General features: G+C 65.7%; 45 protein-coding genes, 1 pseudogene and 1 riboswitch (1 of these 47 cut by a window edge). Of the genes and pseudogenes, 17 read left to right on the top strand and 29 right to left on the bottom strand.

The features are described 5' to 3' along the window. From ACVMIH_RS25230 to ACVMIH_RS25220, 3 genes are all read right to left on the bottom strand, one after another. A protein-coding gene (locus tag ACVMIH_RS25230) for an AMP-binding protein (protein ID WP_456854523.1) crosses the window boundary here: on the bottom strand, window positions 1-680 show its 5' portion. The gene continues 871 nt to the left of window position 1, outside the view; only the first 680 of its 1,551 coding nucleotides appear in the window; it begins with the start codon at window positions 678-680; the stop codon falls past the left edge of the window. 87 nt (window positions 681-767) lie between these two features. Beyond that, the gene (locus ACVMIH_RS25225) at window positions 768-1,922 is read right to left on the bottom strand and encodes an iron-containing alcohol dehydrogenase (protein ID WP_076834875.1); all 1,155 of its coding nucleotides are present in this window, start codon (window positions 1,920-1,922) and stop codon (window positions 768-770) included. A gap of 14 nt (window positions 1,923-1,936) precedes the next feature. Next, a complete protein-coding gene (locus ACVMIH_RS25220; protein WP_456863767.1) occupies window positions 1,937-3,001 on the bottom strand; it encodes a DDE-type integrase/transposase/recombinase in 1,065 nt (354 codons plus the stop codon). Window positions 3,002-3,443: 442 nt separating this feature from the next. On the opposite strand from ACVMIH_RS25220, the gene ACVMIH_RS25215 reads away from it, so the two are divergent. Further along, complete coding sequence (locus tag ACVMIH_RS25215) at window positions 3,444-3,749, top strand: DUF6916 family protein (RefSeq protein WP_229190868.1); 306 nt, start codon at window positions 3,444-3,446, stop codon at window positions 3,747-3,749. On the opposite strand, the gene ACVMIH_RS25210 is transcribed toward ACVMIH_RS25215, so the two are convergent. The 5 genes from ACVMIH_RS25210 to ACVMIH_RS25190 all read right to left on the bottom strand — a co-directional run bounded on the left by ACVMIH_RS25210 (window position 3,731) and on the right by ACVMIH_RS25190 (window position 14,191). Then, the gene (locus ACVMIH_RS25210) at window positions 3,731-4,279 is read right to left on the bottom strand and encodes a GNAT family N-acetyltransferase (RefSeq protein WP_244559027.1); all 549 of its coding nucleotides are present in this window, start codon (window positions 4,277-4,279) and stop codon (window positions 3,731-3,733) included. The genes ACVMIH_RS25215 and ACVMIH_RS25210 overlap by 19 nt on opposite strands. A gap of 7 nt (window positions 4,280-4,286) precedes the next feature. Beyond that, complete coding sequence (locus ACVMIH_RS25205) at window positions 4,287-4,820, bottom strand: phage tail protein (RefSeq protein WP_076834877.1); 534 nt, start codon at window positions 4,818-4,820, stop codon at window positions 4,287-4,289. Between the two features lie 12 nt (window positions 4,821-4,832). Then, a complete protein-coding gene (locus tag ACVMIH_RS25200; RefSeq protein ID WP_076834878.1) occupies window positions 4,833-5,357 on the bottom strand; it encodes a phage tail protein in 525 nt (174 codons plus the stop codon). 12 nt (window positions 5,358-5,369) lie between these two features. Then, complete coding sequence (locus ACVMIH_RS25195; protein WP_225162022.1) at window positions 5,370-5,870, bottom strand: phage tail protein; 501 nt, start codon at window positions 5,868-5,870, stop codon at window positions 5,370-5,372. 1,718 nt (window positions 5,871-7,588) lie between these two features. Next, on the bottom strand, window positions 7,589-14,191 hold the full coding sequence (locus ACVMIH_RS25190; protein ID WP_456863764.1) for a cadherin domain-containing protein: 6,603 nt from the start codon (window positions 14,189-14,191) through the stop codon (window positions 7,589-7,591). Window positions 14,192-15,023: 832 nt separating this feature from the next. Between ACVMIH_RS25190 and ACVMIH_RS25185 the strand changes: the two genes are divergently transcribed. The 3 genes from ACVMIH_RS25185 to ACVMIH_RS25175 all read left to right on the top strand — a co-directional run bounded on the left by ACVMIH_RS25185 (window position 15,024) and on the right by ACVMIH_RS25175 (window position 20,869). Beyond that, the gene (locus tag ACVMIH_RS25185; protein ID WP_233475753.1) at window positions 15,024-16,241 is read left to right on the top strand and encodes an efflux RND transporter periplasmic adaptor subunit; all 1,218 of its coding nucleotides are present in this window, start codon (window positions 15,024-15,026) and stop codon (window positions 16,239-16,241) included. After that, window positions 16,238-19,411 carry an efflux RND transporter permease subunit gene (locus ACVMIH_RS25180; RefSeq protein ID WP_456863761.1) on the top strand — a complete coding sequence of 1,058 codons (3,174 nt, stop codon included), beginning with the start codon at window positions 16,238-16,240 and terminating at the stop codon, window positions 19,409-19,411. Before ACVMIH_RS25185 ends, ACVMIH_RS25180 begins: the two co-directional genes overlap by 4 nt. 267 nt (window positions 19,412-19,678) lie before the next feature. Next, a complete protein-coding gene (locus tag ACVMIH_RS25175) occupies window positions 19,679-20,869 on the top strand; it encodes an ABC transporter substrate-binding protein (RefSeq protein ID WP_057021219.1) in 1,191 nt (396 codons plus the stop codon). A 166-nt stretch (window positions 20,870-21,035) separates the two neighbouring features. On the opposite strand, the gene ACVMIH_RS25170 is transcribed toward ACVMIH_RS25175, so the two are convergent. The 5 genes from ACVMIH_RS25170 to ACVMIH_RS25150 form a co-directional block, all read right to left on the bottom strand. Then, complete coding sequence (locus tag ACVMIH_RS25170; RefSeq protein ID WP_057021220.1) at window positions 21,036-21,425, bottom strand: MAPEG family protein; 390 nt, start codon at window positions 21,423-21,425, stop codon at window positions 21,036-21,038. Window positions 21,426-21,692: 267 nt separating this feature from the next. Beyond that, window positions 21,693-22,778, bottom strand: a complete 1,086-nt coding sequence (locus ACVMIH_RS25165; protein ID WP_253625300.1) for a lipocalin-like domain-containing protein — start codon at window positions 22,776-22,778, stop codon at window positions 21,693-21,695. Next, window positions 22,768-25,227, bottom strand: coding sequence for an FtsX-like permease family protein (locus ACVMIH_RS25160; RefSeq protein WP_456854533.1), 2,460 nt, complete (start codon window positions 25,225-25,227; stop codon window positions 22,768-22,770). The genes ACVMIH_RS25165 and ACVMIH_RS25160 overlap by 11 nt, the downstream gene beginning before the upstream one ends. Next, a complete protein-coding gene (locus tag ACVMIH_RS25155; RefSeq protein ID WP_057021223.1) occupies window positions 25,224-25,877 on the bottom strand; it encodes an ABC transporter ATP-binding protein in 654 nt (217 codons plus the stop codon). The genes ACVMIH_RS25160 and ACVMIH_RS25155 overlap by 4 nt, the downstream gene beginning before the upstream one ends. Before the next feature lie 36 nt (window positions 25,878-25,913). Then, window positions 25,914-26,675 carry a class I SAM-dependent methyltransferase gene (locus ACVMIH_RS25150; RefSeq protein WP_057021224.1) on the bottom strand — a complete coding sequence of 254 codons (762 nt, stop codon included), beginning with the start codon at window positions 26,673-26,675 and terminating at the stop codon, window positions 25,914-25,916. A gap of 222 nt (window positions 26,676-26,897) precedes the next feature. Between ACVMIH_RS25150 and ACVMIH_RS25145 the strand changes: the two genes are divergently transcribed. Next, the gene (locus ACVMIH_RS25145) at window positions 26,898-28,226 is read left to right on the top strand and encodes an MFS transporter (protein WP_456863758.1); all 1,329 of its coding nucleotides are present in this window, start codon (window positions 26,898-26,900) and stop codon (window positions 28,224-28,226) included. A 224-nt stretch (window positions 28,227-28,450) separates the two neighbouring features. Here ACVMIH_RS25145 and ACVMIH_RS25140 read toward each other — a convergent pair whose 3' ends face one another. Beyond that, on the bottom strand, window positions 28,451-30,169 hold the full coding sequence (locus ACVMIH_RS25140) for an N-acyl-D-amino-acid deacylase family protein (protein ID WP_456863755.1): 1,719 nt from the start codon (window positions 30,167-30,169) through the stop codon (window positions 28,451-28,453). A gap of 356 nt (window positions 30,170-30,525) precedes the next feature. Next, a pseudogene (locus ACVMIH_RS25135) lies at window positions 30,526-32,348 on the bottom strand (chloride channel protein). A 76-nt stretch (window positions 32,349-32,424) separates the two neighbouring features. Between ACVMIH_RS25135 and ACVMIH_RS25130 the strand changes: the two are divergent. After that, window positions 32,425-32,877, top strand: coding sequence for a MarR family winged helix-turn-helix transcriptional regulator (locus ACVMIH_RS25130; RefSeq protein WP_076834885.1), 453 nt, complete (start codon window positions 32,425-32,427; stop codon window positions 32,875-32,877). Between the two features lie 28 nt (window positions 32,878-32,905). Here the strand turns inward: ACVMIH_RS25130 and ACVMIH_RS25125 are convergent, their stop codons facing one another. Continuing rightward, a complete protein-coding gene (locus ACVMIH_RS25125) occupies window positions 32,906-34,144 on the bottom strand; it encodes an MFS transporter (protein WP_456863752.1) in 1,239 nt (412 codons plus the stop codon). 226 nt (window positions 34,145-34,370) lie between these two features. On the opposite strand from ACVMIH_RS25125, the gene ACVMIH_RS25120 reads away from it, so the two are divergent. Then, window positions 34,371-35,618 (top strand): ATP-grasp domain-containing protein, encoded by a 1,248-nt coding sequence (locus ACVMIH_RS25120; RefSeq protein WP_229192945.1) that lies wholly within the window; start codon window positions 34,371-34,373, stop codon window positions 35,616-35,618. A gap of 18 nt (window positions 35,619-35,636) precedes the next feature. Here the strand turns inward: ACVMIH_RS25120 and ACVMIH_RS25115 are convergent, their stop codons facing one another. The 3 genes from ACVMIH_RS25115 to ACVMIH_RS25105 form a co-directional block, all read right to left on the bottom strand. Beyond that, on the bottom strand, window positions 35,637-36,629 hold the full coding sequence (locus ACVMIH_RS25115) for an ABC transporter substrate-binding protein (protein WP_456863749.1): 993 nt from the start codon (window positions 36,627-36,629) through the stop codon (window positions 35,637-35,639). 206 nt (window positions 36,630-36,835) lie between these two features. Next, window positions 36,836-37,009, bottom strand: a complete 174-nt coding sequence (locus ACVMIH_RS25110; protein WP_456863746.1) for a hypothetical protein — start codon at window positions 37,007-37,009, stop codon at window positions 36,836-36,838. 112 nt (window positions 37,010-37,121) lie between these two features. Further along, window positions 37,122-39,386 carry a TonB-dependent receptor gene (locus ACVMIH_RS25105; protein ID WP_456863743.1) on the bottom strand — a complete coding sequence of 755 codons (2,265 nt, stop codon included), beginning with the start codon at window positions 39,384-39,386 and terminating at the stop codon, window positions 37,122-37,124. Between the two features lie 109 nt (window positions 39,387-39,495). Next, window positions 39,496-39,693: riboswitch (cobalamin riboswitch) on the bottom strand. 112 nt (window positions 39,694-39,805) lie between these two features. Here ACVMIH_RS25105 and ACVMIH_RS25100 point away from each other — a divergent pair. The 3 genes from ACVMIH_RS25100 (at window position 39,806) to ACVMIH_RS25090 (ending at window position 42,635) form a co-directional block, all read left to right on the top strand. Next, entirely contained in the window at window positions 39,806-40,849 is a 1,044-nt protein-coding gene (locus tag ACVMIH_RS25100) for a FecCD family ABC transporter permease (protein ID WP_456863740.1), read from the top strand. Beyond that, the gene (locus ACVMIH_RS25095; RefSeq protein WP_076834890.1) at window positions 40,846-41,619 is read left to right on the top strand and encodes an ABC transporter ATP-binding protein; all 774 of its coding nucleotides are present in this window, start codon (window positions 40,846-40,848) and stop codon (window positions 41,617-41,619) included. The genes ACVMIH_RS25100 and ACVMIH_RS25095 overlap by 4 nt, the downstream gene beginning before the upstream one ends. Window positions 41,620-41,819: 200 nt before the next feature. Continuing rightward, a complete protein-coding gene (locus ACVMIH_RS25090) occupies window positions 41,820-42,635 on the top strand; it encodes an ABC transporter substrate-binding protein (RefSeq protein WP_076834891.1) in 816 nt (271 codons plus the stop codon). Between the two features lie 168 nt (window positions 42,636-42,803). On the opposite strand, the gene ACVMIH_RS25085 is transcribed toward ACVMIH_RS25090, so the two are convergent. From ACVMIH_RS25085 to soxX, 8 genes are all read right to left on the bottom strand, one after another. Next, window positions 42,804-43,844: an MBL fold metallo-hydrolase gene (locus ACVMIH_RS25085; RefSeq protein WP_076834892.1), complete on the bottom strand. Its 1,041-nt coding sequence runs from the start codon at window positions 43,842-43,844 to the stop codon at window positions 42,804-42,806. 338 nt (window positions 43,845-44,182) lie between these two features. Then, window positions 44,183-44,638, bottom strand: a complete 456-nt coding sequence (locus ACVMIH_RS25080; protein WP_076834893.1) for a DsrE family protein — start codon at window positions 44,636-44,638, stop codon at window positions 44,183-44,185. Continuing rightward, window positions 44,635-46,383, bottom strand: a complete 1,749-nt coding sequence (gene soxB / locus ACVMIH_RS25075; protein WP_076834894.1) for a thiosulfohydrolase SoxB — start codon at window positions 46,381-46,383, stop codon at window positions 44,635-44,637. The genes ACVMIH_RS25080 and soxB overlap by 4 nt, the downstream gene beginning before the upstream one ends. A gap of 34 nt (window positions 46,384-46,417) precedes the next feature. Continuing rightward, window positions 46,418-46,732, bottom strand: coding sequence for a hypothetical protein (locus tag ACVMIH_RS25070; protein WP_456863737.1), 315 nt, complete (start codon window positions 46,730-46,732; stop codon window positions 46,418-46,420). Next, window positions 46,729-47,589 carry a sulfur oxidation c-type cytochrome SoxA gene (gene soxA / locus ACVMIH_RS25065; protein WP_316398551.1) on the bottom strand — a complete coding sequence of 287 codons (861 nt, stop codon included), beginning with the start codon at window positions 47,587-47,589 and terminating at the stop codon, window positions 46,729-46,731. The genes ACVMIH_RS25070 and soxA overlap by 4 nt, the downstream gene beginning before the upstream one ends. Beyond that, window positions 47,586-47,897 (bottom strand): thiosulfate oxidation carrier complex protein SoxZ, encoded by a 312-nt coding sequence (gene soxZ / locus ACVMIH_RS25060; RefSeq protein ID WP_057021236.1) that lies wholly within the window; start codon window positions 47,895-47,897, stop codon window positions 47,586-47,588. The genes soxA and soxZ overlap by 4 nt, the downstream gene beginning before the upstream one ends. Window positions 47,898-47,967: 70 nt before the next feature. After that, complete coding sequence (gene soxY / locus ACVMIH_RS25055; RefSeq protein WP_057021237.1) at window positions 47,968-48,462, bottom strand: thiosulfate oxidation carrier protein SoxY; 495 nt, start codon at window positions 48,460-48,462, stop codon at window positions 47,968-47,970. A 33-nt stretch (window positions 48,463-48,495) separates the two neighbouring features. Beyond that, complete coding sequence (gene soxX, locus ACVMIH_RS25050) at window positions 48,496-48,786, bottom strand: sulfur oxidation c-type cytochrome SoxX (protein ID WP_316398565.1); 291 nt, start codon at window positions 48,784-48,786, stop codon at window positions 48,496-48,498. A gap of 265 nt (window positions 48,787-49,051) precedes the next feature. On the opposite strand from soxX, the gene ACVMIH_RS25045 reads away from it, so the two are divergent. Further along, window positions 49,052-49,726 (top strand): DUF938 domain-containing protein, encoded by a 675-nt coding sequence (locus ACVMIH_RS25045; RefSeq protein ID WP_456863734.1) that lies wholly within the window; start codon window positions 49,052-49,054, stop codon window positions 49,724-49,726. A gap of 6 nt (window positions 49,727-49,732) precedes the next feature. Here the strand turns inward: ACVMIH_RS25045 and ACVMIH_RS25040 are convergent, their stop codons facing one another. Then, window positions 49,733-50,605, bottom strand: a complete 873-nt coding sequence (locus tag ACVMIH_RS25040; protein ID WP_057021240.1) for a protein-L-isoaspartate O-methyltransferase family protein — start codon at window positions 50,603-50,605, stop codon at window positions 49,733-49,735. 86 nt (window positions 50,606-50,691) lie between these two features. On the opposite strand from ACVMIH_RS25040, the gene ACVMIH_RS25035 reads away from it, so the two are divergent. The 4 genes from ACVMIH_RS25035 (at window position 50,692) to ACVMIH_RS25020 (ending at window position 55,502) form a co-directional block, all read left to right on the top strand. Then, the gene (locus ACVMIH_RS25035) at window positions 50,692-51,183 is read left to right on the top strand and encodes a type II toxin-antitoxin system HicB family antitoxin (protein ID WP_057021241.1); all 492 of its coding nucleotides are present in this window, start codon (window positions 50,692-50,694) and stop codon (window positions 51,181-51,183) included. A 301-nt stretch (window positions 51,184-51,484) separates the two neighbouring features. Then, window positions 51,485-52,729 carry an MFS transporter gene (locus ACVMIH_RS25030; protein WP_456854549.1) on the top strand — a complete coding sequence of 415 codons (1,245 nt, stop codon included), beginning with the start codon at window positions 51,485-51,487 and terminating at the stop codon, window positions 52,727-52,729. 172 nt (window positions 52,730-52,901) lie between these two features. Then, window positions 52,902-54,116: an MFS transporter gene (locus tag ACVMIH_RS25025; protein WP_057021242.1), complete on the top strand. Its 1,215-nt coding sequence runs from the start codon at window positions 52,902-52,904 to the stop codon at window positions 54,114-54,116. Window positions 54,117-54,338: 222 nt separating this feature from the next. Beyond that, window positions 54,339-55,502 (top strand): IS4 family transposase, encoded by a 1,164-nt coding sequence (locus ACVMIH_RS25020; RefSeq protein ID WP_057015126.1) that lies wholly within the window; start codon window positions 54,339-54,341, stop codon window positions 55,500-55,502. Window positions 55,503-55,586: 84 nt separating this feature from the next. Here ACVMIH_RS25020 and ACVMIH_RS25015 read toward each other — a convergent pair whose 3' ends face one another. Beyond that, on the bottom strand, window positions 55,587-56,021 hold the full coding sequence (locus tag ACVMIH_RS25015; RefSeq protein ID WP_057019001.1) for a helix-turn-helix domain-containing protein: 435 nt from the start codon (window positions 56,019-56,021) through the stop codon (window positions 55,587-55,589). Between the two features lie 82 nt (window positions 56,022-56,103). Here ACVMIH_RS25015 and ACVMIH_RS25010 point away from each other — a divergent pair, with 82 nt between their 5' ends. Both ACVMIH_RS25010 and ACVMIH_RS25005 read left to right on the top strand, forming a co-directional pair. Beyond that, entirely contained in the window at window positions 56,104-56,967 is an 864-nt protein-coding gene (locus tag ACVMIH_RS25010) for a class I SAM-dependent methyltransferase (protein ID WP_456778590.1), read from the top strand. Then, window positions 56,960-57,457, top strand: coding sequence for a DUF2938 domain-containing protein (locus tag ACVMIH_RS25005; RefSeq protein WP_456854553.1), 498 nt, complete (start codon window positions 56,960-56,962; stop codon window positions 57,455-57,457). Before ACVMIH_RS25010 ends, ACVMIH_RS25005 begins: the two co-directional genes overlap by 8 nt. The last annotated feature ends 44 nt before the right edge of the window (window positions 57,458-57,501 follow it).

Below are 57,501 nucleotides of genomic sequence, written 5' to 3'. Positions count from 1 at the left end.
GTGCCGCCCATCCGGATGGTGAGATTGACCGCGGCCTGCGGCGCCGAGTGGTAGAGCGGCGCCGGCGAGAGGTAGACCATGCCCTCGCGGTAGTGCCAGAGCTTGGTCAGGAAATCGAACAGCGGCAGGTTCTGCGATGGCGGCTGCTCCGGCAGCGGCCGCACGATGCCCTTGGGCCGGCCGGTCGTGCCGGAGGAATACAGCATCGCGGTGCCGGCAAATTCGTCCGCGATCGGCGTTGATGGCAGGCCTGCGGTGGTCTCTCGCAGTCCGACAATGCGATCGCTCTCGCTTTCGCCGTCGACCACGATGCAGAGCTCGACCCGCAGGCACTCCTTCAGCGCCTCGCGCGCGATGTCGAGCTTCAGCTTCGAGGTGATCAGGATCCGCGACTGGCTGTTGGTCAGGATGTAGGCGAGTTCGCCCGCGGTGAGGTAGGAGTTGACGCAGGTGAAGTAGAGCCCGGCGCGCTCGCCGGCGCCGCAGGCCTCGAGGTAGCGGTTGTTGTTCTCCATGAAGATCGAATAATGATCGAGCCGACGCAGCCCCTGCTTGCGGAACAGATGCGCGAGCCGGTTGGAGCGCGCCTCGAGCTCACGATAGGTGACGGTCTCGCCGGTCCCGGCCATGATGAAGGCGGGTTGCAGCGGGCGCAGGTAAGCATGCTTGCCGGTATACATCGAACTCCAGATCCCCCTTGATCGTGCTTGTTCTTGTTTGACGCGTTTTCTTCACGCGAACCGGTACCCACTTCGCTCGAAAGCGCTCTATGCAGCCATCTCCAGAATCTCGCGAACCTGGGATGGATCGTCGATCTTGCGCGGATTGCGCGGCACCCAGGGCGTTCGCATCGCTTGCTTTGCGATGCGGTCGAAATGCTCGGGGCCGACGTGGACCTCCTGCAGGCTGCGCGGCATGCCGAGGTCGCGGATGAAGAGGTCGAGCACGTCGCCGGCGTCCGCGCCCGCATGTCCCATTGCGGCCGCGACCAGCGCGTGCCGGTCGGCATTGTCGCGCTTGTTCCAGCGCATCACCGCGGGCAGCATCACGCACGAGGTATAGCCGTGCGGCACGTCGAATTCGGCGCCGAGCACGTAGCCGATGCCGTGGCTCGCGCCCATCGGCACACCCGAGGCGAGCGGGCCGGTGGAGAGCCAGGTGCCGATCTGGCAATCCATTCGCGCCGAAATATCCTTCGGGTCGGCTTTCACCCGCGGCAGGCCGGCTGCCAGCATCTCCAGTCCCTTCAGCGCCTGCGCGTCGCCGTAAGGATGCGCCTCGCGCGAGCAGATGCCCTCGACGCAATGGTCGACGGCGCGGATGCCGGTCGACAGGAACAGCCATTCCGGCGTGTGCACCGACAGTTCCGGATCGAGGATGGTGGCGCGCGGCATCACCAGCGGATGGCGCAGCATCTCCTTCTGCCGCTTGGCCTCGTTGGTGACGCCGGCGATCGACGAGAACTCGCCGCCGGCGATGGTGGTCGGCACGCTGATCTGGCGCACGGTCGGTGGGTTCATCGCGGGCGAGACGCCGCCATGGGTGCGGATCGTCTCGATGCCGTCGGACGTCGTGACGTTGTTGGCGAGGCAAAGCTGCACCGCCTTGGCGCCGTCGGTGATCGAGCCGCCGCCGATCGTGACGATCAAATCCGCTTTCGCGCCGCGCGCCTGCTCCGCCGCCGCGATCACCGCGGCGCGCGGCGTATGCGCCGGCATCTTGTCGAAGGTGCCGACGCAGCGGCGCCCAAGCGCCGCGCGAACCTTCTCGATCTCGTCGGTCTCGCGGTTCAGCGTGCCCGACACCATCAGAAAGGCGCGCTCGGCGCCAATCCGGTCCAGCTGCTCGACGATGGCCTCACGCGCGGGCCGCCCGAACACGACCTCGTCCATGGCACCGAATACGACACGGCCTTGATGCAAGCGCCTGTCCTCCCTCAACACGGTCCGCCTTGCTGGCGGACCTTTGCGGCGAGGTTAGCGGAGGAAATCGGGGCCGTCATCAGGGCTCTGGGCCGGTGGTTTGATACGGTCGCGCCGCCCATTCCGCTGTCGTCCCTGCGAAAGTGTTCGGTCCCGTGTGATTGGCGAGGGCCTGGATTGGCGCCAGGTAGCCGAGGCATTTGAGGCGGGTCCGATTGTAGTCGTGGACGAACTTGGCGATGAAGGTGTCGCGGTCGGCGTGGTTGACAAAGGTACGGCGCGCGCTGCCCCGTTTGTTCGCGGCCAATGGCTTCGGCGATGCGCCGGTTGAAGCGTTCGACGAGGCCGTTGGTCTGCGGATGGTAGGGCTTGGTCAGGCGATGCTGGATGGCGCACTGTCGGCAGAGTTGATCAAAGGGGTGGTCGCCGGAAGGCTTCCCGGGCGGCTTGTTCTTCTTGTCGACGGCGAAGCGGTCGGTGAACTCGGCACCGTTGTCGGTGAGGATAGTGTGAACCTGGTGCGGAAAATCAGCCAGGAAGCGCTTAAGGAAACCGGTCGCGGTCGCTCCGTCCCGCCTGGAATGGACCTCGACAAAGACGTAGCGGGTGGCTCGGTCGATGGCGACAAAGGCATAGCTGGTGCGGCGCTGCAGTGCCGGCAGATACTTCACGTCGATATGGATGAAGCCGATACTGGCATTCTCGAAGACGCCGGCTTTGGGCTTGTCAGGCTTGGCAAGCCGGCTGATGCCATTGCGCTGCAGGCAGCGGTGAATAGCACTACGGGACAGCTTGGCGTTGATGCATCGCCGCATCACCTCAACGATGTCGTCCAGCGGCAATTGGAGCGATGTCCGTAGTTCACAAACGGCCCTTTCTTCAACCGCGGAGAGGCTGGTCGTGAGGTTCTTCGGCCGGTGCGAGCGGTCTTCGACCGTCGTGCGGCTGCGCCAGCGATAAATCGTGGTCTCGCTGACCCCCAGTTCGGCCGCCAACTGAGCGACCGACTTCCGGCTGCGCTGGATGTAGGCACGTGTCTTCGGCGTCGTCGTGGCGTTCGCGTGCAAGCTCAGTTCCATGACACGAGGCGCTCCTAACAAAGGCCACGCCTCGTTCTACACCGATTCCATCCAACCAATCTGCAGGGACCAAACACGAAAGCAGGGACCCATAACCACAGGGTTGCGTTGTTGAAGTGAGCTGTGGCCCGAGCGCTGGCTAAACAATTGGCATCGGTGGTTATGGGTCCCGGGTCGCGCGGAGCCTGTCATCGGGCGGCGCTTCGCGCCGACCCGTTGGCTTGCCCGGGACGACATCGAATATGTGGCACTCGCGTGAGTCATACATCCGCATCCTCGCGGCGCGCTGCATCCGAGTCTTGCGTTTACTTGCCTCCCCGTGGAAGCAGAGGACGCCCCGGAATGACGGTGAAAGCTTCAGGTCGAAATCGGATGACCGGCAGAAATCTTGACGGCAACATCGCGGCGTGTGTTACACCTCGAAAGCAACAGGGACGTGCGCATGACATCCACCGTCGATCTCGCGAAACTGCATATTGAAGACTTCACGCCGCATCAGGATGCGGAGTTCGCGATGCAGGCGGAGAGGGACCGCGTCGTGCCGCTGAAGCTCGCCAAGGTCGAGCCCGCGGGCAACAGCGGCCGGCCGGGTGGCGCATTCTCGCTGCTGTTCACGGCGCCGAAGGGCGCGTGGCTGCCGCAGGCGATCTATCCGGTGCGACATCCGGCATTGGGCGTGATCGAGATGTTCCTGGTGCCGATCGGTCCGGTCGCGGACGGCAATGGTTATCAAGCGATCTTCACCTGACGCTCTGCCGCCCGCCAGCGCATCAGGTCGTAAACGCCCTTGTCTTCCTCGGTGATGAAGCCGAGCCGCCGGTAGAGCCGCATCGCCGGGTTGAGCTTCTCGACGTGGATCGAGACGTCCTTGCCGGCGGCCTTCGCCTCGTCGATCGCGTCGCGCAGCAACGCTTCGCCGTAGCCCCTGCCGCGATGCTCGGGCAGGAAGGCGATGTCGATGATGCGGTGCTGGCTCGGCCAGCGTTCGAGATAGAACCGGCCGACGTCTTCACCCTGGCGCGCGATCACCAGCCAATCGGCGTTCGGATAGTGCTGCTGGTAGTGCGCGTGCTGGGCGCGGAATTGCTGCTCGAGAAAGGCGGCCTTGTCGGCCTCGCTCCACGGCACCGGCGCAAGTTCCTCGGCGCGCGTCGAGGCATAGAGGCGGCCGAGGAACGGCAGGTCCGCCTCCGACAGGCGGCGAAAGCCGCAACCGACTTCGGCCGCGCGCGCCCAGCCGAAGGCGGACGTGATGGTGCCTGGCGCGTCGAGAGCCAAAACGAGCTCAGCCTCGCGCCGGGAAGACGCCCTGCAGTGCGATGCAGAAGTTCAGCGTGAGGTAAGGTTGCATGTTGTTGTGCGGAAGGTTGCCGCCCGTCATGCCGATCATGGTGGCGTTCATCTGCGTCAGTGTTGGCGCCGGGCTCCCGGGCACGTAGGCGAACGCGTTGGCCGATTTGCCGAGGATGCGGGTCGGGCTCGGGACTTGAACGTCGGCCGTGTCCTGCGTACCGACGTTCACAGGGTGGTTGTGCTGCGGTATCTGGTTTTGCAGCAGCGTCACATTGGGGGAGCCGGTGGTCTCGCCGAGGTCATACAGCGACAGCCCCGGGCCCTGTCCGGGCGCCAGCGGCGCGTTGCCCTGCATGTTGGGAAGCGCGAAATTCGAGGTGCCGTTGCCGCCATAGGTGACGCCGAGCAGCGAAAACAGCGCCGTGTTCTGCGAGATCGGCAGGATCTGGCCGCTGCAGAAGGCCCAGCCCTTGGGAGCGAAGTTGAACGGAAAGATGCGGATTTCGGCGACGAAGGGGTCGGCCATGGTGTCGCGCTCCTAGCCCTGGCTCGGGAAAATGCCGGACAGCGAAATGATGAAGGTGACGCAAAGCAGCGGCTGCAAATTGCTGTGCGGCAGGTTTCCGCCGGTATTCGTCAGCATTCCGCCTGCCATGGGCCCGTCGGGCGGCTGGCCGTCGATATACATCGCGATTGTGCCGGTCGTCTGATCGAGAATATTTCCCTGCGGGTTCGACGCGGTGCCGGTCTGCTTCGCGGCGATGAAGGCGTGCGAATGCTGTGGGATCGTCTGCGTCGTGAGTGTTACGTTTTCGACGCCGCCAGTCTGCCCCATGGCATAGGTCGTGCCGCTGCTGGCGGTGCCCGTGTGGATTGGCACACGGCCGCGCAGATCGGGGACCGCGAAGGTGGATTGGCCATCGCCGCCATAGGTGGTGCCGATCAGATTGAACAGCGCGTCGTACTGGGAGATCGCCAACAGGCTGCCGTCACAGAAATTCCATCCGACCGGGGCAAAGCTGCCGCCGAACATACGGATTTCGCCTAAATAGGATTCTGACATCGGCGCTTCTCGTCAATTCTGCGAGGGGAAAATGCCCTGGAGGGCAATGCTGAAATTGATCGTCAGGAACGGTTGCATGTTCTGATGGGCCTGGCTGCCGCCGGCATTGCCCACGGTCAATGGATTGAGCGGGGTGATGTCGGTCGTCGACGTGCTGTAGCCGTTGTTGAAGGCACCGAGATAGGCCCCCGAATCGAGCGGCTGGCTACCGTTGCTGTTGGTGGCGTTGGCCAAATGATTGTGCTGCGCCATCTCGTTGATCGTGAGCGTGTGGCTCTCCTCGCCGCCGCGTTGGCCGAGCGTATAGCCGGGGCCCATACTTATCGGCACCCGGCCTCGAAGGTCGGGCAGGCCAAAAGTGACGCGCCCGTCCCCGCCATAGGTCGTACCTAGCAACGAGAACAGTGCCTGATTCTGAGCGATGGGAAGCAGTTGGCCGTTGCAAAATGCCCAACCCTTGGGCGCAAAGCCGAACGACATCATGCGGACTTCGGAAAGAAACGGATCGGCCATCGGTCCTCCGCGAATACGTCGTACGATTTGTGAAAAATTCGAAGCAATGATGCTGCGTGTGCAACGTCTGCACGATAGCGTGTTTTGCGGCTAGTGCAACCTCAACGATTGTCTGGTTTCCGCGATTTTTTCGATTCCGCGGCCGCGCGAGCCATTCGCAGTTCGCGACGAGACGGTATCGCTGCTGACGGGACCGTTGTCACGAATCGGACATGTCCAAGCGGACATCATGAGGCGATTGAAGTTTGCGACGGAAGCGCGGATCCCATCCATCTGAGGCAAGCCTGCCGGAACGCTTCGGCAGGCGTTGTGTAGTCGATACGGTGCCCGGTCAGACGATCAGGTCATGGTGCAGCTGGGCGTGGTTGTTGTCGGTCGGCGTGCCGCCCATGGCGGCAAACGTCGCCTCATGGCCGACCCACCATGGGGTGCCGGCATTGGCGTGCCCGCTGAACAGATCGGACCAGGTCTGGGTGTTCGCGGCCGGGTCCGCGTGGCTCGTGCTGGCCTGCGACGGCGTCTGGGTGAACGACGAGAAGTCGAAGCCGTCGCGGTTCAGAGTCGAGGATGTGTTGCTCTGCATGGGCATCGCCTTCGCCGATCCCACGTTGGCCTGCGTGACATCCGCGGCGGTTGGGAGCCGCCGCTCGCCGTCGGCGAGACTGATATACATCAGGTCGTTGACATCGGATGACGACGTCAGGTCGGGGAGGCCGAGCACGTGTCCCAACTCATGGACCACGGCGGTCAATAGATCGAAATGACCGGCTGCGGCGGTCGACGAATCGGTCTGCAGATCGGAGCCGGAAGCATTGAGCGCGTGGGGGAACTCAAAATTGTCAAACGGTGTCGAATCGACGAACCAGCCATGGCCGGCGGCATCGGCATCGATCGTAATGTGGCCGGCGCTTTCCAGGCCGACCACCTGGCCGGCGAGATCAGCGACGCTGAAGGTGACGGCATGCAGCGCGGCCAGTTGATCCGCGTCCACGCCAGCCTTTGCCCATTGGGTAATGGCCGCCGAGACGACCGAGTCGAGCTGGCTTTGCGTCAGGTGGGTTTCACCCGGGGTCGCGACGGCGGCCTGCACGCCGCCATCCGCGGCGAGCAGCGGCGACGAGCCGAAGCCGTTGGTGCTGCCCGCCGTGACGCTGATGGTCGGCGCCGTGGTGACCGTATTGTGCGCCAGGACGTAGCTCGAGATTGCGGCGGTATCGGTCGCGCCGCCGCCGTAGGACGTGCCGTCGCCCGCGTGCAGGCCGACGGTGGTGGCAAACCGATCGCGCAGCCGGATGTCGGTGCCGGTCGCGCCCGAACCGAGGAACTGATTTTCCTGGGCGCCGGTGCCGCCCAGCGTCAGCGAGACGCTCTGCGCATCGCCCGCGACCGTGCCGGCATTAAGTTCGAAGCCATGAGCGCCGAACGCACCCGGGTTGGACACCGTGTTGCCCATGACGATCGCGGTCAATAGGGCGTTGCCGCCGTTCGCAGCGTCACCGGTCTGCAGTTCGATTCCGTCGTTGTTGTACTGATACAGATGATTGTTGGTGATCGTGACGCTGGAATTGGCCCCGCCCATCGTGACGAAGCCGATGTCACTGCCCTGGGCGGAGCCGCTGTTGGCGACGCCGGCGACGCCGATCGTGTTGGAATCGATCGTGCCGTTGAACGAGCTTGCGCCTGATCCCGTGCTGATGCCGAGCGCGGTGCCGAGGGCATCACGCATGGTATTGTTGGCGATGTTGAAGGTCAGGTTGGCGTGGTCGCCGGTCCCGCCGGAGCTGATGGTGATGCCGCCGCCGCCCGAGACGATATTCTGGTTGTTGTTCGAGAAACTGTTTCCGTTCAGCACGAGGTCCGAGTTGACGCCGCCGTGCAGATCGAGCTGGAACAGGTCGCCGCGCGCCGACGTGAATGTCGAATTCTGCACGGTCGCGTTGAATGTTCCGTCGGTGGCCTGGAACACCAGGGCATCGCCCGAGCTGTTTCCGGCCGCCGAATTGGTCGCGAAGGTCGAGCCGGTAATGGTGATGCGGTTGAGTGTCTGACCGCTGTTGTTGAAGACGTGGAACGCATCGAGCGCCGCGCCCGTGAAGGTCGAATTCGTTACCGACGCCGTGCCGGACAGGCCGGTGAAGTAGACGTCGCCCTCGCCGATGCCGCCGACGTTGGTGCCGTTGGTGCCGGTCACCGTGGTGTTGCCGAGGGCAAAGCCGGTGACGCTGGTGCCGACGATGCCGTAGTTCTGGAAGTCGTGCATCGCCAGATAGGACAGCTGAACGTCCTTGGTGTTGTTCAGATAGACGCCGCTGCCCTGCGTGGTGCTGCCGTCGGCGCCGGTCTTGTTGGCGATGGTGCCGCCGCTGCCCGCCGTCGAGCCGTCGCCGGTGATGTGCAGGCCGCCGTTGCCGGCGGCGGTGCCGGTATTCGACAGGATGATGCCGTTGTTGGACCCGCCGCTCGAGGTGATGCTCTTGAGGATGAAGTTGGACGAGCCGATCTGGGTGTTCTCGACATCGAGCGCGGTGCCGGTGCCCGACGTGATGGAGTTGTTGGTGCCGGTCAGCGTGATGGTGCCGCCATGGGTGAAGCTCATGCCGGTGCCGCTGGCAGTCTTGACCGTGATGTCGGACATCGTGACGGTGCCGACATTGTTGTTGTCGTCGCTGATGCCCATGCCGGTCGAGGCCGAGGTATCGATGCTGACGCCGCTGATGCTGTGGCCCGAGGTGCCGAGCAGGTCGATGCCGTTGTCGGCGCCGGTCACCTTGATCACCGGATCGGTGCCGGTCGCAGTGTTGGCGGTCACCACGGCGCCGGTCACCGGATTGGTGAACGTCAGGGAGTGACTGCCGCCGACCAGGTTGACGCCATTGGCGAGGTTGATGCCGTTGGGCCTCGGTATAGGTGCCGGACCTCAGCACGACATAGTCGCCAGAGCCGGCCGGATTCGCCGCGTTGTAGGCGGCGATCGAGGTGTATGGATCGGCAGCGGTGCCGAGATTGGCGCTGTTGGCCAGCGCCGTGGGCGAGTTGTCGATGTAGAACACCTGCGGGACGACGCCGACATGAAAGGTCTGGGCGCCCGACGTGAGCGGCCCGCCGGTGCCGGTGTTGCCGTTGTCGTTGATGTTCAGCGTGACGGTGTCCGAGCCGGTGAAGCCGTCGTCGCTGTTGTAGGTCAGCGTCGCGAGCGCGGTGTTGACCTGCGCGACGGTGCCGGTCAGCGTCACCGTGTGACTGCTGTTGTTGGTAAAGCTGGCGAGCCCGGCGGTATTGAAGGTCAGGTTCGCATGGCTTGAGGCAATCGTCGCCGTGACGTTGCCGCTCGCGGCATCGATGTCGGCGACCGAAAGCCCTGAAATCGCGAGGTTGGTGTGCGAGAACGCCGTTCCGATCGAATTGTCCGCCGGCACCGACGCGGTCGGGCCATCGTCCACGGCGGTGACGCTTCCCGTCGTCGATCCTGTGCCGGTGTTGCTGCCGCCATTGGCGGTGCCGCCGTCATCGTGCACGGTCAGGCTGTAGGAACGCGCGGTGGTGTCGGGGTTTTCGCTGGTGTTGTTGAACTGAATCAGGTCCAGCGCCGCATTGTAGTGCGCAAGCGTGTCGGTGCCGGTGAAGCTGATCGTTTCGGTGCCCGCGGTGCTGGTGATCTCGAAGTGGATGCCGCCGATATCGCCGCTGTTGCCGGCGTGGCCTGCGATCGACAGCGCATCCGACGGCTTCAGATTGTTCAGAACGAAGGTCGCATCGGTCAGGTTATTGCCTTCGGCGTCCGTGATCGTCAGGTTCGGCGTGATCGTGACCGGCGTCGAGTTCGCTGCCGGGGTGCCGTTCGGCGGCTCGGAGAAGCCGGTGATGGCCCCGAAGCTCACGACCGGCGCGTCGTTGACCGGCGTGACGTGGATGATCGAGGTCGAAGTGTTGCTATTCGCCGAGCCGTCATTGACGGTGAAGCTGACGGTGCGATCCGCGCCGGACGGATTGTCGCTCGAGTTGAAGTAGGTGATGGAATCGAGCGCGGCCTTGTAGTTGGCGACGCTGGAGGAGCCAAATAGCGTCAGCACGCCGGTCAAGCTGTTGTACGATCCGGAGATGCCGTTTTGGCCGGCGAAGCCCAGCACGTCCTGGCCGGCGGCGAAGCCGCCGGTGATCTGCACCGTCGCGCCGGTCATATTGGCGCTGTCGACATCGGTCACGTTGACCGACGCATCGATCACGGTCGCGGCCTGGTTTTCGGTGTAGTTCAGCGTGCCGCCGGCGGTCGTGACCGGCGGATCGTTGACCGGCGTGACGTTGATGGTGCCGGTGACCGGCGTGGAGGTCGCCGTGCCGTCGTTTGCGATGATCGTGACGGTGCGCGCCAGGCCCGACGGGTTGTCGCTGGTGTTCTGATAGGTCACCGAGGCGACCGCCGCCTGATAATCGGCGACGCTGGCGGTACCTGTCAGCGTCAGCATGCCGGTTCCCGCATTGAACGAGCCGGTGATGCCGTTCTGGGACGTAAAGGCGAGGACGTCCTGACCGTTCGCGTAGTTGCCGGTGATCTGCACCGTCGCGCCGGTCAGCGTAGTGTTGTCGACGTCGGACACGATGATCGCCGGGTCGAACGCGGTCGCGGCCTGGTTCTCGGTGTAATTGAGGGTGTGACCGGCGGTGACGACGGGCGGGTCGTTGACCGGGGTGACGTTGATGGTGTCGGTGACCGGCGAGCTGTCGAGCGTGCCGTCATTGGTCGTGATGGTGACGGTGCGCGCCAGCCCGGACGGATTGTCGCTGCTGTTGATGTAAGTCACCGACGCCAGCGCGGCCTGGTAGTTCGCGACGCTGGAGGAGCCGGTCAGCGTCAGCGTTCCGGTCGCGGCATTGAACGAGCCGGTGATGCCGTTCTGGTTGGTGAAGCCGAGGACATCCTGGCCGCTGGCATAGTTGCCGGTGATCTGCACCGTCGCGGACACCAGATTGGCGTCATCGCCGTCGGTGACGGTGATCGCCGAATCGATCACGGTCGCGGCCTGGTTCTCGGTGTAGTTCAGCGTGTGGCCGGCGGTGACGACCGGCGCCTGGTCGACCACGACGGCGATGGTGAAGGTCTGCTGGCTGTGCAGCGTACCGTCGCTCGCATCGACCGTGACGTCATAGGACGGGTCGGCAATGTTGATCTTGCTGGGATCGGCGACCGTGATCTTGCCGGTGGTCGCATCGATGGTGAAGCCGCCGCCGGAAGTGTCGCCGACCAGCGAATAGGTCACGGCGGGGCCGTTGACGTCCGTCGAGGATGCCGTGACGCTGGTTCCCGCGCCGACCGGTGCGTTGACCGCAACGCGGTTGGCGCCGGCGTCGGCATCGACCGGGGTCGACGGCGCGACGTCGGTGACGGCGATGGTGAAGGTCTGCGAGCTCGTGAGCAAACCGTCGCTGGCCTGCGCGGTGACGGTGTAGGCGTGCCCGGCCGGGCTTTCGTAATCGATCTTGGAGCTGTCCGCGACGGTGATGACGCCCGTCGTCGCGTTGATGGTGAAGCCGCCGCCGGAGGTGTCGCCGATCAGCGACCAGGTCACGGCCGGGCCGTTGACGTCGGTTGCCGCCGCGGTGATGCCGACGGTCGAGCCGTTGGCAGCGCCTTCGGCGATCGTGTTGGTGCCGGCATCGGCATCGACCGGGGTCGACGGTGCGGCGTCGTTGACGGCGATGGTGAAGCTCTGCGAGCTCGCCAGCGTGCCGTCGCTGGCCTGCGCGGTCACCGTATAAGAATGGGTCGGGCCGCTGCCCTCATAATCGATCTTGGTCGGGTCGGCGACGGTGATGACGCCGGTCGTCGGGTCGATGGTGAAGCCGCCGCCGGAGGTGTCGCCGATCAGCGACCAGGTCACGGCCGGGCCGTTGACGTCGGTCGCATGCGCGGTGATGCCGACCGCAGTGCCGGCGGCCGCGCCTTCGACAACGCTGTTGGCGGCGGCGTCGCCGTCGACCGGCGTCGATGGCGCAACATCCGCGATGTTGATGGTGAAGGTCTGCGAGCTCGCCAGCGTGCCGTCGCTGGCTTGCGTGGTGACGGTGTAGCTGCCGCCCGAGCTTTCGAAATCGAGCTTGCTCGAATCGGCGACCGTGACGACGCCGGTTGCGGCATTGATGGTGAAGCCGCCGCCGGAGCTGTCGCCGATCAGCGAATAGGTCACGGCCGGACCGTTGATGTCGGTCGCCGACGCGGTGATACCGACGGTCGAGCCGTTGGCTGCGCCTTCAATGACGGTGTTGGCGCCGGCGTCGGAGTCGACCGGGGTCGACGGCGCGACGTCGGTGACGGCGATCGTAAAGGTTTGCGAGCTCGCCGTCGTGCCGTCGCTGGCCTGCGCGGTGACGGTATAGGAATGGGTCGGACCGCTGCTCTCGTAATCGACCTTGGTGCTATCCGCGACGGTGATGACGCCGGTTGTGGCGTCGATGGTGAAGCCGCCGCCGGAGGTGTCGCCGATCAGCGCATAGGTCACCGGCGGGCCGTTGACGTCGATCGACGACGCCGTGACACCGACGGTCGAGCCGTTGGCGGCGCCTTCGGCGATCGCATTGGCGCTGGCGTCGCTGTCGACTGGGGTCGAGGGCGGGGCTTCGGTGACGGCGATGGTGAAGGTCTGCGAGGTCGCAAGGGTGCCGTCGCTGGCCTGCGCGGTAACGGTATAGGCGTGGCCGGGCGCGCTTTCGTAATCGAGCTTGCTCGGGTCGGCGACGGTGATGACGCCTGTTGTCGCGTTGATGGTGAAGCCGCCGCCGGAGCTGTCGCCGGTCAGCGAATAGGTTACCGCCGGGCCGTTGATGTCGGTCGAGGATGCGGTGACGCCGACCGTGGTGCCGACGGCCGCACCTTCGACGACGGTATTCGCGGCAGCATTGCTGTCGACCGGGGCCGACGGCGCAACGTCGGTGACGTTGACGGTAAAGGTCTGCGTGCTGGTCTGCGTGCCGTCGCTGGCCTGCGCGGTGATCGTGTAGGCGTGGCCGGGCGCGGTTTCGAAATCGACCTTGGTGGGATCGGCGACGGTGACGACGCCGGTCGCGGCGTTGATGGTGAGGCCGTGGGCATCGCCGACCAGCGAATAGGTCACGGTGCCGCCATTGATGTCGGTGGCGTGCGCGGTGATGCCGACGGCGGTGCCGATGGCGGCGCCTTCGACCACTGTGTTGGTCGCGGCGTCAGAGTCGGTGGGAGCCGACGGCGGGGCGTCAGTCACGCCGATCGTGAAGGTTTGCGTCGTCGTGGTCGCGCCACTCGTCGCCTGCACCGTGATGGTGTAGGCGTGGCCCGGCGCGCTCTCGTAATCGAGCTTGTTCGGATCGGCGACGGTGACGACACCCGTCGTGGCATTGATGGTGAAGCCGCCGCCGGAGGTGTCGCCGGTCAGCGAATAGGTGGTTGCGGGGCCGTTCGGATCGACCGCGGAGGCGGTGATGCCGACCAGCGTATTGACGGCAGCGCCTTCGACGACGGTGTTGGCGGCGGCATTGACGTCGACCGGGGTGCTGACCGCCACGTCGTTGACGTTGATCGTGAAGCTCTGCGAGCTGACGCCGCCATGGCCGTCGCTGGCCTGGACCGTGATGGTGTAGGCGTGACCCGGCGCGGTCTCGAAGTCGATCTTGGCGGAATTGGCGACGGTGACGATGCCGGTGGTGGGATCGATCTTGAAGCCGCCATTGGAGGAATCCGATGTCAACGAGTAGGTGACGCCGGGGCCGTTGACGTCGGCCGACGACGCGGTGATGCCGACCGAGGTGTTGACCGCGGCGCCCTCGTTGACGGCGTTGGCGGTGGCGTTGCCGTCGGTCGGTGTCGAGGGCGGCGCATTGCTGACCGCGATCGTGAAGCTCTGCGACGAGACGAAGATACCGTCGGTCGCCTGCACATTGACGACATAGCTGCCGCCGGAGCTCTCGAAATCGACCTTGGAGGGATCGGCAATCGAGACCACGCCGGTATTCGGATCGACCTTGAAGCCGCCATGCGAGGAATCGAACGCCAGCGAATAGGTGACCGGAAGACCGATCAGGCTGGTGGACTGCGCGGTGATGCCGACCGATGTATTGGCTGCGGCGCCCTCAACGACCGTGTTGGCGCCGGAATTGGCGTCGGTCGGTGGCGACAGGAAGCCGGGCACCGGCGGCCACGGCGTGCCGGGAGGACAGCCCAGGTAAAGATATTGCAGACCATACGTATTGACGAACGCCTGCGCGGCCGGATCCAGAATGATATTGCCGCTCGGATCGAGATGAAGCTCGGGGCGGGTTAAACCACCGATTGTATAGGCAGGTATGGTCGTCATGAGCACTCCCGCGATCGGCGTGAAAGCCGATCAACTAACTACAATTTTTGGGGACGACGAGGTGTGAAGCAGTTCACACGTTGAGGTTGACTACTTGCGATCCGAGATCGCACCGGTCCGCTCGCAATATGCGGACACCGCGACGGTTGCGGAGTCCCGACATCAGCAAGTTCAAATGCGCTTGCCATTACGTAATCGCTTCCACTCACTCACGCCGCGAGAAAAGCCCAATGAATGTTCGAGAAAAGCGCGGCGGCCAAGAAAATTTACCGGTTGGCAACCACGACCGTATTGTCGATGCTTCCGAGTGTCAATGTGTGTCCACGTGACACCGCGCCGTTAACCACGATTCGGCCATGCAGCGGGAGGTAGAGTGTGGGAACTCGACCATTTTTAATCTTGTGCGACCCCCGGTGGTTTCTGCGCCGCAGGCGGAATTGTCGTTGTGTGACGAACATGTGTCGTTGATTCGCCTTGGGATTGATTCCCGGCAAGCCGTCTGTGATCTCTCCTCACCCGAAAGGCCAGTGAATCTGTCCCTTCCTGTCGTCACGGCTTCGCGATCACGTCGTAAGGCTTTCAGATTGCGCAACTATTCGCTTGATCCGGCGGCCATCTTGAACAGACTGGGGAGCGGCTACATCTGTGACGTCCGCTGCCGCGACATTGCGGTGGTCCATCCGCGTTGAATCACCGCAAGTTTAATTGCGACTTTCGTAGCCCTGCACTGATCCTTGGGGAGAGGGAATTGAGTTCGATTGACAGAACGGGGCGTGTGGCTCCGGTGACCGGCGTCGAGCGTCATTCGCTTCGCCGCCATGCCTCACGCGGCCTGTCGCTCAGGCCTTGGCTTGGCCTTGCGCCGATCGGGCTGCTGGCGGCGCTGGCGCTCGGCGGCTGCGACAACAAGAGCGCGCAATCGCAGGCCGCGCCTCCGCCGCCACCTGTGACCGTCGCGCAGCCGGTCAAGCGCACCGTCACCGACTGGGACGAGTTCACCGGCCGCTTCGAGGCGATCGAGGAGGTTCAGGTCCGCGCCCGTGTCGGCGGCTTCGTCAACAGCGTCGAGTTCAAGGATGGTGCGATCGTCCACGCCGGCGATCTGCTCTACATTATCGACCCGCGGCCGTTCGAGGCGGTCGTGCTGCAGGCCGAAGGCCAGCTGGCCGACGCGCGCGCCAAGGGGGAGCTTGCCAAGCGCGATCTCGAGCGCGGGCTGAACCTCGTGCAGACCAGCGCGGTCTCGGAGCAAGTCGTCGATCAGCGCCGTCAGGCGTTGCAGGCGGCACGCGCCGCCGAGACCCAGGCCGAAGGCACGCTGAAGGCCGCGCAGCTCAATGTCGAATTCACCCATGTGCTGGCGCCGATCACCGGCCGCGTCAGCCGGCATCTGGTCACTCCGGGCAATCTCGTGCAGGGCAGCGAGGGCGGCGCGACGCTGCTGACCTCGATCGTGTCGCTCGATCCGATCTACATCTATTTCGACGTCGACGAGGCGACCTATCAGCGCAACAGCAAGCTGTGGTTCGAAGGCAGGCGGCCGAGCTCGCGCGACACCGCGAACCCGGTGCAGGTGACGCTGACCGGCGAGACCAAGCCCTCGCATGAAGGCAAGATGGACTTCCTCGACAACCGGCTCGACGTCTCGACCGCGACGCTGCGCAGCCGCGCGATCATTCCGAACAAGGATCTGTCGGTCCTGCCCGGCCAGTTCGGCCGCGTCCGCATCATCGGCTCCTCGCCCTATGAGGCGCTGTTGATCCCGGACAGCGCTGTTGCCACCGACCAGTCGCGCAAGATCGTGTTCGTGGTCAAGGACGACAACACGGTGGAAGCTAGAGCGGTCACGCTCGGGCCGCTCGACGATGGCTTGCGCGTCGTCCGCGAAGGCCTCAAGGCGGAGGATCACGTGATCGTCGACGGCCTGCAGCGCGCCCGCGTCGGCGCCAAGGTGACGCCGAAGATGGCGCAGGCTCCGGCGGATTCCAAGCCCGCCGCAGGCGACAAGCCCGCGGCCGCTGACAAGCCCGCCTCAGGTGCCAAACCATGAATCTCGGCAGGCTCTCCATCAACCAGCCCATCCTCGCGATGGTGCTGTCGATCGTGCTGCTGATCGTCGGCGCGATCGCCTATCCGACGCTGCCGGTCTCGGAATATCCGCAAGTGGTGCCGCCGACCGTCGTCGTCACCACGCAATATCCGGGCGCCTCGGCGCAGACCGTGTCCGACACCGTCGCCGCGCCGATCGAGCAGGAGATCAACGGCGTCGAGGACATGCTGTATCTCTACAGCCAGGCGACGTCGAACGGCCAGCTCACCATCACAGCGACCTTCAAGCTCGGCACCGACCTCGACAAGGCCCAGGTGCTGGTGCAGAACCGCGTCGCGATCGCGCAGCCGCGGCTGCCCGAAGAGGTGCAGCGCAACGGCGTGACCACGCGCAAGAACTCGCCCGACATCCTGATGGTCGTGTTCATGCTGTCGCCCGATGACACGTTCGACCAGCTCTACATCTCCAACTACGCGCTGCTGCAGGTCCGCGACCAGCTGTTGCGGCTCGATGGCGTCGGCGACATCCAGATGTTCGGCGCGCGCGATTACTCGATGCGGCTGTGGCTCGATCCCGACCGGATCGCCAATCTCGGTCTGACCTCGACCGAGGTGCTGGCGGCGATCCGGGCGCAGAACCTGCAAATCGCCGGCGGCCAGATCGCCGAGCCGCCGATCGCCGATCGCGCATTCCAGCCGAACCTCGTCTTCACCGGCCGCCTCAAGGACATCAGGCAGTTCGAGGACATCGTGGTGAAGGCCGGCTCCGACGGACGCACGGTACGTCTGCGCGACGTCGCCCGCGTCGAGCTCGGCGCGCTGTCCTACGCCACCAACAGCTTCCTGCTGCGCAAATCCGCGGTCGCCCTGCTGGTGACGCAACGGCCCGGATCGAACGCGCTCGCCACCGCCAAGAGCATCTCCGACACGATGGAGCGGATGAAGGCGAGTTTCCCGAAGGGGCTCGACTACAATATCGGCTACAACCCGACCGAATTCATCGCCCAATCGGTCCACGAGTTGATCAAGACGATCTACGAGGCCATGGCGCTCGTCGTCATCGTGGTGCTGGTGTTCCTGCAGGGATGGCGGCCTGCGATCATCCCGATCATCGCGATCCCGGTGTCGCTGGTCGGCACCTTCGCGGTGATGGCGGCGCTCGGCTTCTCGATCAACAATCTGACGCTGTTCGGCCTCGTGCTGGCGGTCGGCATCGTGGTCGACGACGCCATCGTGGTGGTCGAAAATGTCGAGCGGCATCTCGAGCACGGCATGAGCAGGCGCGACGCTGCGCTCAAGACCATGGAGGAGGTCGGCGGCGCGCTGGTCTCGATCGCGCTCGTGCTGTGCGCGGTGTTCGTGCCGACCGCCTTCCTCGGCGGCATTTCCGGGCAGTTCTTCCAGCAATTCGCGGTGACGATCGCGGTCGCGACCGCGATCTCCTGCTTCTGCTCGCTTACGCTGTCGCCGGCGCTGGCCTCGCAGATCCTAGTGCCGCATGAGGCGAAACGCCCGCCGGCGCGCTGGAACATCATCGCGCGCGGCTGGGACAGCTTCACCGCGCTGTTCAACCGCGTGTTTGACCGGCTCGCGCACGGCTATGCATCGGTGGCCGACTTCGTGATCCGGCATACGGTGGTGATGCTTGCGCTCTACCTCGTACTGATCGGCAGCGCCGGCTGGCTGCTCGCGACCACCTCGCAGGGCTTCATTCCGGCGCAGGACCGCGGCTACGTCATCATCTCGGCGCAGCTGCCGGGCGCCGCGTCGCTGACGCGGACCACCGCTGTTGTGCGCGAGATCGAGCGGATTGCGCTGGATACGCCGGGCATCGTTCGCGTCGCGGCTTTCGCCGGCTTCTCCGGTGCGACGCGCACGCAGCAGGGTAACGCCGCGGCGCTGTTCCCGGTATTCGACGAGCCGGAGGCGCGCCTGAAGAAGGGGCTGACGGCGAACGCGATCACGGCCGAATTGCGCAAGCGTCTGTCGGTGATCCAGGGCGCTTTCATCATCGTCATTCCGCCGCCGGCCGTGCCCGGCATCGGCACCGGTGGTGGCTTCACCATCCGCGTCCAGGACCGGCAGGGGCGCGGACCCGAACTGCTGGCTTCCGCGACCGATGAACTGGTGACAGCCGCGCGCAAATCACCGTCTCTCACGTCGGTGTTCTCGCCGTTCACCGCGAACACGCCGCAGCTGTTCGTCGACATTGATCGCGTCAAGGCGCAGAAGCTCGGGGTGCCGATCGCCAACATTAATGACACGATCCAGACCTATTTTGGTTCGACCTATGTCAACGACTTCAACCTGTTCGGCCGCACCTATCACGTTACCGCGCAAGCCGATCTGCCGTTCCGGAAAGACAGCCCCGATCTCGCAAGGCTGCGCACCCGCAACGTCGCCGGCGACATGGTGATGCTCGGCAGCATCGTGGACTTCAAGGACGTCTCGGGGCCCGACCGCGTCGCGCGCTACAATCTTTACTCGGCGTCCGAACTGCAGGGTGAGCCGGCACCGGGCGTGAGCTCGACGACGGCGCTCAACACCATCAAGCAGCTCGCCGACCAGACATTGCCGAGCGGCTTTTCCTTCGAGTGGACCGACCTGTCCTACCAGCAGGTCACCGGCGCCAATGCCGGCCTCTACGTGTTCCCGATCTGCGTGCTGTTCGTCTATCTGGTGCTGGCCGCGCAATATGGCAGCTGGACCTTGCCGTTCGCGGTGATCCTGATCGTGCCGATGTGCCTGTTCGCGGCCACGATCGGCGTGCGCCTGATGGGCCAGGACGTCAACATCCTGACCCAGATCGGCTTCGTGGTGCTGGTGGGGCTGGCCGCCAAGAACGCGATCCTGATCGTCGAATTTGCACGCGACATCGAGCTCGAGGGGAGGTCGCGGCTGGACGCGGTGATCGAGGCCTGCCGGCTCCGTCTGCGGCCGATCCTGATGACCTCGTTCGCCTTCATCCTCGGCGTGCTGCCGCTGGTGGTATCGACCGGTTCGGGCTCGGAGATGCGGCAGGCGGTCGGCGTTGCCGTGTTCTTCGGCATGCTCGGCGTCACCCTGTTCGGCCTGATCTTCACGCCGATCTTCTACATGGTGGTGCGCAACCTCGCGGAAGGAAAGAACGAGGGCAAGCCGGCCGAGCCCAAGGCAACCGTGGCGGGTTGAGGGCGGCACCCAACGTTCCGCAGCAGCAAGTCCTTCCCCGTCATCCTGAGGAGCCTGCGAAGCAGGCGTCTCGAAGGATGCACGGCCACCGGCCGGGCCGTCGACCCTTCGAGACGCGCGTTCCGCGCTCCTCAGGGTGACGGGAAGCTAGCAAGTGCTGTCGACGCAGCCCATACTTTTGGCTGAGCGGAAAGAGATGGGCAGGCGTGGGGTTATAAAATAATGTCGCGCCGATTTTCCTGATAGAAACTGCTGGGAGAGCATAGAATGAAGTCCGGATTTTTGGCCGCAGTCGCGGCCTGCAGCCTGATGCTTGCGGCGCCGGCGATGGCCCAGGGCGTCAAGATCGGCATCCTGAACGATCAGTCCGGCGTCTATGCCGACTACGGCGGCAAATATTCGCTCGAAGCCGCGCGGATGGCGGTCGAGGATTTCGGCGGCGAGGTGCTGGGACAGAAGATCGAGATCGTTACCGCCGACCATCAGAACAAGCCGGATCTTGCGACCGCGATCGCGCGGCGCTGGTACGAGGTCGAGAACGTCGACATGATCACCGAGCTCACGACGTCGTCGGTCGCGCTCGCGGTGCAGGAGCTGTCGAAGGAAAAGAAGAAGATCGACATCGTGGTCGGCGCGGCGACCTCCCGTATCACCGGCGATGCCTGCACGCCCTACAGCTTCCACTGGGCCTATGACACCCGCGCGCTCGCCGTCGGAACCGGCGGTGCGCTGACGGAAGCCGGCGGCAACACCTGGTTCTTCCTGACCGCCGACTACGCCTTCGGCTACGCGCTGGAGAAGGACACCAGCGACATCGTCACCTCGAAGGGCGGCAAGGTGGTCGGCTCGGTCCGCGTGCCGCTCAATTCGTCGGACTTCTCGTCCTTCCTGCTGCAGGCGCAGAGCTCGAAGGCCAAGATCATCGGGCTCGCCAACGCCGGACTCGACACCACCAACTCGATCAAGCAGGCGGCCGAGTTCGGCATCGTGCGCGGCGGCCAGAAGCTTGCCGGCCTGTTGATGACGCTGTCGGAGGTGCACGGTCTCGGGCTCGAGGCGGCGCAGGGTCTCGTGCTCACCGAGGGCTTCTACTGGGACCACGACGACGCCTCGCGCGCCTTCAGCGAGCGCTTCTTCAAGCGCACCAGCCGGATGCCGAGCATGATCCATGCCGGCACCTATTCGGCGACGCTGAGCTATTTGAAGGCTGTGAAGGCCGCCGGCACCAAGGACAGCGAGGCGGTCGCCGCCAAGCTGAAGGAGCTGCCGGTCGATGACGCCTTCGCCAAGGGCAAGGTGCTCGCGAACGGCCGCATGGTGCACGACCTCTATCTGTTCGAGGTCAAGAAGCCCTCGGAGTCGAAGAAGCCGTGGGACTATTACAAGCAGATCGCCGTGGTGCCCGGCGACAAGGCCTTCTTCACCGCCAAGGAAAGCGGCTGCCCGCTGACCAAGTGAGGCGAATATCCACGGGTGGTGTCGTCCTGGCGAAAGCCAGGACCCATTACCCCGATTGGATGTTATTGCACCACGCTGTGGCCATCAGATTGCCCATAACCACGCTCTGTGGTTGGGTCCTGGCTTTCGCCAGGACGACGGTAGTGGTTATGGCGCGACCGCGCCTTCAATGCGCCAGCCGCCACACCGCGCCGCCGATCGCGCCAACCCAGAGGATGACGCAGGCGAGCGCCTGGATGGCGAAGCCGGGGCTGCGTTTCGCCACCGCTTCGCGATAGCCGATGAAATAGACGATGCGGCCGATCACCCAGATCGCGCCGACCGCCGCCGCGGCGGCATCGCCGACATAGACCGCGAACAGCCAGAGCGACGGCAGGAAGATCGGCATCCATTCCAGCGTGTTCATCTGGATGCGGTAGATGCGCTCGAAATCCGGATTTCCCGTGATCGCCGGCAGCTTGACCCCGTAGACCGCGCGGGCGCGGGCGACCTGCAGCGCGAAGAAGAAGTGCAGCGCGACCGCAAGGCAGGTGACGATGGCGGTGTAGTGGTACATGTCAGGCGTGTCCTCTTTCCATTGGCCCCGATGTCATGACGGGACAGCGAAGCCCGGTGTGACATGCGGCCTTGCTTTACCTCTCCTCGCGCGCGGGGAGAGGTCGGAACGCATCGTCAGATGCGTTCCGGGTGAGGGGGGACCTCGGCGAGACCAACTGTCACCGAGTACGCGGGGACGGCCCCTCACCCCAACCCTCTCCCCGTAAGAACGGGGCGAGGGAGCACAGTTATGCCGCGGCCCCATTCGGACCAATTCCGTCACGTCCTAGTACCCCGTCATCTCAAGATAGCCGATTCCGGCGTGGCTGCCTGAGAAGCGGATCGGGCCTTCCCAGTACGGGAAGCTGGTTCCCATCCAGCTCCGTGCATTGAGCGGCGTGGTCTCGATGGCAAGGCCGCGTGCGGGCAGGCTGACGCGCCATGACGTCGGCAGCTTGCGGCCGTCGATCTCGGTGGTCGCGAGCGGCGCGATGCTGTTGCCGCTGGCGGCGATCTCGGCCGAGCGGCCGTCCGGCGTGATCCAGTTGCCGAACAGGTTTTCGCGGCCGTCCTTCTGGCGCAGCCGGTACAGCATCAGCTTCTCGTCGCCGGGCAGATGCAGCGAGAACCAGTCCCAGCCGGTCTGATCGGCCGCCAATGGCTGGCTGCTCCATTCGCGATCCATCCACGCCGAGCCCGTGACGTCGACCGGTCTGTCGTCGATTACGATGCGGCCGGACGCCTTGTAGAACGGCTGGCTGTAGTAATAGGAGGCTTGCCCGCGATCCGACTTGCGGCTGTAGCCGCGGTCGCCCTGCAGCACCAGCGCGCGGTCGGCCTCGAGCCGCAGCGCGGTGCTGAAGTCGGCGGCGGAGGCCTTGAGCTCGAGCGGTGCGACGCGCTGAGCATCGAACGCGTCGCGCCCGCGCAGCTCCCAGGCGTCGATCCAGGCGCGGAACGGCGTGGCTTCGACAGCGGCCTGCCCGACGCCGCCGCGGGCAAAGGTTTCGCTGAAGCGGTGCGTGCCGGCGCTGGTCACGGCGGCGTGGCCCATCCAGAGCTGCTGATTGGCCCAGCCCTCGGCCGGTCCGCCCGCTTTCATCGCCTGGCGGAACAGCGTCCATTGCGCGCCATAGGCCGCGCCGCTCGTGTCGGACAGGTTGGCGGTCACGTACCACCATTCGATCCGGAATTCCGGATGCGGGCCGTGGTCCGCGGGGAACGTGAATGGCTTGCCCGGCGTGACGGCGGCAAATCCTTCCGCGGTCTCGCCGAGCCCGGCGAAGCCCTGCGCGAACGTCTTGCCGCCGAGCGCCAGCCCCAGCGCACCGCCGGCAAAGGCGCGACGGGTGATGGTGCCGCTAGCGCTCATTGACAAAGATCCTGATCAGGCTGGCGGGCTGCATGCGCGCCAGCCTCGCGACCGGAAGCGCCGCGGCACAGAATGCGGCGGCCAGCGCCACCGCGAGCAGCTCGATCAGCTGCAGCGGGAAAATGTGGAACGGCAGCCGCCAGCCGAACGCCTTGACGTTGACGATCGCAAGCAGGCACCACGCCACCAGCAGGCCGAGCGGCAGCGCAAACAGCGCGGTGATCAGCGCGACCGCCATGGTCTTCAACAGTTCGAGCGCGGCGAGCCGCCGCCGGGTCAGGCCGATCGCCCACAGCGGCGCCAGCTGCGGCAGCCGCGAATTGGCCAGCGTGAGCAGGCTGGTCAAAAGCGCAATGCCGGCGACGCCGAGCGTGAAGGCGTTGAGCGCGGCGGTCACCGAGAAGGTGCGGTTGAAGACCCGCTTCGATTCCGTTTTCATCCTGGCCTGGTCGGCGATGTTGCGATCATCGAGACCGAATTTCTCCTGTAGCGCGGTGATCAGCGGTGCGATCTTATCCGGTGCCACGCGGAGGCCCATCCGTGTCATTGGTGTCTGCGGGAAGCGCCGGGTCAGCGCGGCGAAGTTGACCGCGATCTGGCCCTTGGGGTTGCCGTAATCGGCATAGATGCCGACGATCTCGAGCGGCCAGTTGCCGCCGGGGGCGGGTACCTCGACATGATCGCCGATCGCCAGCTTCATCCGCCGCGACAGCTGCTCGCTGACGAGGCAGGTGTCGCCGGGCCGCAGCCGAACCCACGCATTTGCGACGCTTTCGAGCAACGGCCAGCTGTCGTGATAGGTGGCGTGGTCGGGCAGGCCGAGCACCTCGATCGGCGCGCCGTCGAGCTGGGTGTCGGCGCGGCCGCCGGGCAGGATGGCCTGAACCTCGGGCCGATCGCGCAGCCAGGCCTTGATCTCCTTTGCCTGCTGATCGCTGGCGGCGCTGATGTAAACGTCGGCGGCGAGCCTTCCGTCGAGCCAGACCAGGAAGGTGCGGTTGAAACTTTCCACCATGGTGCCGACGCCGACATTGACCGCGAGCGCAAGCAGCAGCGCCATCAGCGCCAGCGACAGTCCCGACAATTGCTGGCGGCTGTCGGCCCAGAACCAGATGCCGACCGGCGCCCGCGCGCTGCGCTGCCCGAAGGCCAGCGCAATCTGCAGGACCATCGGCAGGATCAGCGCCGCGCCGAGCATCAGCGCGGCGAGCACGGCAAAGCCCGCGATCAGGGAATCGCCGAACCAGATCAGGCCCGCGGCGACCGCGAACACCGCGAGTGCCGCCGCGCTCTGGAGCAGCAGCCAGCGCCGCTGCGCCTGCTGCCAGGCCTGCGGCTGCGCCGTCGCCAGCACCGGCATCCGGATCGCCTTGGCAAGGCTCGCGGCCGCCGCGGCGAGCGCGCCCAGAATGCTGATGGCGATGCCGGCGAACCACCAGACGGGTTTGAGCGAAAGCTGTCCGGGAATCTGCGCGCCATAGAGCCCGCGCAGCGAGGCCGCGACATCCGGCAGCAAGGCAGCCGCGATGAAGTAGCCGCAGACGAGGCCGATGAGGCCGGCGACCAGCGCCAGTGACACCAGCTCGATCACCAGCACGGTGTTGAGCATTCGCGCCGAGACGCCGCAGGCGCGCAGCGTGCGCAGCATCGGCAGCCGCTGCTCGAAGGCGAGGCCGATCGCGGAGTTGACGATGAACAGGCCGACGAAGAACGACAGCAGGCCGAACGCGGTGAGGTTGAGATGAAAGCTGTCGGTGAGGCGTTCGAGGTCGCTCTCCGCGCTCGGCTCGACCAGGCGGAGCTTGTCACCCGCCACGTTTTCGAACGCTGTGTGCGGCGCTTTGGACGTGCCGACCAGCAGGCGGGAGACCTGGCCGGGCATCTTCAAGATGTCCTGCGCGATGCCGATATCGACGATCAGCGCGCCGGGCGCGAGCTCGGCCTGCACGCGCAGCGGCGGCAAGCTCATGCCGTTGGCCTGCGGCCGCTCGCCTTCCTTGAGGCCGAGATCGCGCAGCGTTTCGCCTGCCACCAGCATTTCGCCCGGCGGCGTGACGAAGGACTGCAGGCTGCCGCGTCCGACCGCCGGCGCGTTGCCGACCTCGGACGGCAGCGTCACCGGCTCGACGCCGAGCAGGCGGAAGCTGCGCCCGTCGATCTGGACCCGGCCCTCCAGCATCGGCGACACCGGCCAGCCGGCACGGCGCAGATCGACGAACAATGTTTGCGGGAAGGTCGCGCTGTCCCTGGCGACCAGCATTGCAGTCCGCGACCCGCCGAAGGTCGCGGCGGCGCGATCATAAGCGATGCGGGCCTGCTGGTTCAGCGCCTGCACGCCGCTCCACAGCGCGGTGGCCGAGATCAGTCCGATCAAGAGCGTTGCGAGCTGCATCGGATGCCGCCGCCAGTGGCTGAGCAGCACCGCGAGGATCCACAGCGCGCGCCTCATGCGACGATCCCGGCATGCAGGGTGACCTGGCGGTCGAGCGTCGCGGCGAGCCGCGCGCTGTGCGTGACCATCAGGAAGCCGCAGCCGGTGCGGGTCACCAGATCGCGTGCCAGTGCCAGCACCTCGTCGGCAGTGTCCTCGTCGAGATTGCCGGTCGGCTCGTCGGCGAGCAGCAACAGCGGCTTTGGCGCCAGCGCGCGGCCGATCGCCACGCGCTGCTGCTGGCCGCCGGACAGTTGCTCGGGATAGCGCTTCAGCAGCTGCTTCAGCCCAAGGCGCTCGACCAGTTCGTCGTGCCAGGCCGCGTCATGCCGTCCGGCGATGCGCGACTGAAACACGAGATTGTCCGCGACCGTCAGGCTCGGGATCAAATTGAACTGCTGGAACACGAGGCCGAGCCGGTTGCGGCGCAATTCGGCACGACCGGCGTCGCTGAGGTGGGAGACGACGGTGTCGGCGAGGGCGATCTCGCCGCTATCGGCGGCATCGAGCCCCGCGATCAGATGCAACAGCGTGCTCTTGCCGCTGCCGGATTCGCCTGATAGCGCCACGCTCTCGCCGGTCGCAACGGCAAGGTCGACGCCGCGCAGCACAGCGACGTCTTCGCCGGCAGAACGGTAACTCTTGGTCAGGCCGGTGACGCGAAGCACCGCGGCGGTCTGGTCAGATGAAGCGATGGCTGGGCCTCATTGCGGCTTCTGGTATTTCAGGACGAACTCGTCGATCGGCACCGGTGCCTTGAAGACGGGAATGTCCTTGGGGTCCTCCGCATGATGCAGGAAATCGCCCTCGGCCACCAGCTTGAAGCCCGCCGCCTCGATCTCCTGCTTCAAGGTGCTCTCCTCGATCCGGTGCAGCGTCTTGGCGACACCGGTGCCTGCGCCCGTCTTGGCCGAGTGATCCGCGATCACGAGCAAGCCGCCCGGCTTGAGCGCGGCGAACATCTTCTTGTTCATCGCGGCGCGGTCGACAGGCAGATAGGTGATGTCGTGATAGAAAAAGAAGAAGGTGATCATGTCGAGGTCCTTGACCTCGGGCGGGATCGGGTCGTCATAGTCCCGCACCACATGGACCACGTTCTTCATCGCCGGCGCCTTGGCGCGGGTGTCGAACTTGTCCTTGACGAAGCGCTCGAGCACTGTCGCGGAATCCTGTGCGTAGACCTTGCCCGACGGGGCGACGGTGCGCGCCAACAGTTCGGTGCTGTAGCCGGCGCTCGCCGCCATGTCGAGGATCGTCATACCCGGCTTGACGCCGGCAAAGGTGAGCATCTTGGCCGGCTGCCGGCGCTGGTCGACCTGGCGATCCGCATCGCTGCGATCGGGTGCGGCGACGATCGCGGCGTAGTCGGGATTGGCGGCGTCTTCCGCGCGGACTTGAGGCGCGGCAAGCAGCGCGGCGGACATAAGTGCAGCGCAAGCGGTGGCACGTAGGATCAATCTGTTCATGAAATAACCCCGGGCTTTTCGTTGGCCCTGAACATAGCAGTCGGGACATGACAGTTCACCGCTCCACTGGCGCGACCGACGCGATCGTGATCGGGCCGTTAGAAGCGCTCCGGGGCGCACAACCCCGAGGAAATGCGGTGTTGCGTTGCACGGCGAGGCGTGGCTAGCATCGCCGGACGGGGCCGATTTACGAAGCCAAAACGAAACGACGGGGAGCCGGACATGACGACGCAAGCGACGTCCAAGAGGACGTCAGAGGGGCTGTCAAAGGGGACGCCGAAGGGCGCCTGGCAAATCACCTTCCTTCTATTCCTGTTCATGGTGGTGAACTTTGCCGACAAGATCGTGGTCGGGCTCGCCGGCGTGCCGATCAAGAAGGAAATGGGCCTCACCCAGGAGCAGTTCGGCGATCTCGGCTCGTCATTCTTCCTCTTGTTCTCGATCTCGGCGATCGTGGTCGGCTTCATCGTCAACCGCGTCGCCACCCGCTGGGTGCTGCTGATCCTGGCGGTGATCTGGTCGCTGGCGCAATTTCCGATGGTCGGCACCGTCAGCTTCACGACGCTGGTGATCTGCCGCATCATCCTCGGCGCCGGCGAGGGGCCGGCGTTCTCGGTCGCGGCGCACGCGATCTACAAATGGTTTCCGGACGAGAAGCGTACGCTGCCGACCGCGATCCTGTCGCAGGGCTCCGCGTTCGGCGTGATCCTCGCGGTGCCCGCGCTGAACTGGATCATCGTCAATCACAGCTGGCATCACGCCTTCGGCGCGCTCGGCATCGTCGGCCTGATCTGGGCGGTCGCCTGGTTCGCGCTCGGCAAGGAAGGGCCGCTGGTGTCGACGTCTGCCGTGGCGGCCGACGAGCCGCGGATTCCGTATTGGAAGCTGTTGACCTCGCGCACCTTCATCGGCTGCGTGGTAGCAACCTTCGGCGCCTATTGGGCGCTGTCGCTCGGGCTCACCTGGTTCACGTCCTTCATCATCGAGGGGCTCGGCTTCTCGCAGCACCAGGCCGGCTTCGTCTCGATCCTGCCCTGGATCTTCGGCGCGACGATCGTGCTGCTGACCGGCTGGATCTCGCAGCTGATGCTGACGCGCGGCTTCACCACCCGCGGTGCGCGCGGCGTGCTCGGCTCGGTGCCGCTGATCTTCGGCGGCGCCATCCTTGCGATGCTGCCCTATGCGCCGCCCGGCGGGATCATGATCGCGCTGCTGGTGATCGGCTCCGGCCTGTGCGGCTCGATCTACGTGGTGTGCCCGCCGATGCTCGGCGAGTTCACGCCGGTGTCGCAGCGCGGCGCGATCATCGCGATCTACGGCGCGCTCTACACGATCTCGGGCATCCTGGCGCCGATGGTGATGGGCAATGTGATCCAGCACGCGGCCACGCCGATGGCCGGCTACATGTCCGGCTTCACCATCAACGCGGCGATCATGGCCGGCTCCGGCCTGCTCGGATTGCTGCTGCTGTGGCCGAACACCGAGCGGGCGCGCCTGACCGGCACGTCGCAGCCGGCAGGCACGATCAAAGGCGCGATGTCGCCGACGTAAGGGGCGCACCTCTGGCAACTCGCTCCACTTCGCCTCTCCCCTTGTGGGAGAGGCCGGATTTCGCGCGTCAGCGGGAAATCCGGGTGAGGGGTCTGCCTCCGCGAGCTCCGTCCCTCGAGAGACCGCAACCCCTCACCCGGATCGCATTGCGCTCCGCTGCATGCGATCCGGCCTCTCACACAAGGGGAGAGGCGGGAGTCCTGTAGCCCGGATCGCTGCGTCTCTCAATTCATCCCCTGCGCGCCGCGGACGAGCTTGCCCGGGCGTGCGCCGGTGGCGTTGCCCTCGCGCTGGGTCACGATGCCCGACACGATGGTGGCGTCATAGCCGTCGACCTGCTGCAGGAGGCGGCGGCCGCCGACCGGCAGGTCGTAATGCACCTTCGGAGGGTGCAAATGCAGCCGGTCGTAATCGATCACGTTGACATCGGCCTTGAAGCCAGGAGCGATCACCCCGCGATCATACAGACCGACCGACAGCGCGGTCTTGCGCGACTGCGCCGCGACCACGAACGGGATCGAGAGCTTCTCGCCGCGGCTGCGGTCGCGCGTCCAGTGCGTCAAGAGATAGGTCGGGAAGCTGGCATCGCAGATGATGCCGCAATGCGCGCCGCCGTCGGACAGGCCGGGCACGGCACTGGGCTCGCGCAGCATCTCATGCACGGCGTCGAGATTGCCGTCGGCGTAATTCAGGAACGGCACATAGAGCATACCGCGACCCTCGTCGGTCAGCATCGCGTCATAGGCAAGCTCTTCCGGCTGACGGCCCTGGCGCCGCGCCTGCGGCCCGAGCGCGTTTTCCGGCGGCTGCTCATAGTTCGGCGGATTACCCAAGAGATACATCTTGTCGTAGTTCGGCCGGAAGAACAACGGATCGTCGGTCGCCGTCGCGCTCTCGCTCAGGATCGCCGCGCGCACCTCGGGCCGGCGCAGATGCGCGAGCCGCTCGGCCAGCGGCAATTTGGCGATCTCGCGATAGCTCGGATGGGTCTGGAACGGATTGCGCGACAATTCGAGCCCGAGCAGCAGCCCGACCGGCCGCGCCGCGATCTGGGTCGTGATCGACAGGCCGCGGGCGGCGGCTTCATTGATGGTGTCCATGGTCTGCCGCCAGCGTCGCGGCGCCTTGTCGGCCTGGGCGACCGAGAACGAGATCGGGCACCTTGTGTTCTCGGCGACCCGCAGCATCATCGGCAGGTCCTCGTGCACGGTGCTCTGGTCGAGCACGAATTGCAGCACGCTGCGGCCGACGCCGTGCATCGCGCCGGCGATCGCGGTCAGTTCATCCTCGCCGGCTTTCAGCGTCGGCGTGTAGTCGCCGGTCGAGGTGCGGTGATTGAGCGTGCGCGAGGTCGAGAAACCCAGCGCGCCCGCCCGCACCGCGTCGCCGGCGAGCGCCGCCATCGCCTTGTTGTCCTCGGCCGTTGCGGGATCGCGGCGCGCGCCGCGCTCGCCCATCACATAGACCCGCAGCGCGGCATGCGGCAGCTGCGCGCCGATGTCCATGTCGAAATTGCGCTTCGACAGCCACTCCATGTAGTCGGGGAAGCTCTCCCACGCCCAGGGAATGCCGGCGGAGAGCACCGGCTCCGGAATGTCTTCGACGCCTTCCATCAGCTGGATCAGCCTGGTGTGGTCGCTCGGCCGGCACGGCGCGAAGCCGACGCCGCAATTGCCCATGATCGCCGTGGTGACGCCGTTCTGCGACGACGGCGTGATGTCCTGGCTCCAGGTCACCTGGCCGTCGTAATGGGTGTGGACGTCGACGAAGCCGGGCGCCACCAGCTTGCCGCGGGCGTCGATCTCTTCCTTGCCCTTTGCCGAGACCTTGCCGACTTCGGTGATCTTGCCGCCTGTGATCGCGACATCGGCTTCATAGAGGTCGCCGCCCTTGCCGTCGGCGATGGTGCCGCCGCGGATCACGAGGTCTGGGGTCGAGGTCATGGCATTTCATCCCGAGGCTGTTTTTGGTTGACGGCATCATGGGTCAGCCCCCGATGCTGTCAACCAGCGCCGATGAAGCTCTGGGATGCGCTGATGCTGATTTGCCAGCTGGGATCGAACGTTGCCGCCCGACGGAAATTTGTTCCTCGACGGCAGGCGGCGCTGCGCTCCCTCTCCCCGTACTCACGGGGAGAGGGTTGGGGTGAGGGGCTGTCTCCGCATAAGCGGTGATAGCTGCGTTTGTGGAAGCTCCCCCTCACCCGGAACGCATCTAACGATGCGTTCCGACCTCTCCCCGCACGCGGGGCGAGGTGAAACGGAGTCCGCGGCTCGATTCGAAATGAACTCGTATTGCGCTATCGCGCGCCGAAGAACGCCGTCTTCTGGGTCTCCTCGGCCTGCAGCCTGGCGCGGACGCGCATCAGGTCCTTCCAGCCGATATAGCCGACGAGGCGCTGATTCCTCGCGCGAGATCACAGGCAGATGCGAGACGTTGACCTGCATCAGGCGGTCGGCGAGCCGGTCGAGATATTCGTCGGGATAGGCGACGGTGATCTTGCTGCCGGCCAGCAGCTGCCTGAGCGTCGCGGTGCGATGCTTGCCGGCGCGGCGCCAGCGCAGCACGGACGGCGGGTCGATCACGCCGAGCACGTGATGGTTGGCGTCGACGACGGGAAAGCTGGGGTGACCGGTCTTCGGGTTGGTCAGGAAGGCGGCCGCGCCGTGCAGCGTCATGGTGTCGGCGACGGTCTCGACCGCCTTGGTCATGACGTCGCGCACGCGGGTCAGCGCGAACGGATCGACACGGTACTCGCGCACCAGATGATGGCCGCGCCGAGCCACCTTCTCGGTCAGGATCGAGCGCCGCATCAAAAGCACCGTGACGCCGTGCGCGGTGCCGCAGGCTGCGATCAGCGGCAGCAGCACATGGGTGTTGCCGGTGAGTTCGACGGCGAAGAAGGTCGCGGTCAGCGGCGAGCGCATCGTGCCGCCCATTGTCGCCGCCATCGCCAGCAACGCCCAGAAGCCGGGGCTCGCTTCAGGCAGATAGCCGCTCAGCGCCGTTCCCATCGCGCCGCCCATGATGAGCAGCGGCCGCCAGCACGCCGCCCGACGTACCCGAGCCGAGCGCGACCGACCAGATCACGGCTTTCACCACGAGCAGCAGCAGCGCGGCCTTCAGCACCACATCGCCTTGCAGCATCGACGCGAGGTTGTCATAGCCGACGCCGAGCGCCTGCGGCTCGATCAAGCCGCCGAGGCCGACCACCAGGCCGCCGATCAGCGGCCACCACATCCAGTGGATCGGCAGCTTGAGGAAGATGTCCTCGCAGCCATAGACCAGCTGGGTGAGCACGCCCGACAGCAGCCCGGAGAGGATCCCGATCAGCATCCAGGCGCCGAGCTGCAGCACCGAAATGTCGACGCCGCCGGTGAACGGAAACAGCGGCGCGGGCATTTGCAGGAAGGTGCGTCCGACCGCCGCCACCACGGCGGCGACGGTGACGGGAATGAAGCTGCGCGGCGTCCATTCGAACAGCAGCAGTTCGACCGCGAGCATGATCGCGGCGATCGGCGTTCCGAACACCGTGGTCATTCCGGCGGCGGCGCCCGCCACCAGCAGGGTCTTGCGCTCGTTGTCGCTGACCGGGAGCATCTGCGCGATCAGCGAGCCGATCGCGCCGCCGGTCATGATGATCGGGCCCTCGGCGCCGAACGGGCCGCCGGTGCCGATCGACACCGCCGACGACAACGGCTTCAGGATCGCCACCTTGGGGTCGAGCCGGGAACGGCCGAGCAGGATGGCCTCGATGGCTTCCGGGATGCCGTGGCCGCGGATCTTCTCGCTGCCGAAACGCGCCATCAGCCCGATGATGAGCGAGCCCGCGACCGGCACCAGCACGGTCCAGAGCCCGAGCGGCGAATCCTGCAATTTCAGGTCGGCGAAGCTGAACTGGCCGAAATAGGCGATGTTGGTGGCAAGCTTGATCAGCTGCAGCAGTCCCGCCCCGGCCAGCACGCCTGCGGCGGAGACAAACACGGCGATCGCCGAGATCACCACGACGCGCGGATCGGTCGTGAAGTCGCTCAGGAGGTGGCTGGCCTTCTCGCCGATTTTGGCAGTGTTTGGGGCGGTGTTCGTGGCGGAGACGCTCGATTTGGTGGAAATGACGCTCATTGGTGGCGTAAGGCTCGGGTGAAGTGGACGCGGCGTCATATCGCATTGCGATATAATTACAAGCGGGAGACATCGAATGGCAGCGTTGAAAGCACCGTCGAAATCGCCGAGGCAGGACCAGAAGCGGGTTCCCAGCCAGGGCGATTACGAAACGCTGTCGCAATTTCGCTATCTGATCCGCCGGTTTCTGGAGTTCAGCCAGGACGCCGCGAAGGCCGCAGGCCTGACACCGCGGCAGCATCAGGCATTGCTGGCGATCCGGGGGTATCCGGGCGGCGGGCCGGTTGCGGTCGGTGATCTGGCCGAACGGCTGCGGCTTCGTCACCACACCACGGTCGAACTGGTCGACCGGCTGTCCGAGGCCGGGCTGGTCGAGCGCGTGCTCGATCCCGCCGACCAGCGGCGAGTGCTGCTGAAATTAACCGGCCTTGCGGCCGATCATCTCGCCGAATTGTCGGCGGTCCATCTCGATGAGCTGTCGCGCATCGAGCCGCTCCTGAAGCAGGTGCTGTCGCGACGGTCGGAGTGAGCGCGCTGCGTGCGCAACGTTTCGCGTTTCAGGCGCGCGGGCTCGCCGTCTCTGCCTGATACGCCGAAGCGTGTGGCTTGCGCTCGGTGACGAGGGCAAGCAGCACGGTCAGCACCATGAAGACCACGGAGGCGCCGAACACCCAGTGCGGCATGTGCTGGTCCATGATCCAGCCGAACAGCAGCGGGCTCACGATGCCGCCGAAGTTGAAGCCGGTGGAGACGATGCCGAAGGCGCGGCCGGCGGCGCCGGGCGGCGCCGCGTTGCGCACCATCATGTCGCGGGACGGCGCGATCACCCCGCCGAGGAATCCGGCGAGCCCCATCGTCAGCGTGAGCGCCACCGGCGGCAGGTCGAGCAGCGCAATCAGCAGCACAAGGGCGGCATTGACCGCGAAGCAGCCCGCGGCGACCTGGCTGTGGCGGTGGGTCCAGTCGGCGAGGTAGCCGCCGGCGAGCACGCCGGCCGCGCTGGCGCCGAGGAATGCGGTCAGCGCGATATTGGCCGTCGAGAACGACGCGCCGTAGCCGCCCATCAGTGCGACCACGCCGAAATTGTTGATGCCCGAGGTCGACAGGCTGAGCAGCGTGAAGAAGGCCGTCAGCACCATCAGCGCCGGCGTGATCACGCTCGCCTTCGGCGCGGCGCCCTCCTTTGCCTTGTTCTTGTTGGCGCCGGCATCGGGAATGCCGAGCACGATCAGGAACAGCGCCACCAGCGGCCCGACCGCGCCGGCGACGATCAGCGCGCCGAGGCCGCCGATCGAGGCCACGAGCGCCGCCATGATCGCGGGCGCAACCGCGCCGCCGAGGAATCCGGCGAAGGTGTGGATCGAGAAGGCGCGGCCCATCCGCGCCTCGTCCATATGCGCCGAGAGGATCGCGTAGTCAGCCGGATGATAGACGCTGTTGGCGAGGCCCAGCAGCACCGCGCAGACGATCAGCGAGGTATAGCTGAGATGCAGGCCGAGCCCGATCAGCGCGCAACCGCCGACCGTCAGCCCGATGAGGAGGATCTTGCGCGCGCCGATGTGGTCGGCGAGGTAGCCGATCGGCGCCTGGGTCAGCCCGGAGACCACTGCGAACACCGTCAGCGCGAGGCCGAGCTCGACATAGCCGACGCCGAGCTGCTGCTTCAGGAACGGGAACAGCATCGGCAGCACGAAGATATGGAAATGGCTGACCCAATGGGCGACCGAAATCCCCGTCAGCGTGCGCAGCGCACTGTCGGCTTTCGCTTGCTGCGGTGCGGCCAGAACGTCGACCATGTCGTCGAAAACCCCAGTTCCATAGCGTTTTCAAGCGAAGTGGGTACCGGTTCGCGTGAAGAAAACGCGTCAAACAAAATGCCCGGCAGGGCCCGCCGAAAATAGAGATTGGCCGCTAATTGTCTATGAACGCGGGCGCATGGCTGCCCCCGGCGCGGGCGTGCCGGATCGACACATGCGGCATTAAATGCGGCGACAAAGCACGGCGGCACGGCGATGATCGGCCATGATCGACGCCAAAAAGCAGCTCCGCGTGCTGGTGTCGGAGGGCTCCAGCACCTCCGGCCGCGAGGCGATCACGATCCTCGGACTGGCCGGCCATCACGTCGAGGTTTGCGACCCCTCGCGCTGGTGCCTGGCGCGCTACTCGCGCTTTGTCCGCAAATACCACCATTGTCCGCCGCTGCGGTCGGATCCGGCCGGCTTCCTGCGCTTCGTCGAGCGCCTGTTGGCCTCGCGGCATTTCGATGTGCTGCTGCCGACCCATGAACAGGGATTTCTGTTCGCCCGCGCCGCGGCGGGGCTGGCCTCACGTACCGGCCTCGCGCTGCCGGATTTCGCCAGCTATCGCGCCGTGCACAGCAAGGCCGGGTTCAGCCGCCTGCTCGACCGGCTCGGCCTGCCGCAGCCGCCGACCCGGATCGTGAACTCGGCCGAGGAGCTGCGCGAGGCGGTGCGGTTTCCCTCCGTTGTCAAAACGTCGGTCGGCACCGCCAGCCGCGGTGTCTGGTTCGTGCGCGACGCTGGTGATCTCAATCGCGCGCTCTACGACCTCGAATCCTCAGGCGATTTTGCCGGCGAGGTGCTGGCGCAGGATCTGGTCACCGGCACGGTCGAGAAGGCGCAGTCGGTGTTCTGCCACGGCACGCTCGTCGGCTTCCATGCCTACCGCCAGATTGCGGCCGGTGTCGGCGGCGGCGAGGCGATCAAGGAGAGCGTGAGCCGGCCGGCGATCCGCGCCGGCCTCGAGACCATCGGCGCGCATCTTGGTTGGCACGGTGCGCTCTCGGTCGACGTCATCATGCCGCTCGACAGCGCGACGCCGCTGCTGATCGACTGCAACCCACGGCTGGTCGAGCCGATGAACGCCTTTCAGTCGGGCGTCGATCTGGTCGATCTGCTGCTGCGCGTCTCGCGCGGCGAAACGCCGGCGCCGCTGGCCGAGGGGCGCGCCGGGGTGCGGACGCATCTGGCGATGCAGGCGCTGCTCGGCAGTGCGTCGCGCGATGGCACGCGGCGTGACCTGATCCGGGAATGCGGCCGCATCGCCGCGGGCGAAGGGCACTATCGGGGAAGCAGCGAAGAGCTGACGCCGGTGCGGCTCGACTGGCTCAGCGCCGTGCCGCTTGCGATGACGACAGTGCTGCTGCTGGCATCACCGCAGATCGCCTCATCGCTGGCGCGCGGCGGCTTTGGCGCGCATCTGCTCGATCGCGGCAGCATCAAGGCGATCGAGAATGGCGATTTCCGCTAGTATCCCTCCAGCGCGAATTCACCGCACGATCTTGTCTGCGCGCTTCAAGAGCTCCGGTGGAATCTCGACGCCCACGGCCTGGGCCGCCTGGAGATTGAATATCAGCTCTCGCTTGGTGACGACGCCGACTGGCAGGTCGCCCGGCTTCGCGCCCTTGAAAATCTTGTCGGCGAATGTCGCAAACTCGCGCCATGTATCGGCGACGTTGGCCCCATAAGTAATCACCCCGCCCGCGTCCGCCTGGCCGCCGGGAAACATTGCCGGCAAGCGGTTCTTGATGGCCAGTTCACCGACTCGTTTTCGATTGCTCCAGGGCACCGGCACTTCAAGGACCAGCAGCGCCTCCGCGCGCTCCTTTGCCATCCCGGCAATCGCGGCCTCCAGATCGTCCGCACCCTTGACCTTCACGATTTGCGGCTCCAGCCCCTGGGCCTTGGCTGCGGCCTCGTTGGCGCGGTCAATCGGGGCGAGCCCGCGTTCATCCGCGCCGGGGATCGTTTTATCACTGAGAATCGCAACGCGCGTGATCCCGGGGAATGCCTCCTTCAGAAGCTTGAACTGGTCGCTGGCCTGCTGCGGATCGAGGTTGGTGAGGCCTGTGACATTGCCTCCCGGTTTTTCCATCGAGGCGACAAGCTTCAACGCGACCGGATCGGTCACGATCGCAAAGATCACCGGGATCGTCGACGTGGCCTTCTGCGACGCGACCGACGCCGGGCCACCGAGTGCGAGGATGACATCCACATTCGCGCCAACCAGCTCCGAGGCGAGACCGGGAAGGCGCTCGAGCTTCGATTCGGCAAATCGCGGCTCGATGACGATGTCGCGTCCTTCGAGATAGCCGCGCTCGGCGAAGTCGCTCAGAAGGTTCTTCTTGATGGAGTCGAACAGCGGCGACGGGCTGCCGTTGACGAGGATTCCTACTTTCCTGGGGGCCTGTTGCGCATCGGACGGGTCGCACATCGACGCGATCATGCAGAAGACCGTGAGCACCGCCTTCGCAAACCTCATGGCACCGCCCCCAGCAAGGACCCAGCGTCCATGCGAAGCCTAGCATCCAGGGGGTGGGCAACCAATCCGGAAGGGTGGTCCGGCCGATGACCTCGCTGCGACCTAATGTCTGCTTGGCGACGACGAGCCGGGCTCGGTAGCTCGCGAGCTACGAGGCCGCCGCGCGCGACTGCGCGCAGGATCTGTGGATCGATATTCGCCGGGCCTCACAACGGCTCGTCATCATTGCCGTAGCGGTCGAGCTTCGGTGTGGCGATATCGCCGTCCTCGTAATAATCATCGTCCTGTAGCGCTGCGGGTGGCGGAGGTTTCTTCGCCTTGTCGTCGGTCTTGTCTTTGGTCTTCGTGCCGCCCTTGGTCTGCTTCCCGGCCTTGGCCATGCGTTTCCCCTGCGCGGGTCAAATCAGCTGCCGGAACTCTACCCCAGTTTCGGTGCGTTTGTAATGTTCGGGGACGGTGCGGCGGGGCAGACCCGCCCCACCGGTTCACGCTCTAGAACGTCGCGCCGGCCTTTACCATGTAGGTGCGGCCGGGCAGCGGATAGGCCGAGAAGCGGCCTTCGGTGAACGTGCTCGCGATGGCGTAGTCGTAATAGAGCGCGTTGAACAGGTTGTTCACGCTTAGTGACCAGAAGAAGCGGTCAACTTGCCCGCTCAGCTTGATATCGGCGGTGGCGTTGCCGGGAATCCGGCTCTGGGTGTTGGCCTGGTCGTTGTCCATGATGCGCGAGCTCCAGGCCCGCACCGTGGCGTCGAACACCAGGTAGTTCTGCCAGATATTCCAGGTGACGCCGAGATTGCCGGTGTAGCGCGACACCAGCGGCACGTCGTTGCCGGTCCAGACGCCTTCGCGGAACACCGCGCGGGTGATCGCCATGCCGCCGCGCAGGGTCACCGTATCGCTGAACTTGAGCGAGGCACTGGTTTCCGAGCCATAGCGGCGGGTGGGGTCGAGGTTGGTGTTGAAGAACAGCACCGGGTTGAAATGGATCTCGTTCTCGAGATCCATCAGATAGACGCTGGTCTGGACCTGAAACAGGTTGGTCTTGACCCGGAAGCCGCCCTCGACGTCCTGCGATGTCTGGGTCTTGAGCTGGAAATTCTGCGGGATCGGGGCGAAGGTCAGCGGATCGAACGACGGTCCGGATGCGACGCGCTCGTCGACATCGGGCGTGCGGAACGCGCGCGCCGCGCGGCCGAACACCGAGAAGGTGTCGGTCAGGCGATGCTCGGCGCCGACATGCAGGGCGTATTGCGTCTCGTTGCTGTCGAGCGGTGCCGCCTGCGTGTCGAACGCGAACGGCGCATTCGGGTCGTAGCGATCGCGCGCCGAGATGCTGGTATTCTGGACGCGCGCGCCGTAGGAGATGTCGGTCGTTGGCAACAGGCCCAGCGTATGTTGCCAATAGCCGGCCACGCTCTGCTGCTCGATATTGTAGATGTGGAACGGGTCGACGCCCTGATAGGCGCCGCGCGCCTCGCGGAAGGTCGAATCGTAATAGTCGATGCCGGTCAGGATTGTCGACGGCATGCCCAGCATCACATTCTTGACGCTGAGCCGCGGCGTCAGCGACCAGGTCTGCAGCGCGGCATCATTGTAGGTCGAAGCGAAGCTGATGGTCGGCATCGTGCCGAAGAAGCCGCTCTGCGTCTCGCGCTGCCGCCAGCCGCCGTCGACGATGAGGTCGACGCCGTTCATCAGCGTCTTGGTGAAGCCGGCGGTGACGCTGGCGGTCTGCTGGTTGGCATAGTCGAAGGGCGTCGCGGCGCCGCGGCGATCGGTGAGCAGCTCGTTCACGCCGATCGACGGATCGACCAGCCGTCCGCCGGGTAGGCCGAGCTTCTGGTCGCTGCCGGTGACGGTCAGGAAGGCGGTGAGATCAGGCGTCGTGTAGTTGATGTTGCCGACGGCGTTGCGCTGGTCGAGCGCATTGTTGACGCGGTAGCCGTCCGACTTGATGCCGTTGCCGTAGAACGAGGTGGACCACGGGCCGGAATTGAGCGCCGCGGAGACCGCGGCCATGCGGGTGTTGAACGAGCCAACTCCGGCCTCGGCCCGCATCGTCGTCGGCGGGCCGCCGACGCCGGTCTTGGTGATGATGTTGACGACGCCGCCCACCGCGTTGTCGCCGTAGAGCACCGCGCCGCTGTTGCCGCGCGTGATCTCGATGCGCTCGATCGAATCGAGCGGAATCGTGGTGAGGTCGAAGCCGGCCTTGTCGACGTCGTTGAGGCGGCGGCCGTTGAGCAGGAAAAGGGTATTGTCGGTCGCGAATGCGCCGAAGCCGCGCAGGTCGACCGACGTCTTGGCGCCGTTCGGTCCGCCATAGGGCGTTTGCAGCTGCACGCCCGGCACCTGCGCGAGGATCTCGGGTAACGACTGCACCGGCGAATGCGCGATGTCGTCGGCGGTGATCACGGCCGAGGAGGAGCCGACAATGCCGGCGAACTGGCGGCCGCCGGTGCCGCCCGTTCCGGTGGCCACGCCGGTCCCTGTCGTGCCCGATCCGGCTCCGCTGCCTGTATTGTTGCCTTGCGAGGTGCCCGGCGCCGGGCGTCGCGGCGCCGGCGCTTCGTCAGCGGCCGGCCTGGCGCGCGTGACGTTCTGGTCGCCCGGCTTGGTGACTTCGATCGCCGGCAGCTGATCGGGAGCGGGTGCCTGCTGCGCCCGCGCTGCGGAGACAAGGATCGCCGGCGCGATCATCGTCGACGCGAGCAGAAGCGCGCGGCGCCGCCGATGGAAAGGGAAGGAGAACATAAGCAAGGCCTCGGCAACGTCAGTGGCACGTCACCGCGAACCAGTCTCACCATCGTGCTCACAGCATCAGGTGAAGCTCATGCCTGTACTCCCCGACCGGCAGCATCGCGTGTGACCACGGCTGACGGCAGGTCTCCTGGCTCGCGGGTCGTTACCCTTCGTCGCCTTCCCAGGACCGAGATTCCCAGTGGCCTGTGACGAAGGATTCACCGCATACAGTTGCGGGGGCAGCCGCGGCGTTGGGGAAGTTTCCCCGTACCGCATTCCCTTTTCATCTCATGAAAGAACCGTCATGTTCATCTAGGGTTCGGCCGGGTAGCAAAGTCAATCCGGCGGAAGTCGGGCGGCGGCCGCGCGGCCACGGTTTTTGTCGAGTGTCGCTTGTCTGCCACGGCGATCGCTGTAAGAGCATGGATCCGATGAGCGCGCAGGATTTTGCCTTGGCGGCCGAGGTCGCGGCGCGGCGCCGGTGGGGCGCCACGGCGGCGCTGCTCGCGCTCGTGGTCCTGCTGTGTGTGTTCTCGCTCGGCATCGGGCCGGTGCGGCTGTCGCCGCTCGCGGTGATCGAGGCGCTGTTCGGCGGCGGCAGCGATGTGGCGCAGGTGATCGTGCGCGAGATCCGCCTGCCGCGCACCATCCTGGCATTTGCGATCGGCGGCATTCTCGGGCTGTCCGGTGCGGCGCTGCAAGGGCTGCTGCGCAATCCGCTGGCCTCGCCGTCGCTATTCGGCGCGCCGCAATCGGCGGCGTTCGGCGCGGTGCTGGTGATCGCGCTGGGCCTCGCCGATGTGCGCTCCTACGCGCTGCCGGTGGTGGCGATCATCGCCGCCTTCGGCTCGGTGTTCGCGCTGCTTGCGATCGCCGGCCGCAATGCCGGGCTGTTGATCCTGATCCTCGCTGGGCTCGCGATCTCGAGCTTTGCGGGAGCCGCGACCGCACTGGTGATGAATCTCTCGAGCAATCCGTTTGTGGTGCTGGAGATCGCGTTCTGGCTGCTCGGCTCGCTGGAGGACCGCAGCTTCCAGCACGTGGCGCTGGCGCTGCCCTTCATCGTCGCGGGCGCCGCCATCCTGCTCAGCCAGGCGAGCGCCTTCCGCGCGCTGACGCTTGGCGAGGAGGCGGCGCAGAGCCTCGGCGTCGACGTCGGGCGGTTGCGGCTCTTCGTGATCACGGGCGTGGCGCTTGGCGTCGGCGGCGCGGTCGCAGTCACCGGCACGATCGGCTTCATCGGCCTGGTTGCGCCGCATCTGATGCGTCCCGTGATCGGTCACGATCCGGCGCGGCTCTTGGTGCCCAGTGCGCTCACCGGCTCGGCGTTGCTGCTCGCGGCCGACATCGCGGTGCGCATCATTCCCTCGACCTCCGACATCAAGGTCGGCGTGCTGACCTCGATCATCGGCGTGCCGTTCTTCCTCTATCTGATCATGCGCGAACGCCGCGCGCTCGGCGGAGGCGTGGCATGACGCTGCTCTCCGCCGCCGCTCTCAATGCCTCGCTCGGCAGCCGCAAGGTGCTGCACGATGTCTCGCTGTCGTTGCCATCGGGCCATCTGGTCGCGCTGGTCGGGCCGAACGGCGCCGGCAAGACCACGCTGCTGCGCGCACTCTCCGGGCTGATTCCGTCGGGCGGCGAGATCCGGATCGGCGGCGATCCGCTGGCGTCGCTGCCGCTGCGCGAGCGTGCGAAACGTTTTGCCTACCTGCCGCAGGGGCACATGGTGCACTGGCCGCTGCCGGCGCGCGACATCGTCGCGCTCGGCCGCTATCCGCACGGCGCGACCGATCCGGCGCGGCTGTCGCAGACGGATATGGAGGCGGTGCTGCGCGCGATGCAGGCGGTCGACGTCACTGAGTTCAGCGATCGCCGCGTCACCGAACTCTCCGGCGGCGAGCGCAGCCGCGTCGCGCTGGCCCGGGTGCTCGCGGTGGAGGCGCCGGTGATCCTCGCCGACGAGCCGACCGCCTCGCTCGATCCACGCCACCAGATCGACGTGATGCAGAAGCTGCGCAACGTCGCCGATGCCGGTGTGCTGGTGATCGTGGTGACGCATGACCTGGGACTCGCCGCGCGCTTTGCCGATCATGTGCTGGTGCTCGCGGAGGGGCGGCTGGCAGCGCAAGGCGCGCCCGTCGAGGCACTGTCGGAGAGCGTCCTCGCCAGCGTGTTCCGGGTCAGCGCCTATCGCGCCGAATTTCAGCGCGAAGCCGTCATCGTGCCGTGGGCGGACGTCTGATGTGGCCACGGCCTCACCACAAGCTCAGTTCACCTCTCCCGCTTACGGGGGAGGTCGCTGCGCTCGACGAGCGCAGCGGGTGGGGGCTCTCTCCACGATATGGCTCGCGGCGAAACCCCCACCCCACCCCTCCCCCGCAAGCGGGAGAGGGGGCGCACCTTCAGCGTGGCAGCCATCTCGCTTCGCTTCATCTTGGTGCGGTGGTCGCGATACTGCTGTGGCTTATTTCCGCCGGCGCCGCGTTCGCCGCCGGACCGCGCATCGTCTCGATGAATGTCTGCAGCGACCAGCTCGTGCTGTCGCTGGCCGATCCGGACCAGATTATCGGCCTCAGCCGCTTCTCGCGCGATGCCTGGCAATCCTGGGCCGCGGAGAAGGCGCGAAACTTTCCGCGCCTGTCCGGCGAGGCCGAGGACGTGCTGCTGCTCAAGCCCGACCTCGTCGTGGTCAGCCTGTTCGACAAGCGCGCGACCCGCGATCTGTTGAAGGCCCACGGGCTGCACCTCGTCGAATTCACCGTGCCGCGCACGCTGGACGAGGTGAAGGACCAGATTCGCGCGATGGGCGATGTGGTGCAGCATCCCGATCGCGCGGAGGCCGAGATCGCGCGCCTCGATGCGACGATCGCGCATGCGCGGGCGGCGGCAAGCGCGCATCATTACCGCGTGCTGCCGCTGGAGCGGCGCGGCTTTGTCTCGGGCGACCATAGCCTGGTCAGCTCGCTGCTGGCGGCAGCCGGCCTCGCCAACGCCGCCGGCGAACTTGGCGTCGGCGCAGGCGGGTTTGCTTCGCTGGAGGCGATCGTAAAACTCCGGCCGGATTTCATCCTGGTGTCGGAAGCCGGCGACCGCGCCGAGGATGACGGTCGCGCCTTCCTGCTGCATCCGGCGCTGGAGCGCTTCTATCCGCAAAGCAAGCGCATCGTGCTGCCGGAGCGGCTCACGGTGTGCGGCGGCGTGATGCTGGCGGATGCGCTGGATCGCCTGACGGAAGAGTTGCAGCGAGTGACGCAGTGACCTTCCAAACCCGTCATCCTGAGGAGCGGCGAAGCCGCGTCTCGAAGGATGCACGGCCCGGATACTTCCAGGAGTTCGCGGAAGGAGTGTGGCCGTCGCCCTTCGAGGCTCGCTTCGCTCGCACCTCAGACGGTGAGATATTTGCGAGCGGGCTAAAGGGTTATGAGACTATCCCATCACCACCGGCCCGCCGGCCTTCTTCCACGCATCGATGCCGCCATCGATATGCGCGGTGTTGGCCAGTCCCGCCTTCTTCGCGGCGGCCACCGCCATCGCCGAGCGCTCGCCGAAGGCGCAGAAGAACACGACGCGGCGGCCGGTTGCGGCGGCGACCTCGCGCAGCATGCCGCCGGGCTGCAGGGTGGCGCAAATCCCCGGATAGGGCGCGTGCAGCGCGCCCGCGAGCGTGCCGTGCTTGGCCCGCTCGCCGCTCTCGCGCAAATCGACCAGAAGGATATCGGGGCGGCCGAGACTCGCGATGGCGTCGCGCGCGCTGAGGGAGAGGCCTTCCTTGGCGAGTTCGTCCTGGTGCAGGCCGACATGCATGTTGGCGGGCACCACGACGTCCATCAGCTTCGGGTTCGGCAAATTGAGGTTGTTCATCAGCTCGACATAGTCGTCGATCGATTTGACCTGCAGCCGCGGATTGTAGCGCTTCTCCTCGCCGATGGTGGAGACGGTGTCGCCCTTGTAATCATGCGCGGGGAACACCATGGTCTCCTCCGGCAGCTTCAGCAGCCGGTTGAAGATCGAATCGTACTGCGCCCGCGCGCTGCCGTTCTGGAAGTCGGTGCGGCCGGTGCCGCGGATCAGCAGCGTGTCGCCGGTGAAGACGCGGTCGCCCATCAGATAGCTGTAGGAATCGTCGGTGTGGCCGGGCGTGTACAGCGCCTCGAGGCAAAGGCCCTCGATCGTCACCTTGTCGCCGTCGGAGACGCGCATCGACACCACGTCGGCCTTGCTCTGCTCGCCCATGATGGTGATGCACTGGGTGCGGTCGCGCAGCTCGCCGAGGCCGGTGACATGATCGGCGTGCAGGTGCGTATCGACGGCCTTGACCAGCCTGAGGTCAAGTTCCTGGAGCAGCTTGCAGTAGCGATCGGCCTTCTCCAGCACCGGATCGAGGATCAGTGCCTCGCCGCCGGCGCGGCTCGCGAGCAGATAGCTGTAGGTTCCGGATACGCTGTCGAAGAGCTGGCGAAAGATCATGACGGCTTACCTATTCTCCGGGCCGAGTCACATGGAGGATATTATTCCATAGATAGGGTCCGTTCAAAGCAAATCCATCCCCACCCCAGCCGGATCCCGTCACCCTGAGGAGCGCGCTCTTGCGCGCGTCTCGAAGGGTGGACGGCCCGGGTCTTTCCGCGAATGGGACAAGGCATCTGGGCCGTGCATCCTTCGAGGCTCGCTCCGCTCGCGCCTCAGGATGACGGGATATGCATCGAGGTCGTGGAAGAGACGAAGTTACGGCCGCACGTAACTCCAGCCTGCTCCTGCGGGCGCGCGTTCGCGCGACCCGTTGGCTCGCAATGACGACGGGGCCGTTACGGCCGGACCAGCGTGTATCCGTTCTCGGTGAGCAGCAAGATCTGCGCGACGCCGACCTGCACGGGGGTGGCGACGGCGATGTAGTCCGGCCGCTTGCCGCTGTCGCGTTCGATCGTGTCGACGGTGTTGAGGCAGATGTCGACCCGCGCGCCCTGCGCGACCAGGCTCTCGACCAGCTTGCGGTTCGGGTTGTCGGGCTTGAGCAGGTCGATGCCCGGGCCGAAGGCGACGATCTCGACCGCGACCTTGTCGGGGTCGTAGTGCTTCATCAGATTGTTGGCGACGCTGATGACGAGGCCTTGCTTCCTCGGATCGTTGTCGGAGAGCTGCAGCACGACCTTGTGCTCGGCGAACGGCTTGTCCTGCAACGGCGCCTGCTGGGCACGCGCGAGCGGCGTCGCCAGCGCGAGCGCAGCAAGGCCGAATGCCGCGATCAGCGCGCGGCGCGTCATCCGTGCCTCGCGATGCCCGGGTTGTCCTCGACGCCTTTCAGCGTCACGCCGGGTTCGTCGCGGTTCGGCGGCCGGCCGGAGCGCAGGTGCCTGGCGACGACATCCCAGATCGGCGCGCCGCTCTGCTGGTTGACCGAGGCCCAGCCTGCGACCTTGTAGTGCTTGCCGGCTTCGAGACGCTTGCCGTTGCCAAGCTTCAACTCGGAAATGCGCTTGCCGACAGTCTCGGCCGGCGTGCAGGTGTAGGCGAGGCCGCCGACGCGGACCATGTCGCCGCCCTGCTGATAATAGGGATCGACGTTGAACAGATTGTCGCAGACGTCTTCCAGCACATCCTTGATCTGGCTGCCCGTCATCTTGGCGACGTAGGTCTCCGGATAGGTGATCGCGGTTTCCGACAGCACGTCTTCCATGGTCAGCGGCTGGCCGGCGAGCGTGGTGATGCCCCAGCGGAAGCCCGGCGACAGCGCGATCTCGGCGTCGAGCTCGTTCAGCAGCGCATCGCAGATCAACTGGTCGACGGTGCCGGAGAAATTGCCGCGGCGGTAGAGCAGCCGGTCGGCCGAGGCCAGCTTGTTGTTCCATTCGTCGGCATGCGGATCGCGCATCTTGTCGATCAGCGTCTGCATCGCAGGATCGGGCTTCAGCAGTTCGGCGAACACCGGCAGCAGCCGGTAGCGGACATTGGCGACCTTGCCCTTGGCAAGGTCGAGATCGAGCACGCCGATGAATTTGCCGTTGGAGCCGGCATTGGTCACCAGCGTGACGCCGCCGGCATTGGTCACCGTGATCGGGATCGGGATCGCGTCGTGGGTGTGCCCGCCGAGGATGACGTCGATGCCGGTGACGCGGCTGGCGAGCTTGAGGTCGACATCCATGCCGTTATGCGACAGCAGGATCACCGCCTCGACCTTGTCGTTGTTGCGATGGCCGTCGACGAGCTTCTGCAGCTCCTCGTCGCGGATGCCGAACTTCCAGTCCGGCGTGAAGCGCTTCGGATGCGCGATCGGCACGTAGGGGAAGGCCTGGCCGATGATCGCAACGCGATGGCCGCCGATCTCCTTGATGAAGGACGGCTTGAACACCCGTCCCGAAGCCGGGTCGAACGCCTTGGCGTCGTTGAACGCGGCTTCCTCGGTCAGGAACACGTTCTGCGCCAGGAACTCGCCCTTGAAGCGGGAGAGGTTGTCGCGCAGCACCTGCTCGCCATAGGTGAATTCCCAGTGCCCGGTCATCGCCTCGATGCCGAGCAGATTGGCGGCCTCCACCATGTCGGCGCCGTTCATGGCGTTGGCGAGCGCCGAGCCCTGCCAGAGGTCGCCGCCGTCGAGCAGGATCGAACGCTTTTCGCCGACATCGGCGCGCAGCTTGTCGACCAGTGTCTTCAGGTGGGCGAAGCCGCCGAGCCGGCCGAAGCGGCCGGCGGCCTTCTCGAATTCGACGCAGGTGAAGGCATAGGCGTCGGCGCTGTCGGGCCGGATGCCGAAGCGGTCGAGGAAGGCCTTGCCGACGAGGTGCGGCGGCTGGCCGGCCATCGCGCCGACGCCGAGATTGACGCCGGGCTCGCGGAAGAACACCGGCTTCAGCTGCGCATGCGTATCGGTCATGTGCAGGATGCGGGCGTTGCCGAACCGCTCGAGGTCGTAGACGCTGGCGGTATCGGCGCTGCGCGCAAGGCGCGGCAGACCGGCCGTCAGCGTTGCGGCGGCCGCAGCTTTCAGGAATTCCCGGCGGCGGATGATCATCATTCTCTCCGCGCGGCCCCTGGCCTGCGCGCTCTTAACGAACTTCCATGTCCTTCCAGCGTTCCTTTTCGCTGGTGGCCTGGAAGATCGAGGCCTTTGCCAGTGCCTCGGCCTCCTTGGCCTTGGCGACGGCGGTGTCGAAATCACCAGCCTCACCGGCCTTTTTTGCGGCAGATAGTGTCGAGGCGGTGGTGGTCCACTGGTTGCGCAGGCTGCCTGCCTCCTTGTTGGCGGCTTCGGCGGCGGCGTAGGCGGCCTTGTAGTCGGCCTCGGAGGCGGCGAGGGCGCCGGTCGCCGCTGCGATCAGCAGGGCTGATGCTGCGAGGACAGCTTTGATGGCCGCGCTCATGGCCGTGCTCCCGGACCCGAAATCGGCAGCCCGTTGCTGACATAGGACAGATAGTATTCGAGGTTGCGGTACTCGTCGTCCTGCGGATTGAGCGGCACGCCGCGGATCTGGCTGTTGCAGGTGGTGAAGCGGCGGCTGGTCGTGCCCATGCCGCTCCATTCCGAGCGGTAGATCGGCATCGCGTTCAGGATGCCGAGCGCCGGCGCCAGCACTTCGGCGCGGATCCGCTCGCCCGGGCTCTGGATGTGGCAGGTGGCGCAGGAGAAATTGAGCTGGCCGCGGCGGGTGTAGAAATACTCCTTGCCCTTCTGATAGGCCTCGAGCGCGCGCGGATCGTTCGGGATCTTGATGTCCATCGGCTTGCCGCGCGAGGTGAAGGCCATGTAGGCGGTGAGCGCGGCCATGTCGTCCTTCAGATAGGAGAACGGTGCCTCGCCATTGGCTTCGCGGCAGCGGTTGAGCGCGAGCTCGAGCGTGACGACCTTGCCTTCCTTCTCGTCGAAATAGGGATAGTTCTGGCGGATACCGATGCCCTTGTTCGGGAAGCAGTCGGCGTAGGTCTTGCCGTTCTTGAACGGCGTCGCGAACATCTCCTTGCCGGCTTCGAGCGAGAACTCGTAGGGCGGAAACTGCTCCTTCTCCTCCCACTGCCTGTGCAGGTCCTCATTCATCGAATAGGGACCGTTGACGAAATCCTCGAGCTTCAGCTTGGGGAATTTGCTGGTGAAGAATTTCTGGAACGCGGCCTTGTCGGCGGCGGGATCGACGGTGTCGGCCGCCCGCGCGGCCGGCGCGAGCGCCAGCACGCCGAGCGCGAACGTCGCGAGTGCTGCACGGATTGCGAGGCGCCGCGTCATTGAATCTTCGCCGTGGCGGTGTCGGTCGCGCCCTTGTTGTCGACCCAGCTGACCTTCAGATCGTCGCCCTTCTTGCCGCCCTTGAAGGCGAACTTGACATAGGGGTCCTTGGAGACGCCGCCGCCCCAGTCGGCGACGAACACCGGCTTGCCGTCATATTCGAAGGTGAGCTGCTGGATGAAATGCGGCGGAATGATCTCGCCCTTGGCGTCCTTGACGAAGCCGGAATCCATCGGATGCTGGATCAGCGCCTGCACCTCGGTGGTGTCGCCGTTTGACGTGGCGCGCACGCGAATGCTCGATGCCATCTGATTATCCCTATTGTTTGCGCATGATCTTGTCGGAGAACCGGTTCCCACTTTTCCGGATCATGCGTACTCAGCCGCCGCAGCCGCCGACGGTGACCTTGATTTCCTTTTTGGCGCTGTAGAGCTTGCCGCCGGCCTCGACGATCGCGGTGACGTTGCTGGTCTTCGCCATCTTGATGCGGTTGGAGACGGTCGGCAGCGTGCCGGCCGGAATCCTGTATGAGGCGACCAGCGAGATCGGATTCTCGCTCACCAGAAACGAGATCGAGGTGACGTCGGCCAGCGTCGTGGTGGCGGAGATCGGCACCACCGCGCCGTTCTCGGCGATCTCCGGCGCATCCATCTTGATCTTGTCCGACGGCTCGGCGGTCTTGCCATAGAGCGCCTTGATCGCGTCGGCCTCGTTCTTCTGCTTGAATGCGTCTTCGGGATATTTGTCGTTGGCGGCGGCGAGCGCCTGCGGCACGTCGAACGGAATGACCCCGAGGCCGATCAGCGCGGCGACGCCGGCGCCCTTCAGCACCATGCGGCGCGCTTTGAAAAATTCGCTGGTCGTGATGTTCATCGAAAAAAATCTCCTCAAGCGACGGTCGCGGCGTCACAGCGTCTGCAGGAAGTCCACCACCGCGTCGATTTCCTTCTCGCTCAAAATCCGGTTTCGGCCGAACGGCGGCATCACCGTCTGCGGATTGCGCCTGGTTTCGTCGGTCACGATCGCGATCAGCTCGTCACGGCTGTATTTGGCCTTCAGGCCGCTCAGCTCGGGGCCGATCGTGCCGGGCAGGTCGCCGCCCCTGATGACGTGGCAGGTCAGGCAATTGCCCTTGCCGCGGTCGAAGGCGAGCTTTTGTCCCTCGGCGGCGGACTGGGCCTGCGCGGGCGCGGCCATGGCGGTGCCCGCCAGCAGCGCCAGGACGAAGGCTGGCTTGGAGAAAGTGGCGATCAAGGACGTTTCCCGGGCTTCAATCTCGATGATCCCATCGCAATATAAAGCGTGGAAAGCACAAAGGCCATCGGCTGGCAACACGGAGAATAGGCGCGTTGCGACGGGGTTAATGCCACAGGGGCAGTCCGGCACTGGAGCGCATGTCCTGCGCCTTCCGCCTGTCATGTTTGTGCGGTTGAGATGTGGCTGAGGCGTAGGGAGAAGCGCGGTGGCGGAATTCGTGGCGGAGTTTGGCAAGGCCGGCCGGCCGGTCGAGGCGGACGGGCGGCTCGATGCGCCGGCGTTCCATCGCAACCATCAGCCGATCTGGGCAGTTCTGAAAGATCACCTCGCCGGCCAATCCGGCGATGTGCTGGAAGCCGGCAGCGGCACCGGCCAGCATGTCGTCTATTTCGCCGGTCAGACGCCCGACATCACTTGGTGGCCGAGCGACCTCCATGCGGCGCACCTGCGCAGCATCGAGGCCTGGCGCGCGCATGCCGCCCTTCCGAACATCCGGCCGCCGCAGCCGATTGATCTGTCCGACCCGGCTTGGTCGCCGGTGCCGTCGGACGGCAAAGGTCCGGACAAACTGCTCGCGATCTTCTGCGCCAATGTGATCCACATCGCGCCGTGGCGCGTGGCCGAGGGCCTGTTCGCCGGCGCCGCGCGGCACCTGCGCGCCGACGGCCGGCTGTTGCTCTACGGCCCGTTCAAGCGCGGCGGCAAGCACACCGCGCTCAGCAATGCCGTGTTCGACACGTCGCTGCGCGAGCGCGACGCCGAGTGGGGGGTGCGCGATATCGCCGATCTCGAGACGCTTGCGGAGCGCGTCGGGCTCAAGCTCGCCGGCAGCTTCGAGATGCCGGCCAACAACATGATTTTGGTCTTTGCCCGCAAGTAGCCGCGCTCAATCGTAAGCCAGGCACCAGCCTGGCCCACGCAGCCAGCAACGTTCATCGGGGATCCCGGCGTCGCGATAGAGCTGCGTCACCTTCTGCCAGCCGCCGCGGGCGAAGGCTTCGGCGAGCGTTTTTTCGGACGTCTCGTCCCGGCCGCCGTCGCAGGGAATGATCGCGACCGGTGATATCCAGTCCGCCCGGTACGCTGCCTCCTCGCGCCGGATCCGGAACACGGCGCCGGATCGCGCCACCTGCTCCGGCGCGCCGCCCTTGAATCCCTCATCCGAAGTCAGCGGCAGGATCAGACGGCCGCCGGCGGCGAGCCCGTCGAGCCATCGCGCGACAGGCCGGGTGCAGCCGGCGTTGACATAGATCACGTCGGCGGACTCGAACGCGACCTGTGTGCCGTCGCCCTGGATGATCTCGACATTTGCGCAAGCGGCGAGATTGGCGCGAGCGTCTGCCGCAAGGTCCGGATCGTATTCGATGCCGGTCACGCGGCCGGACGGTCCGACCAGATGCGCGAGGATCGCGGTGTAGTACCCCGTGCCCGTGCCGATATGCACCACGTGCTCGCCGGCGGTGGGTGCGGCCTGGTGCATGAGATAGGCATGCAGCGAGGGCTGGCCGTTGTTGAGACGTCGCTCGGGTCGCAAGGCGACGAGATCGTTGGTGTAGAGATAGACCGGGTCGGCATCGGGCGTCGGCGCATAGTCGCGGCTCCACCAGCGCAGCATCATCCATGGTCCCGGGCCGACGAAGTCCTCGCGGCGAATGGCGGCGAAGGCCTCCGTCAGCCGCGGATTGATGGTGTTGGCGGCGGCCAGGATCTGCTTGGCATAGGCCGCGCGGACGATGCGGAGTTCGGCTTGCGGGTCCATTGCCGCGCGCTCCCACGATGTCGCGTGTTGTGTGATTTGACACACCGAGGTGTGTGAAATAGCATACTGCGGCGACGGAGGCCAGAATGAAGAGACGGCTTTATCCGGCCGTGCTGGAGCGCGGTCCGCGCGGCGCGTTCGGGGCGTGGTTTCCGGATTTTCCCGGCTGCGTCGCCGCGGGACGATCGCAGGAAGACGCGATCGAGCGCGCCGAGCAAACGCTGGCGCAAACCGTCGACGGCTGGGTCGAGCAAGGCAAGCCATTGCCGGAGCCGACCCCGATCGAGCGCATCGTGCTGCCGAAGGGCTCCGACGTTGCAGCCTTCTTCATGGTCGGCGTCGATCCGCCCGACCCGTCCGAGCGCGTCAACGTCTATTTGCCGAAGAGCCTGATCGCACGGATCGACAAGCATGCCGCCGGACTCGGCATGAGCCGTTCGAGCTTTTTTGGTTTCGCCGCGACGCTTGCGCTTGAATGGCACGTTCACAAGCCGCACCTCGTCGGGCCGCGCTCCAAGGTGCACAAGACCGGCGCGCTGCGCGCCGAGAAGCGGATGGGCAAGAAGCCGGCGCGGTAGGCGATCGATCATCGAGCAGCTCTCTCACCGTCACCCTGAGGAGGCCGCAGAGCGGCCGTCTCGAAGGGTCGACGGTCCGGCTGTTGGCCGTGCATCCTTCGAGACGCGCTACGCGCTCCTCAGGATGACGGTACTGATAGAAGTGCCGGGCTGCTGTGACGTCACTCTGTGAGAGCAAGCGATCCCCTCGTGCGCCTCCTGCATGGCGTACGTCCGTTTGCGCCGGTTGATCGGCCTCGACCCGCTCTCCATAGTGCGCCCGATTGGGGGCTCCCGCCGGGGCTTCGGGGCGGGACCACCGATGATTGACGTGACGGCTGCGGATGAGGCGAGCGACGACGCGCGGGCGCGCAGCAATGTGTGGCGGCTTGCGGCGGCGCAGGCGCTGACCGGCGCCAATTCGGCGGTGATCTTCGCCACCGGCTCGATCGTCGGCGCGACGCTGGCACCCGACGTCTCGCTCGCGACGGTGCCGCTCTCGATGTATGTGCTCGGGCTTGCCGCCGGCACGCTGCCGACCGGCGCGATCTCGCGCGCCTATGGCAGGCGCGTCGCCTTCATCATCGGCACCTTCTGCGGCGCGCTCACCGGCGCGCTCGGCGCCTGGGCGATCCTGCATTCATCGTTCTGGCTGTTCTGCGGCGCGACCTTCCTCGGCGGGCTCTACGGCGCCGTCGCGCAGTCCTACCGCTTTGCCGCGGCCGATGGCGCCAGTGTCGCGTTCCGGCCCAAGGCGGTGTCCTGGGTGATGGCCGGCGGCGTGTTCGCCGGCGTGCTCGGGCCGCAGCTCGTGCAATGGACCATGGACATCTGGCCGCCCTATCTGTTCGCGTTCTCCTTCGTGATGCAGGCGCTGGTCGCGCTGGTGGCGATGGCGGTGCTCTCGGGCGTCGACGCGCCGAAACCTGCGGCTGCGGACCTGCATGGCGGCCGCCCGCTGCTCGAGATCGCAAAGCAGCCGCGCTTCATCGCCGCGGCGCTGTGCGGCGTGATCGCCTATCCGATGATGAATCTGGTGATGACCTCGGCGCCGCTCGCCATGAAGATGTGCGGGCTGTCGGTCAGCGATTCCAATTTCGGCATTCAGTGGCACATCGTTGCGATGTACGGCCCGAGCTTCTTCACGGGCTCGCTGATCGCGCGGTTCGGCGCGCCCGTGATCGTCGCGCTCGGGCTGGCGCTCGAGGCGGTCGCCGCGATGATCGGACTGTCAGGCGTCACTGCGCCGCACTTCTGGGCGACGCTGTTCGTGCTCGGGATCGGCTGGAATTTTGCGTTCGTTGGCGCTTCCGCGCTGGTGCTGGAAACGCACCGGCCGCAGGAGCGCAACAAGGTGCAGGCGTTCAACGATTTCCTCGTGTTCGGCATGATGGCGATCGGCTCGTTCTCGTCGGGCCAGCTGCTCGCGCATTACGGCTGGAATGCCGTCAACTGGGTGGTGTTCCCGCCTGTGCTGCTCGGCCTTGCCGTGCTTTCGTTCGCTTCATTCGCCAAGCGACGCGCGAAATTGCGCGCGGTGGAAGAAATCCCGGATCCCAGCATCTAAAGCTTGTCGTTTGACCATGGTCTGTTCGGAAAACCGCTTCGCACTTTTCCGGACCATGCTGCTGCCAATTGCTGACACTTCGATCGGCTTCGAAATGATCCGCTTGCAACGCTGTTCACATCATGGGATCGGGTTGGTCCGGCCATGACGATGTGAGAAGCAAAAGCAAGAAATGGACGCATCCTCAGCCACGCTGCCTGATGAATCCTCGCTTGGCTACGAAGGCTGGCGCATCGTCGTCGTCTGCTTCCTGCTCGCGACCTTCGGCTGGGGACTGGGCTTCTACGGCCAGAGCGTCTATGTCGCCGAGCTGCAGCGGCTGCACGGTTGGCCGGCATCGCTGATCTCGTCGGGCACGACCTTCTTCTATTTGTTCGGCGCCGCGCTGGTCGCCTTCGTCAGCGAGGCGATCAAGGCGTTCGGCGCGCGCAGCTGCCTGATCGCCGGCACCTTTGCGATGGCGATCGCAGCGGTTGCGATCGGCGAGGTGCGCGAGCCCTGGCAGCTCTATCTCGCCGATGCGCTGCTGGCGTTCGGCTGGGCCGGCACCAGCCTCGGCATCATCACCAACACGCTCGGCCTGTGGTTCGACAAGAAACGCGGCATGGCGATCAGCCTGGCGCTGAACGGCGCGAGCTTCGGCGGCATCGTCGGCGTGCCGCTGCTGGTGGCGGGGATCGGCACGTTCGGCTTCTCCGGCGCGATGATCGCGGCCGCGGGGCTGCTGATCGTGGTGATGGTGCCTGTCATCCTGATCTTCGTCGGGCAACCGCCGGTGCATCTGCACGCGGTCACGGCCGCCGCTGCCGACGCGCCGTCAGCGACCCAGGTGCGCAGCCGGGCGCTGCGCGACATCCGCTTCCTCTCGGTCTCGATTGCCTTCGCGCTGGTGCTGTTCGCCCAGGTCGGCTTCATCGTGCATCTGATCGCCTATCTCGATCAGGTAATCGGCCGCGAGCGCGCGACGGTGGCGATGGCGCTCTTGACCGCGATGGCCGTGGTCGGGCGCGTCTCGTTCTCCTTCGTGATCGACCGGCTCAACCAGCGGCTGGCATCGGCGCTGTCTTTTATCAGCCAGGCGGTCGCGCTCGCCGTCATCATCAATGTGCACAATGACGTGGCGCAGATCGCCGCCTGCGCGCTGTTCGGCTTCTCGGTCGGCAATCTGATCACGCTGCCGGCGCTGATCGTGCAGCGCGAGTTCGATCCGCGTGCGTTCGGCGTGCTGGTCAGCCTGATCACCGCGATCAACCAGATCACCTACGCCTTCGGCCCCGGCGTGGTCGGGCTGCTGCGCGATCTCTCGGGCAGCTATTCGCTGCCGTTCTACGGCTGCATTGGCCTGGAGCTGATCGCGGCGGCGACGATCATGGCGAAAGGGAAGTAGCTTTCCACCTCCCTTGAAAAGGGGAGGTCGCTTTGCTCACAGAGCAAAGCGGGTGGGGATCTGCTCTCTCCGCTTGCAACATCGCCTGCGGCTGACCCCCATCCCGACCTTCCCCCTTTCAGGCAGGGGTGTCCGGGGAATGATTCACTGTGTCGCGGTGCATGCTCGGCAGGACCGAGGCAAATCGGTCTTTTCTGGTTGTCGAGACACAGAGGGCCGAGCATGCGATATCGCGGTAGCATTTTTGGAAGGCTGCTTGAACCGATCAATCGACGGCAGTTTCAGACGGTTGTGGATCGTCTGGACGGGGATGCCTACGACAAGTCGTTCAGGAGCTGGGATCATCTGGTGGCGCTGATCTATGCCCAGCTTAGCGGCAACAGCAGTCTGCGCGGGGTGGTGACTGGCTTCAACGCCAATTCGCAGCATCACTATCACTTGGGAACCGGCAAGCTGTCGCGCTCGACGTTGTCCGATGCCAATGCCCGCCGTCCGATCGGCATTTTCGCGCAAACCTTTGCGGCGCTGTCGGCGATGGCGCGTCGCCAGCTGCGGAGTGAAGGCATGGAGATGGTGCGTCTGATCGACGCCAGTCCGATCCCGCTCGGCAAGGTCTGCAGTTGGGCGACGTGGAACGGCCGCATCCGCGGCATGAAGCTGCATGTCGTCTACGACCCAAGGAGCGATGTCCCGACCTGCGTCGAGATGACGGCCGCGAACGTCAATGACATCGAGATCGGCCGACAGACCCCAATCCAGCCCGCCACCACCTATGTGTTTGACAAGGGCTATTGCCGTTTCGACTGGTGGCAGAAGATCAATGATAGCAAGGCTTTCTTCGTTACCCGGGCGAAGACGAGCATCCGTCTTCGCTCGCTCAGGCATCGCGCCATCCGCAAGCGTAACGGGGATGGCTTCGAAATCCTTGCCGATGACGAGGTGAAGCTCACCAGCAAGGGCGATTCGCGCCTTCCAATCCCGCTCCGCCGCATCAAGATCAGACGCGAGAAAGGCGGCAAGATCACACTCCTGACCAACGACCTTGCCCGTAGCGCCGTCGAGATCGCCGCCCTCTACAAGAGCCGATGGCAAATCGAGCTGCTGTTCCGCTGGATCAAGCAGCATCTCGATATTCGCAAGTTCCTCGGCGCCAACGACAACGCGATCCGCCTTCAGGTGCTCGCTGCGATGATTGCCTACCTGCTGCTGCGCATCGCCGCTCACACCAACTGCATCAAAATGCTCCCGCTCAGGTTCGCCGAACTCGTCGGCCAGCTCCTGCTCACGCGTCGATCCCTCGCTGCCATCGACAAACCTCCGCCCATCAACCCCAGCCGTCGGAAATCAACCATCTCACCTGACCAGATGGAGCTCCGCTATGCCTGAATTTCCCCGGACACCCCTGCCTTTCAGGGGGAAGGGGAATAAAGACCTGTCCCCGGATATCGCTTCCCTCATCCGGGCTACGTTCTACGACTTGCGGCGTGACTTCCGCGCCTTCTTCTCGCCGATCTTGCCGGCCGCCGCGACCCGCAGCAGGCGGCGGAAGGTCGGGCATTCCATGTGGCTCGGCGCCGGGCAGACGGCGGCGTGGCGCAGGCCGTCGCGCATCGCGTTGAGCCTGCGGATGGTGCGGTCGAGCTCGTCGGCCTTGGCAGAAAGCATTTTCCGGTCGATGCGCGGTCTTCCATCGGGCGCGAACATCCTTGCGATCTCGTCGAGCGAGAAGCCGGAGGCGCGCCCGAGCGCGATCAGCGCCAGCCGGTCCAGCACCGCCGGATCGAACAGGCGGCGCAACCCGCGCCGGCCATGCGAGGCGATCAGACCTTTCTCCTCGTAGAAGCGCAAGGTCGAGGCGCGCACGCCCGATAGCTCCGCCACCTCCGCGATATCGATGTCCCGCATGGCCCTTGACCTCAAGTTCACTTGAACTGGCAGTATCCAGCCTATCGCTTGCGTAAGGCAAGCATCAACAAGGACGAGAATCATGGGTGTCGCAGCGCAAGTCGACGACGAGCAGGTCAAACTCTGGAACGGCGCCGCCGGCCGCGCCTGGGTCGAGACGCGCGAGGTGCTGGAAGGGATGTTCAGGCCGCTTGAAGAACTGCTCGTTCAGGCGGTGTCCGATGCCGCGGCAAGCCGGGTGCTCGATATCGGTTGCGGCACGGGCGCCACAACGTTCGCCGTTGCCCAATTGCTCCGCCAGCAGGGGCATTGCACCGGCATCGACGTTTCCGAGCCGATGATCGCGGCGGCGCGCGCCCGCGCGGAGCGGGAAGGGCGGCCGGTCAGCTTCATCTGCGCCGACGCGCAGACCTATCCGTTCGCGCCCGCGAGCTTCGACATGATCATCTCGCGCCTCGGCGTGATGTTCTTTGCCGATCCGGTGCAGGCTTTCGCCAATCTGCGCCGCGCGGCCCGGCCGGATGCTGCGCTCCGCTTCATCGCCTGGCGCGGCGCCGCCGAGAACCCGTTCATGACGACGGCGGAACAGGCAGCGAAGCCGTTGCTGCCGGATCTTCCGCCGCGGCGTCCCGATGCGCCGGGGCAGTTCGGCTTTGCCGACCGGAAGCGGGTCGAAACTATCCTGGAGGATAGCGGCTGGGACGCGATCGCGATCGAACCGGTCGATGTCGCCCTCGGCTTTCCGGCATCACAGCTGGCCCACTATGTGAGCTGGCTCGGCCCGGTCGGGACGATGCTGCAGGCGATGGAGGAGCCGCGCCGCACGCGAGTGATCGAGACCGTGCGCGGTGCGTTCGATCGCTACATCCACGGGACCGAGATTCGCTTCACCGCGGCGTGCTGGATGGTCGCGGCACGAGCGCCGGCGGAGGCCGCGCATGGTTGAAGCCGCGGAATTTGTGGCGAGCGCGGTGCTGACCGGGATCGGTGCGACCGTCGTGATGGACATCTGGGGGATGGTTCGAAAGCGCCTGCTTGGCATCCCGTCGCTGGACTATGCCCTGGTCGGTCGCTGGCTCGGCCATCTCGTATCCGCTCGCCTGCGCCACGACCGCATCGCCGCGTCACCACAGGTCGTGGGCGAACGGATCATCGGATGGACCGCGCATTATCTGATCGGGATCGGCTTTGCCGGCGTGCTGCTTGCGATCTTCGGCCTCGATTGGGCGCGGCAGCCCACCATCGCTCCGGCTCTGATGGTCGGGATCGGCAGCGTGGCCGCGCCGCTCCTGGTGATGCAGCCCGCGATGGGCGCCGGCATTGCCGCGAGCCGTACGCCCCATCCATGGGCGGCGCGGCTGCAGAGCCTCGTGACGCACACGGTGTTTGGGATTGGGCGCTTTATGCGGCCGGCTGGCTCGCGCACCCGTTCCTGAACTCGTAGCCCGGATGAGCGAAGCGCAATCCGGGAACAGTATCA

This window comes from Bradyrhizobium sp. USDA 4503 (assembly GCF_054055815.1).
This window is presented reverse-complemented; position numbering and strand designations above follow the sequence as displayed.

Bases quoted from the DNA above. Each gene is read 5' to 3' on its own strand.
- ACVMIH_RS25110 (WP_456863746.1), bottom strand. From the start codon at position 37,009: ATGGCCAAGGCCGGGAAGCAGACCAAGGGCGGCACGAAGACCAAAGAC.
- ACVMIH_RS25125 (WP_456863752.1), bottom strand. From the start codon at position 34,144: ATGGTCGACGTTCTGGCCGCACCGCAGCAAGCGAAAGCCGACAGTGCG.
- ACVMIH_RS25165 (WP_253625300.1), bottom strand. From the start codon at position 22,778: ATGAGCGCTAGCGGCACCATCACCCGTCGCGCCTTTGCCGGCGGTGCG.
- ACVMIH_RS25095 (WP_076834890.1), top strand. From the start codon at position 40,846: ATGACGCTGCTCTCCGCCGCCGCTCTCAATGCCTCGCTCGGCAGCCGC.
- ACVMIH_RS25175 (WP_057021219.1), top strand. From the start codon at position 19,679: ATGAAGTCCGGATTTTTGGCCGCAGTCGCGGCCTGCAGCCTGATGCTT.
- ACVMIH_RS25140 (WP_456863755.1), bottom strand. From the start codon at position 30,169: ATGACCTCGACCCCAGACCTCGTGATCCGCGGCGGCACCATCGCCGAC.
- ACVMIH_RS25085 (WP_076834892.1), bottom strand. From the start codon at position 43,844: ATGATCTTTCGCCAGCTCTTCGACAGCGTATCCGGAACCTACAGCTAT.
- ACVMIH_RS25105 (WP_456863743.1), bottom strand. From the start codon at position 39,386: ATGTTCTCCTTCCCTTTCCATCGGCGGCGCCGCGCGCTTCTGCTCGCG.
- ACVMIH_RS25215 (WP_229190868.1), top strand. From the start codon at position 3,444: ATGACATCCACCGTCGATCTCGCGAAACTGCATATTGAAGACTTCACG.
- ACVMIH_RS25040 (WP_057021240.1), bottom strand. From the start codon at position 50,605: ATGGACCCGCAAGCCGAACTCCGCATCGTCCGCGCGGCCTATGCCAAG.
- ACVMIH_RS25220 (WP_456863767.1), bottom strand. From the start codon at position 3,001: ATGGAACTGAGCTTGCACGCGAACGCCACGACGACGCCGAAGACACGT.
- ACVMIH_RS25005 (WP_456854553.1), top strand. From the start codon at position 56,960: ATGGTTGAAGCCGCGGAATTTGTGGCGAGCGCGGTGCTGACCGGGATC.
- soxA (WP_316398551.1), bottom strand. From the start codon at position 47,589: ATGACGCGGCGCCTCGCAATCCGTGCAGCACTCGCGACGTTCGCGCTC.
- soxX (WP_316398565.1), bottom strand. From the start codon at position 48,786: ATGGCCGCGCCCGCGCAGGCCCAGTCCGCCGCCGAGGGACAAAAGCTC.
- ACVMIH_RS25030 (WP_456854549.1), top strand. From the start codon at position 51,485: ATGATTGACGTGACGGCTGCGGATGAGGCGAGCGACGACGCGCGGGCG.
- ACVMIH_RS25190 (WP_456863764.1), bottom strand. From the start codon at position 14,191: ATGACGACCATACCTGCCTATACAATCGGTGGTTTAACCCGCCCCGAG.
- ACVMIH_RS25160 (WP_456854533.1), bottom strand. From the start codon at position 25,227: ATGAGGCGCGCGCTGTGGATCCTCGCGGTGCTGCTCAGCCACTGGCGG.
- ACVMIH_RS25150 (WP_057021224.1), bottom strand. From the start codon at position 26,675: ATGAACAGATTGATCCTACGTGCCACCGCTTGCGCTGCACTTATGTCC.
- ACVMIH_RS25120 (WP_229192945.1), top strand. From the start codon at position 34,371: ATGATCGACGCCAAAAAGCAGCTCCGCGTGCTGGTGTCGGAGGGCTCC.
- ACVMIH_RS25100 (WP_456863740.1), top strand. From the start codon at position 39,806: ATGAGCGCGCAGGATTTTGCCTTGGCGGCCGAGGTCGCGGCGCGGCGC.
- ACVMIH_RS25205 (WP_076834877.1), bottom strand. From the start codon at position 4,820: ATGGCCGACCCCTTCGTCGCCGAAATCCGCATCTTTCCGTTCAACTTC.
- ACVMIH_RS25180 (WP_456863761.1), top strand. From the start codon at position 16,238: ATGAATCTCGGCAGGCTCTCCATCAACCAGCCCATCCTCGCGATGGTG.
- ACVMIH_RS25200 (WP_076834878.1), bottom strand. From the start codon at position 5,357: ATGTCAGAATCCTATTTAGGCGAAATCCGTATGTTCGGCGGCAGCTTT.
- soxY (WP_057021237.1), bottom strand. From the start codon at position 48,462: ATGAACATCACGACCAGCGAATTTTTCAAAGCGCGCCGCATGGTGCTG.
- ACVMIH_RS25170 (WP_057021220.1), bottom strand. From the start codon at position 21,425: ATGTACCACTACACCGCCATCGTCACCTGCCTTGCGGTCGCGCTGCAC.
- soxB (WP_076834894.1), bottom strand. From the start codon at position 46,383: ATGATCATCCGCCGCCGGGAATTCCTGAAAGCTGCGGCCGCCGCAACG.
- ACVMIH_RS25130 (WP_076834885.1), top strand. From the start codon at position 32,425: ATGGCAGCGTTGAAAGCACCGTCGAAATCGCCGAGGCAGGACCAGAAG.
- ACVMIH_RS25195 (WP_225162022.1), bottom strand. From the start codon at position 5,870: ATGGCCGATCCGTTTCTTTCCGAAGTCCGCATGATGTCGTTCGGCTTT.
- ACVMIH_RS25015 (WP_057019001.1), bottom strand. From the start codon at position 56,021: ATGCGGGACATCGATATCGCGGAGGTGGCGGAGCTATCGGGCGTGCGC.
- ACVMIH_RS25010 (WP_456778590.1), top strand. From the start codon at position 56,104: ATGGGTGTCGCAGCGCAAGTCGACGACGAGCAGGTCAAACTCTGGAAC.
- ACVMIH_RS25025 (WP_057021242.1), top strand. From the start codon at position 52,902: ATGGACGCATCCTCAGCCACGCTGCCTGATGAATCCTCGCTTGGCTAC.
- ACVMIH_RS25035 (WP_057021241.1), top strand. From the start codon at position 50,692: ATGAAGAGACGGCTTTATCCGGCCGTGCTGGAGCGCGGTCCGCGCGGC.
- ACVMIH_RS25145 (WP_456863758.1), top strand. From the start codon at position 26,898: ATGACGACGCAAGCGACGTCCAAGAGGACGTCAGAGGGGCTGTCAAAG.
- ACVMIH_RS25115 (WP_456863749.1), bottom strand. From the start codon at position 36,629: ATGAGGTTTGCGAAGGCGGTGCTCACGGTCTTCTGCATGATCGCGTCG.
- ACVMIH_RS25070 (WP_456863737.1), bottom strand. From the start codon at position 46,732: ATGAGCGCGGCCATCAAAGCTGTCCTCGCAGCATCAGCCCTGCTGATC.
- ACVMIH_RS25020 (WP_057015126.1), top strand. From the start codon at position 54,339: ATGCGATATCGCGGTAGCATTTTTGGAAGGCTGCTTGAACCGATCAAT.
- soxZ (WP_057021236.1), bottom strand. From the start codon at position 47,897: ATGGCATCGAGCATTCGCGTGCGCGCCACGTCAAACGGCGACACCACC.
- ACVMIH_RS25080 (WP_076834893.1), bottom strand. From the start codon at position 44,638: ATGACGCGCCGCGCGCTGATCGCGGCATTCGGCCTTGCTGCGCTCGCG.